The 55,361-nt window shown below is 71.4% G+C and carries 58 protein-coding genes (2 of these 58 cut by a window edge); 27 read left to right on the top strand and 31 right to left on the bottom strand.

What is annotated here, in order from left to right; all coding sequences use genetic code 11:
* Positions 1-43 carry the 3' portion of a DUF3866 family protein gene (locus tag KBX63_RS10985; protein WP_210910885.1) on the top strand. Its footprint begins 1,043 nt before the window's first position, so the window shows 43 of its 1,086 coding nt (coding positions 1,044-1,086); its start codon lies off the left edge, out of view; its stop codon occupies positions 41-43.
* A 37-nt stretch (positions 44-80) separates the two neighbouring features.
* Here KBX63_RS10985 and KBX63_RS10980 read toward each other — a convergent pair whose 3' ends face one another.
* From KBX63_RS10980 to pafA, 3 genes are all read right to left on the bottom strand, one after another.
* Positions 81-1,226, bottom strand: a complete 1,146-nt coding sequence (locus KBX63_RS10980) for a cupin domain-containing protein (protein ID WP_210910884.1) — start codon at positions 1,224-1,226, stop codon at positions 81-83.
* 178 nt (positions 1,227-1,404) lie between these two features.
* The gene (locus tag KBX63_RS10975; protein ID WP_210910883.1) at positions 1,405-1,599 is read right to left on the bottom strand and encodes a hypothetical protein; all 195 of its coding nucleotides are present in this window, start codon (positions 1,597-1,599) and stop codon (positions 1,405-1,407) included.
* A gap of 69 nt (positions 1,600-1,668) precedes the next feature.
* Positions 1,669-3,027, bottom strand: coding sequence for a Pup--protein ligase (pafA, locus tag KBX63_RS10970; protein ID WP_088989658.1), 1,359 nt, complete (start codon positions 3,025-3,027; stop codon positions 1,669-1,671).
* A gap of 193 nt (positions 3,028-3,220) precedes the next feature.
* Here pafA and rfbB point away from each other — a divergent pair, with 193 nt between their 5' ends.
* Complete coding sequence (gene rfbB / locus KBX63_RS10965) at positions 3,221-4,204, top strand: dTDP-glucose 4,6-dehydratase (RefSeq protein WP_210910882.1); 984 nt, start codon at positions 3,221-3,223, stop codon at positions 4,202-4,204.
* Positions 4,205-4,299: 95 nt separating this feature from the next.
* On the opposite strand, the gene prcA is transcribed toward rfbB, so the two are convergent.
* The 6 genes from prcA to arc form a co-directional block, all read right to left on the bottom strand.
* Positions 4,300-5,127, bottom strand: coding sequence for a proteasome subunit alpha (gene prcA, locus KBX63_RS10960; protein ID WP_210910881.1), 828 nt, complete (start codon positions 5,125-5,127; stop codon positions 4,300-4,302).
* Between the two features lie 61 nt (positions 5,128-5,188).
* Positions 5,189-6,028 carry a proteasome subunit beta gene (prcB, locus tag KBX63_RS10955; protein ID WP_210910880.1) on the bottom strand — a complete coding sequence of 280 codons (840 nt, stop codon included), beginning with the start codon at positions 6,026-6,028 and terminating at the stop codon, positions 5,189-5,191.
* Positions 5,947-6,633: an endonuclease VII domain-containing protein gene (locus KBX63_RS10950; protein ID WP_210910879.1), complete on the bottom strand. Its 687-nt coding sequence runs from the start codon at positions 6,631-6,633 to the stop codon at positions 5,947-5,949. The genes prcB and KBX63_RS10950 overlap by 82 nt, the downstream gene beginning before the upstream one ends.
* Before the next feature lie 22 nt (positions 6,634-6,655).
* Entirely contained in the window at positions 6,656-6,871 is a 216-nt protein-coding gene (locus tag KBX63_RS10945) for a ubiquitin-like protein Pup (protein ID WP_067366797.1), read from the bottom strand.
* 117 nt (positions 6,872-6,988) lie between these two features.
* Positions 6,989-8,506 carry a depupylase/deamidase Dop gene (gene dop, locus KBX63_RS10940; RefSeq protein ID WP_374102208.1) on the bottom strand — a complete coding sequence of 506 codons (1,518 nt, stop codon included), beginning with the start codon at positions 8,504-8,506 and terminating at the stop codon, positions 6,989-6,991.
* 184 nt (positions 8,507-8,690) lie between these two features.
* Entirely contained in the window at positions 8,691-10,472 is a 1,782-nt protein-coding gene (gene arc / locus KBX63_RS10935) for a proteasome ATPase (RefSeq protein WP_210910878.1), read from the bottom strand.
* A 178-nt stretch (positions 10,473-10,650) separates the two neighbouring features.
* Between arc and KBX63_RS10930 the strand changes: the two genes are divergently transcribed.
* Positions 10,651-10,941, top strand: a complete 291-nt coding sequence (locus KBX63_RS10930; protein ID WP_074309704.1) for a ferredoxin — start codon at positions 10,651-10,653, stop codon at positions 10,939-10,941.
* A gap of 51 nt (positions 10,942-10,992) precedes the next feature.
* Here KBX63_RS10930 and KBX63_RS10925 read toward each other — a convergent pair whose 3' ends face one another.
* The 3 genes from KBX63_RS10925 to KBX63_RS10915 are packed head-to-tail and all read right to left on the bottom strand — an operon-like array spanning position 10,993 to position 13,701.
* Positions 10,993-11,565 carry a hypothetical protein gene (locus KBX63_RS10925; RefSeq protein WP_089021082.1) on the bottom strand — a complete coding sequence of 191 codons (573 nt, stop codon included), beginning with the start codon at positions 11,563-11,565 and terminating at the stop codon, positions 10,993-10,995.
* A gap of 46 nt (positions 11,566-11,611) precedes the next feature.
* Positions 11,612-12,613: a tRNA (adenine-N1)-methyltransferase gene (locus tag KBX63_RS10920; RefSeq protein ID WP_374102207.1), complete on the bottom strand. Its 1,002-nt coding sequence runs from the start codon at positions 12,611-12,613 to the stop codon at positions 11,612-11,614.
* The gene (locus tag KBX63_RS10915) at positions 12,610-13,701 is read right to left on the bottom strand and encodes a M50 family metallopeptidase (protein WP_374102211.1); all 1,092 of its coding nucleotides are present in this window, start codon (positions 13,699-13,701) and stop codon (positions 12,610-12,612) included. Before KBX63_RS10915 ends, KBX63_RS10920 begins: the two co-directional genes overlap by 4 nt.
* Before the next feature lie 140 nt (positions 13,702-13,841).
* Here KBX63_RS10915 and KBX63_RS10910 point away from each other — a divergent pair, with 140 nt between their 5' ends.
* The 5 genes from KBX63_RS10910 to KBX63_RS10890 all read left to right on the top strand — a co-directional run bounded on the left by KBX63_RS10910 (position 13,842) and on the right by KBX63_RS10890 (position 19,883).
* A complete protein-coding gene (locus tag KBX63_RS10910; RefSeq protein WP_210910876.1) occupies positions 13,842-14,756 on the top strand; it encodes a PD-(D/E)XK nuclease family protein in 915 nt (304 codons plus the stop codon).
* A 250-nt stretch (positions 14,757-15,006) separates the two neighbouring features.
* Entirely contained in the window at positions 15,007-15,693 is a 687-nt protein-coding gene (locus KBX63_RS10905) for a response regulator transcription factor (RefSeq protein ID WP_210910875.1), read from the top strand.
* A gap of 348 nt (positions 15,694-16,041) precedes the next feature.
* Positions 16,042-16,809: an ABC transporter ATP-binding protein gene (locus KBX63_RS10900; RefSeq protein WP_210910874.1), complete on the top strand. Its 768-nt coding sequence runs from the start codon at positions 16,042-16,044 to the stop codon at positions 16,807-16,809.
* On the top strand, positions 16,809-19,364 hold the full coding sequence (locus KBX63_RS10895; RefSeq protein WP_210910873.1) for an ABC transporter permease: 2,556 nt from the start codon (positions 16,809-16,811) through the stop codon (positions 19,362-19,364). The genes KBX63_RS10900 and KBX63_RS10895 overlap by 1 nt, the downstream gene beginning before the upstream one ends.
* Positions 19,365-19,505: 141 nt before the next feature.
* Entirely contained in the window at positions 19,506-19,883 is a 378-nt protein-coding gene (locus tag KBX63_RS10890) for a carboxymuconolactone decarboxylase family protein (RefSeq protein WP_210910872.1), read from the top strand.
* Between the two features lie 16 nt (positions 19,884-19,899).
* Here the strand turns inward: KBX63_RS10890 and KBX63_RS10885 are convergent, their stop codons facing one another.
* Together KBX63_RS10885 and KBX63_RS10880 are read right to left on the bottom strand one after the other, a co-directional pair.
* Entirely contained in the window at positions 19,900-20,556 is a 657-nt protein-coding gene (locus KBX63_RS10885; protein ID WP_210910955.1) for an HAD family phosphatase, read from the bottom strand.
* Between the two features lie 120 nt (positions 20,557-20,676).
* Positions 20,677-21,492, bottom strand: coding sequence for a neutral zinc metallopeptidase (locus tag KBX63_RS10880; protein WP_256443012.1), 816 nt, complete (start codon positions 21,490-21,492; stop codon positions 20,677-20,679).
* A gap of 139 nt (positions 21,493-21,631) precedes the next feature.
* Between KBX63_RS10880 and KBX63_RS10875 the strand changes: the two genes are divergently transcribed.
* Positions 21,632-21,994, top strand: a complete 363-nt coding sequence (locus tag KBX63_RS10875; protein WP_210910870.1) for a hypothetical protein — start codon at positions 21,632-21,634, stop codon at positions 21,992-21,994.
* 4 nt (positions 21,995-21,998) lie between these two features.
* Here the strand turns inward: KBX63_RS10875 and KBX63_RS10870 are convergent, their stop codons facing one another.
* Entirely contained in the window at positions 21,999-22,208 is a 210-nt protein-coding gene (locus KBX63_RS10870; protein ID WP_210910869.1) for a hypothetical protein, read from the bottom strand.
* Between the two features lie 243 nt (positions 22,209-22,451).
* Between KBX63_RS10870 and KBX63_RS10865 the strand changes: the two genes are divergently transcribed.
* Together KBX63_RS10865 and KBX63_RS10860 are read left to right on the top strand one after the other, a co-directional pair.
* Positions 22,452-22,844: a YciI family protein gene (locus KBX63_RS10865; protein ID WP_247662136.1), complete on the top strand. Its 393-nt coding sequence runs from the start codon at positions 22,452-22,454 to the stop codon at positions 22,842-22,844.
* 3 nt (positions 22,845-22,847) lie between these two features.
* Positions 22,848-24,110, top strand: a complete 1,263-nt coding sequence (locus tag KBX63_RS10860) for an RNA polymerase sigma factor (RefSeq protein WP_210910867.1) — start codon at positions 22,848-22,850, stop codon at positions 24,108-24,110.
* 62 nt (positions 24,111-24,172) lie between these two features.
* Here the strand turns inward: KBX63_RS10860 and KBX63_RS10855 are convergent, their stop codons facing one another.
* The gene (locus tag KBX63_RS10855) at positions 24,173-25,273 is read right to left on the bottom strand and encodes a calcium:proton antiporter (RefSeq protein WP_210910866.1); all 1,101 of its coding nucleotides are present in this window, start codon (positions 25,271-25,273) and stop codon (positions 24,173-24,175) included.
* A 90-nt stretch (positions 25,274-25,363) separates the two neighbouring features.
* Between KBX63_RS10855 and KBX63_RS10850 the strand changes: the two genes are divergently transcribed.
* The 4 genes from KBX63_RS10850 (at position 25,364) to helR (ending at position 28,867) form a co-directional block, all read left to right on the top strand.
* Positions 25,364-25,594 carry a hypothetical protein gene (locus tag KBX63_RS10850; protein ID WP_210910865.1) on the top strand — a complete coding sequence of 77 codons (231 nt, stop codon included), beginning with the start codon at positions 25,364-25,366 and terminating at the stop codon, positions 25,592-25,594.
* A gap of 21 nt (positions 25,595-25,615) precedes the next feature.
* Complete coding sequence (locus KBX63_RS10845) at positions 25,616-25,978, top strand: metalloregulator ArsR/SmtB family transcription factor (protein WP_210910864.1); 363 nt, start codon at positions 25,616-25,618, stop codon at positions 25,976-25,978.
* Positions 25,975-26,496 (top strand): SRPBCC family protein, encoded by a 522-nt coding sequence (locus KBX63_RS10840; RefSeq protein ID WP_210910863.1) that lies wholly within the window; start codon positions 25,975-25,977, stop codon positions 26,494-26,496. Before KBX63_RS10845 ends, KBX63_RS10840 begins: the two co-directional genes overlap by 4 nt.
* Positions 26,497-26,713: 217 nt before the next feature.
* Complete coding sequence (helR, locus tag KBX63_RS10835) at positions 26,714-28,867, top strand: RNA polymerase recycling motor ATPase HelR (RefSeq protein WP_374102206.1); 2,154 nt, start codon at positions 26,714-26,716, stop codon at positions 28,865-28,867.
* 7 nt (positions 28,868-28,874) lie between these two features.
* On the opposite strand, the gene mug is transcribed toward helR, so the two are convergent.
* Entirely contained in the window at positions 28,875-29,447 is a 573-nt protein-coding gene (gene mug / locus KBX63_RS10830; protein WP_210910862.1) for a G/U mismatch-specific DNA glycosylase, read from the bottom strand.
* Positions 29,448-29,547: 100 nt separating this feature from the next.
* Between mug and KBX63_RS10825 the strand changes: the two genes are divergently transcribed.
* A complete protein-coding gene (locus KBX63_RS10825) occupies positions 29,548-30,291 on the top strand; it encodes a cyclopropane-fatty-acyl-phospholipid synthase family protein (RefSeq protein ID WP_210910861.1) in 744 nt (247 codons plus the stop codon).
* Positions 30,292-30,328: 37 nt separating this feature from the next.
* Positions 30,329-31,159, top strand: coding sequence for a CPBP family intramembrane glutamic endopeptidase (locus KBX63_RS10820; protein WP_210910860.1), 831 nt, complete (start codon positions 30,329-30,331; stop codon positions 31,157-31,159).
* A gap of 39 nt (positions 31,160-31,198) precedes the next feature.
* On the opposite strand, the gene KBX63_RS10815 is transcribed toward KBX63_RS10820, so the two are convergent.
* Complete coding sequence (locus KBX63_RS10815; protein WP_247662058.1) at positions 31,199-31,783, bottom strand: hypothetical protein; 585 nt, start codon at positions 31,781-31,783, stop codon at positions 31,199-31,201.
* 116 nt (positions 31,784-31,899) lie between these two features.
* Between KBX63_RS10815 and KBX63_RS10810 the strand changes: the two genes are divergently transcribed.
* Entirely contained in the window at positions 31,900-32,820 is a 921-nt protein-coding gene (locus KBX63_RS10810; protein WP_210910858.1) for an NAD(P)H-binding protein, read from the top strand.
* A 191-nt stretch (positions 32,821-33,011) separates the two neighbouring features.
* Here the strand turns inward: KBX63_RS10810 and KBX63_RS10805 are convergent, their stop codons facing one another.
* Positions 33,012-33,452 (bottom strand): VOC family protein, encoded by a 441-nt coding sequence (locus tag KBX63_RS10805; RefSeq protein WP_210910857.1) that lies wholly within the window; start codon positions 33,450-33,452, stop codon positions 33,012-33,014.
* 200 nt (positions 33,453-33,652) lie between these two features.
* On the opposite strand from KBX63_RS10805, the gene KBX63_RS10800 reads away from it, so the two are divergent.
* Both KBX63_RS10800 and KBX63_RS10795 read left to right on the top strand, forming a co-directional pair.
* A complete protein-coding gene (locus KBX63_RS10800; protein ID WP_210910856.1) occupies positions 33,653-34,198 on the top strand; it encodes a GNAT family N-acetyltransferase in 546 nt (181 codons plus the stop codon).
* A 76-nt stretch (positions 34,199-34,274) separates the two neighbouring features.
* Positions 34,275-34,922: a CatB-related O-acetyltransferase gene (locus KBX63_RS10795; protein ID WP_210910855.1), complete on the top strand. Its 648-nt coding sequence runs from the start codon at positions 34,275-34,277 to the stop codon at positions 34,920-34,922.
* Positions 34,923-35,154: 232 nt separating this feature from the next.
* Here KBX63_RS10795 and metH read toward each other — a convergent pair whose 3' ends face one another.
* Positions 35,155-38,655, bottom strand: coding sequence for a methionine synthase (gene metH, locus KBX63_RS10790; protein ID WP_247662130.1), 3,501 nt, complete (start codon positions 38,653-38,655; stop codon positions 35,155-35,157).
* A 277-nt stretch (positions 38,656-38,932) separates the two neighbouring features.
* On the opposite strand from metH, the gene KBX63_RS10785 reads away from it, so the two are divergent.
* Positions 38,933-39,802: a PAC2 family protein gene (locus KBX63_RS10785; protein ID WP_210910853.1), complete on the top strand. Its 870-nt coding sequence runs from the start codon at positions 38,933-38,935 to the stop codon at positions 39,800-39,802.
* 147 nt (positions 39,803-39,949) lie between these two features.
* On the top strand, positions 39,950-40,741 hold the full coding sequence (locus KBX63_RS10780; protein WP_210910852.1) for a GntR family transcriptional regulator: 792 nt from the start codon (positions 39,950-39,952) through the stop codon (positions 40,739-40,741).
* 123 nt (positions 40,742-40,864) lie between these two features.
* On the opposite strand, the gene mshC is transcribed toward KBX63_RS10780, so the two are convergent.
* The 4 genes from mshC to KBX63_RS10760 form a co-directional block, all read right to left on the bottom strand.
* Positions 40,865-42,103: a cysteine--1-D-myo-inosityl 2-amino-2-deoxy-alpha-D-glucopyranoside ligase gene (gene mshC, locus KBX63_RS10775; protein WP_210910851.1), complete on the bottom strand. Its 1,239-nt coding sequence runs from the start codon at positions 42,101-42,103 to the stop codon at positions 40,865-40,867.
* 66 nt (positions 42,104-42,169) lie between these two features.
* Entirely contained in the window at positions 42,170-42,988 is an 819-nt protein-coding gene (locus KBX63_RS10770) for an SCO1664 family protein (RefSeq protein ID WP_210910850.1), read from the bottom strand.
* Entirely contained in the window at positions 42,985-43,563 is a 579-nt protein-coding gene (locus KBX63_RS10765; RefSeq protein ID WP_210910849.1) for a DUF3090 domain-containing protein, read from the bottom strand. Before KBX63_RS10765 ends, KBX63_RS10770 begins: the two co-directional genes overlap by 4 nt.
* Before the next feature lie 196 nt (positions 43,564-43,759).
* Positions 43,760-44,464 (bottom strand): MSMEG_4193 family putative phosphomutase, encoded by a 705-nt coding sequence (locus KBX63_RS10760; RefSeq protein WP_210910848.1) that lies wholly within the window; start codon positions 44,462-44,464, stop codon positions 43,760-43,762.
* Positions 44,465-45,726: 1,262 nt separating this feature from the next.
* On the opposite strand from KBX63_RS10760, the gene KBX63_RS10755 reads away from it, so the two are divergent.
* Positions 45,727-46,311 (top strand): hypothetical protein, encoded by a 585-nt coding sequence (locus tag KBX63_RS10755; RefSeq protein ID WP_210910847.1) that lies wholly within the window; start codon positions 45,727-45,729, stop codon positions 46,309-46,311.
* A 457-nt stretch (positions 46,312-46,768) separates the two neighbouring features.
* On the opposite strand, the gene KBX63_RS10750 is transcribed toward KBX63_RS10755, so the two are convergent.
* Positions 46,769-47,605 (bottom strand): undecaprenyl-diphosphate phosphatase, encoded by an 837-nt coding sequence (locus KBX63_RS10750; protein WP_210910846.1) that lies wholly within the window; start codon positions 47,603-47,605, stop codon positions 46,769-46,771.
* Positions 47,602-48,654: an LLM class F420-dependent oxidoreductase gene (locus KBX63_RS10745; RefSeq protein ID WP_089021139.1), complete on the bottom strand. Its 1,053-nt coding sequence runs from the start codon at positions 48,652-48,654 to the stop codon at positions 47,602-47,604. Before KBX63_RS10745 ends, KBX63_RS10750 begins: the two co-directional genes overlap by 4 nt.
* A 187-nt stretch (positions 48,655-48,841) precedes the next feature.
* Here KBX63_RS10745 and KBX63_RS10740 point away from each other — a divergent pair, with 187 nt between their 5' ends.
* Positions 48,842-49,813 (top strand): aldo/keto reductase, encoded by a 972-nt coding sequence (locus KBX63_RS10740; RefSeq protein ID WP_074309625.1) that lies wholly within the window; start codon positions 48,842-48,844, stop codon positions 49,811-49,813.
* A gap of 45 nt (positions 49,814-49,858) precedes the next feature.
* Here the strand turns inward: KBX63_RS10740 and KBX63_RS10735 are convergent, their stop codons facing one another.
* From KBX63_RS10735 to KBX63_RS10725, 3 genes are read right to left on the bottom strand one after another with little or no spacing between them, the layout of a single operon-like run.
* Entirely contained in the window at positions 49,859-50,776 is a 918-nt protein-coding gene (locus KBX63_RS10735; RefSeq protein WP_210910845.1) for a hypothetical protein, read from the bottom strand.
* Between the two features lie 20 nt (positions 50,777-50,796).
* Entirely contained in the window at positions 50,797-51,858 is a 1,062-nt protein-coding gene (locus KBX63_RS10730) for a WXG100 family type VII secretion target (protein WP_210910844.1), read from the bottom strand.
* The gene (locus tag KBX63_RS10725; protein WP_210910843.1) at positions 51,855-52,187 is read right to left on the bottom strand and encodes a hypothetical protein; all 333 of its coding nucleotides are present in this window, start codon (positions 52,185-52,187) and stop codon (positions 51,855-51,857) included. Before KBX63_RS10725 ends, KBX63_RS10730 begins: the two co-directional genes overlap by 4 nt.
* A 93-nt stretch (positions 52,188-52,280) precedes the next feature.
* Here KBX63_RS10725 and KBX63_RS10720 point away from each other — a divergent pair, with 93 nt between their 5' ends.
* The 3 genes from KBX63_RS10720 (at position 52,281) to KBX63_RS10710 (ending at position 53,773) form a co-directional block, all read left to right on the top strand.
* Complete coding sequence (locus tag KBX63_RS10720) at positions 52,281-52,700, top strand: YbaB/EbfC family nucleoid-associated protein (RefSeq protein WP_210910842.1); 420 nt, start codon at positions 52,281-52,283, stop codon at positions 52,698-52,700.
* Positions 52,697-53,461 (top strand): SseB family protein, encoded by a 765-nt coding sequence (locus tag KBX63_RS10715; protein WP_210910841.1) that lies wholly within the window; start codon positions 52,697-52,699, stop codon positions 53,459-53,461. The genes KBX63_RS10720 and KBX63_RS10715 overlap by 4 nt, the downstream gene beginning before the upstream one ends.
* 120 nt (positions 53,462-53,581) lie before the next feature.
* Positions 53,582-53,773 carry a DUF5703 family protein gene (locus KBX63_RS10710; protein ID WP_089021145.1) on the top strand — a complete coding sequence of 64 codons (192 nt, stop codon included), beginning with the start codon at positions 53,582-53,584 and terminating at the stop codon, positions 53,771-53,773.
* Between the two features lie 71 nt (positions 53,774-53,844).
* Here the strand turns inward: KBX63_RS10710 and KBX63_RS10705 are convergent, their stop codons facing one another.
* Entirely contained in the window at positions 53,845-54,507 is a 663-nt protein-coding gene (locus KBX63_RS10705; RefSeq protein WP_210910953.1) for a hypothetical protein, read from the bottom strand.
* 58 nt (positions 54,508-54,565) lie between these two features.
* A protein-coding gene (locus tag KBX63_RS10700) for a M20/M25/M40 family metallo-hydrolase (protein WP_210910840.1) crosses the window boundary here: on the bottom strand, positions 54,566-55,361 show its 3' portion. Its footprint extends 533 nt past the window's final position; the window shows 796 of its 1,329 coding nt (coding positions 534-1,329); the start codon falls outside the window, past its right edge; the stop codon is at positions 54,566-54,568.

Raw genomic sequence — 55,361 nt, 5'->3', positions numbered from 1 at the left:
TGCTGCGGCGGCGGGCCGCCACGCCGCCGCCCTGCTCCCCTGACCCCACGCGCACCGAAGCCGGCGGACGTGGACCCGGGTCAGCGGATCACGGGGCGTTGGTCGCGGGGCAGGGCCTCGATCAGCTCCCGGGGCAGGTTGAGGGTGTCCGCGCCGACCTGGGCCGGGGTGTTCGCCATCCACTGGGTCAGCGAGACGGACTCGAACCGGGGCTTGCGGAACACCTCCAGGAAGACCAACGGCTCGTTGCCAAGGTTCTCGATGTAGTGGCCGTAGGCGAACGGCACGTACCCGACGTCGCCGGCGCGCATGTCGAAGGTGCCGGCCACACCCTGGCTAGCGAACACACCCATCCGGCCGTGGCCGGAGAGGTAGTACTGCCACTCGTCGTCGGTGGGATGCCAGTGCAGCTCGCGCATCCCGCCCGGGTCGACCTCCACCAGCGCGGCGCAGATGGTGGTGGACGCGGCGAACTGGGTCACGTCGGCGATGCGCACCTGGCCGCCCGGGAAGCGCTGCGGTTCCTGCGCGAGCAGCCGATGGCTCAGCGCGCGCGGCACGTCCCCGGTGGGGCTCACCACCCGGTCCCGGTCCAGCGGCGGCGGCACCTCCCCGGCGAAGATGCACTTCTCCCGCTCCGGGATCGAGTCGAGCTGCTCGGGCCGCCAGCCGAAGTTCTTCGCCAGCACGTCCTTCGGGGTGTGCGCGAAGTAGTCGCTGATCAGGAACGTGGCGTTCTCCGTGAACGCCCCGTCGTCGAAGACCGGCAGGAACTCCACTCCCTCGTCGAGGGCCTGGATGTGGTGCGGCACCCCCTGCGGGAAGAACCACAGGTCACCGGCGCGCACATCGTCGAGGAAGTTGCGGCCCTCCTGGTCGACCGCGCTGATCCGGGCGCCGCCGTGTGCCACGTACGCCCACTCGGACTGCTTGTGCCAGTGCATCTCCCGGTATCCGCCCGGTTCCAGCGCCATGTCCACACCGCAGAGTTCGGTGGCGATCGGCAGCTCCCGGACCGTGACCTCGCGGGTCCAGCCGCCACCCTGGACGCGGGTGTGCGCGTCGGAGAAGGTGAACCGCAGGTTGGGCAGCGTGCCGGCGTCCGTGGTCGGTGGCGTCAGCAGATCCGGGTTCTGCCGGTCCCGGACCACGTCGCGCGGCCCGGGATCCTGCCAGCCGGCCTGCCCCCGCTTCGGCTGTGGCGTCGCGCTGTCCCCGCCCATCATCGCCGGCTCCCTCCGTCGCACCTGCCCGATGCCGCCGCGGCGGCGGGCGGCGGTTACCCGGCCCGGGGGCCCGGTCGGGCCAGCGGTGGCCCGCCCGGGCCAGCCGCGCCACCGGGCACGGGGCGACGCCGCCGAGGCGGCCGAGCGTCGGTCTGCGCTGGCGGGAAGGACCGAGGGGTCAGGCGAGGAAGATGAGGGCGAGCCAGCCGCCCACGATGAGCACCAGCGCCAGGGCCAGCACCCAGGTCGGCACGGTGTACTCGCCGCGCCGGTTGCGGTCGATCTCGGCGCGGATCTTCTCCCGCCGGCGTTCGACCCAGTTCTGCCGCTCGGTGCCGCGCTCGGAGCGGTCGGAAGGTCCAGAAGTCGTCATGGCGCGCCCAGACTACCGGGCCGGCCAGCCCCGTCGGCGGACACACCACCGCCGGGGCCGGCACACCGGTCACATGCTGGCGATCAGCCGCTCCACCCGCTCGTCGTACGCCCGGAACGGGTCCTTGCAGAGCACGGTGCGCTGCGCCTGGTCGTTGAGCTTCAGGTGCACCCAGTCGACGGTGAAGTCCCGCCGCTTCTCCTGGGCGTGCCGGATGAACTCGCCGCGCAGCCGGGCCCGGGTGGTCTGCGGCGGAGTCTCCTTGGCCTCGAAGATCTCCGGGTCGGTGGCCACCCGGTCCACCTCGCCACGGCGCTCCAGCAGCCCGTAGAGGCCACGACCGCGGCGCACGTCGTGGTAGGCCAGGTCCATCTGCGCCACCCGTGGGTGCGACAGCGGCAGGTCGTGCTTGCGCTGGTAACGCTCGATCAGCCGCAACTTGCTGACCCAGTCGATCTCCCGCGAGACCGGCTCCAGGTCTCCGGTCTCCACCGCGTTCAGCACCCGCCCCCACAGCTCGACAACCCGCTTGGCCGCCTGGTCGCCGCCGCGGCGCTCCACGAACTCGGTGGCCTTGGCGAGGTACTCCTGCTGGATGTCCAGCGCGCTGACCTCCTTGCCGTTGGCCAGCCGCACCTTGCGCCGGCCGGTGATGTCGTGCGACACCTCCCGGATGGCCCGGATCGGGTTTTCCAGCGACAGGTCGCGCATCACCACCCCGGCCTCGATCATCCGCAGCACGATGTCGGCCGTGCCGACCTTGAGCAGGGTGGTGACCTCGTTCATGTTGGAGTCACCGACGATCACGTGCAGCCGCCGGTAGCGCTCGGCGTCGGCGTGCGGCTCGTCGCGCGTGTTGATGATCGGACGGCTGCGGGTGGTCGCCGAGGAGACGCCCTCCCAGATGTGCTCGGCCCGCTGGGACAGGCAGTAGACGGCGCCGCGCGGGGTCTGCAGGACCTTGCCGGCCCCGCAGATCAACTGCCGGGTGACCAGGAAGGGGATGAGCACGTCGGCGAGGCGGCCGAACTCGCCGTGCCGGGAGACAAGGTAGTTCTCGTGGCAGCCGTACGAGTTGCCGGCCGAGTCGGTGTTGTTCTTGAACAGGTAGATCTCACCCGCGATGCCCTCGTCGTGCAGCCGCTTCTCCGCGTCGACGAGCAGGCCCTCCAGGATCCGCTCGCCGGCCCGGTCATGGGCGACCAGATCGGTCACCGAGTCGCACTCCGGTGTGGCGTACTCCGGGTGCGACCCGACGTCCAGGTAGAGCCGGGCCCCGTTACGCAGGAACACATTGCTCGACCGACCCCAGGACACGACGCGACGGAACAGATACCGCGCGACCTCGTCCGGGGACAGCCGCCGCTGCCCGCGATAGGTGCAGGTGACGCCGTACTCGGTCTCGAGGCCGAAGATTCGCCGCTCCATGGTGTGACATTAGCCGCCCGGAGGGCCCGTTCGTCACTGTCAGACCACAGGTCGTGCCCGAGGGGCGGTCACATACCGGCTGAGTGCGACATTCCGTCCGGCCGCAGACGCGCCGGCTGTTGGCCCGTCCTGTTGCGCGGACGGCGGCGCGACGGCCCCCTCGGGCTGCCGGCTCGCGTAGAGTGCTGAACCCGTGAGGATCCTCGTCACCGGCGGAGCGGGATTTGTCGGCTCGGAGTATGTGCGAATGCTGCTGGGCGCGCCGGGGGGCGACGCGGGACCGCCCGTGAGCGAGCCGGACGTGGTGACCGTGCTGGACAAGTTGACCTACTCGGGCAACCTCGCCAATCTCGCCCCGGTGCGCGACGACACCCGGCTCCGCTTCGTGCGGGGTGACATCCGCGACTCCGCTCTGGTTGACCAGGTCGTCCCCGGGCACGACGTGATCGTGCACATCGCCGCCGAGTCACACGTCGACCGTTCGATCGCCAGCGCCGCACCGTTTGTCGCCACGAACGTGCTCGGCACCCAGACGCTGCTCGACGCCGCGCTGCGGCACGGCACCGGCCGATTCGTGCACGTCTCCACCGACGAGGTCTACGGCTCGATCGAGTCCGGATCGTGGACGGAGACCTGCCCACTGGCACCGAACTCGCCCTACTCGGCCTCGAAGGCGGGCTCCGACCTGCTCGCGCTGGCCTACCACCGCACCCACGGCATGGACGTCGTGGTGACCCGCTGCTCCAACAACTACGGGCCCTACCAGTTCCCCGAGAAGCTCATCCCGCTGTTCGTCACCAACCTGCTCGACGGCGGCACTGTCCCGCTCTACGGCGACGGCGGCAACATCCGCGACTGGCTGCACGTGCGCGACCACTGCCGCGGCATCGCCCTCGTGCAGCAGCAGGGCCGCGCCGGCGAGGTCTACCACATCGGCGGCGGCACCGAGCTGACCAACAAGCAGCTCACGGCTCGACTGCTGGAGGCCTGCGACGCCGGCTGGGACCGGGTGGTGCCGGTCACCGACCGCAAGGGCCATGACCGCCGCTACTCGCTCGACAGCACCAAGATCTCCACAGAGCTGGGGTACGCCCCGAGCATCGACCTGGAACGCGGTCTGGCCGCGACGGTGCAGTGGTACCGGGACAACCGGGCCTGGTGGGAGCCGTTGAGGTAGACGGGGGCCAGTTGAGCCATCCGCTCACGCCGACGGCGTGGGCGGTGACGGCCGGTCAACTGGCCGGAACCCAGGCGCTGTCGGCCGAGATGGATCTACTCGGTCGACTGCGTGCCCGACTTGCCCTCAAGATCGGCCGACCCGGCGGACGACGTGGGCTTGTGCGCCTCCTCGGTCGGCGACGTCGGCGCCTCGGCACGATTCCCGGCCGGCGGCACCTCGGCGCCCCCGTCCAGCAAAGAGGTCAACGCCGCCCCGGTGATCCGGCGGAAGGTCCGCCCGACGCGCCCGCGGTCCAGCACCGCGACCTCAAGCTGGTTCGCGGCGATCGTCCGGGCGGCGCCGCCCTCCCCGCCGACGGTGCTCAGCGCCTGCACCGCCACCTTGACCGCCTCGCCGAGCGACATGTCCGGTCGGTGGTTGGACTTCAGCACGCCGGTGATCGCCTCGGCCTGCCCGCCCATCGCCATCCGCCCCGGCTCGTCGTTCACCGAACCGTCGTAGGTCAGTCGGTACAGCTCGTCGTTGTCCGCGGTGGCCCCGACCTCCGCCACGCAGATCTCCACCTCGAACGGCTTCGACTGCTCGGTGAAGATCGCGCCCAGCGTCTGCGCGAACGCGTTGGCCAGGGCCCGGCCGGTGACGTCCCGCCGGTCGTAGCTGAGCCCGTTCAGGTCGGCCATCCGCACGCCGGCCCGGCGCAGGTTCTCGAACTCGTTGTACCGGCCGACGGCGGCGAAGCCGATCCGGTCGTAGATCTCGCTGACCTTGTGCAGGGCGCTGGAGAGGTTCTCCGCGACGAAAAGCACTCCGCCGGCATAGCTGAGGACCACCGCGCTGCGACCCCGGGCGATGCCCTTGCGGGCCAACTCGGAGCGGTCGCGCATGATCTGTTCGGGCGAGGCGTAGAACTGCATGGCCACGGCGGCGGTTCTCCTTACGGCGCTGTGCTGACGACTGCTGACGGGTGGGGGTGGAGGCGGCTCAACCGCCCGGGTTCTCCATCCGGCGGGCGACCACGCCCTCGGCGATCGCCGCCGTCTCGGCGTCGGTCAGCCGTCGGGTGCCCTCGGCGGTCGCGGTCATCACCACCGGGTAGATCCGTCGGGTCAGGTCTGGTCCGCCGGTCGCGGTGTCGTCGTCCGCGGCATCGTAGAGCGCCTCGACCGCCAGCCGGGTCGCGTCGTCGACGGACAGGCCGGCCCGGAAGCGCTTCTTCAACGCGGACTTGGCGAAGAGTGAGCCGGAGCCGATCGCGTCGTAGCCGGTCTCCTCGTACGGGCCGCCGGTCACGTCGAAGCTGAAGATCCGGCCAGCCCTCGTCGGGTCCGCGCAGGCGAGGTCGAAGCCGGCGAAGAGTGGCACCACCGCCAGCCCCTGCATGGCGGCGCCCAGGTTGCCCCGGATCATCGAGGCCAGCCGGTTGGCCTTGCCGTCCAGCGAGAGCATCGCGCCCTCGATCTTCTCGTAGTGCTCCAGCTCCACCTGGAACAGTCGCATCAGCTCGATGCCGATGCCCGCGGTGCCCGCGATACCGACCAGCGAGTACGCGTCGGCCGGGTGCACCTTCTCGATGTCGCGCTGGGCGATCAGGTTGCCCATGGTGGCCCGACGGTCACCGGCCATCACCACACCGCCGTCGGCCGCGATGGCCACGATGGTGGTGGCGTGCGGCGCCAGGTCAGCGGCCATGCCCGGCGGCAGCGGCCGTCGACCGGGCAGCATCTCGGGAGCCACCCGGCTCAGGAACGTGGTGAAGGACGACGTCCCCGCGTTGGTGAACACATCTGGTAGACGCCCGGATGGATCAAAGCCCGCTGCCACGTGGTTCCTCTCAGGTACGTGATCGCCCTGGCCAGCCTCATGGGACTGTCACGGAACTGGCCAAGACCACCGTTGCAGTTGAAGCAGAGTATCCCGCGCACCCATCCGGTGCGATGATCGTGGTCCAGATGTTGCGGGTCCGCGCCACCGCAGATCGCGCAGACACCACCCTGCTCGGCCAGGAGCTCATCGAACTCCTTCTGCCCCACGCCGTAGCGCCGCCGCAGGTGGTACTCGCGACTGCCGCCGTGCAGACGGAGCTTGCTCTCCCTGCCCTTCTCGTTGTGGCAAGGCTTGCAGTATCGGCCGTAACCCTCACGATCAGAGCGGTTCCGCGGAAAGTCGCCGAGAGTCTTCACGACGCCGCAGTCGGGGCATCGCCGGTGCCCCTCCGGCACTACTGGCAGCTGGCGCACATCCCTGCCCTGCTGCTCCTTCAGGCGTCTGGCATAGCTGGCCTTCGAGCGGACGTTGAAGCAGAGCTTGCAGTAGCTGCCGCGACCTTCTGGCCGCCTGCTGTTGGCACAGAATTGATCGAGAAGCAGCCACTCGCCACAGTCCCGACAGCGGCGGCGGCCGTCCCGATCATCAGAGGGACGAGGCATGTCCAGATTGTCCGCCTATGCCCTATTGGCCCCCTTTTTGTACATAGCCCCTGACAAATTCCTCGGCGTTCTCCTCGAGGACGGAGTCGATCTCATCGAGCAGGTCGTCGACGTCCTCGGTGATCTCGGCATGCCGCTCCGCCACCTCGGGGTTGGCCTCGGTGGTGACGTCCTCGATCTCCTCGCCCTGCCGGGACTTGCCGGACTGCGACTGACCGCCGCTGTCACGAGTGGCCATTGCTGCCTCCTCTAGATCGCCTGGCATGAAATCTACCCCGCGGAGGCGACAGGAAGCCCCCGCGTCAGCCGTGTTCGGGTGGCAGCGATCGCCGATCTCCAGCGGACGCGCCGCCGCTCACCGGCCGGTCAGCGTCTCCAGGAGATCCTTGGCGCTGGCGCAGCGGTCGAACAAGGCCCCGACATGAGCGCGCGTGCCTCGTTCCGGCTCCATCATCGGCACCCGGACCAGCGACTCCCGGCCCACGTCGAAGATCACCGAATCCCAGCTGGCGGCGACCACCTCCGAGGCGTACTGCGCCAGGCAACGGCCGCGGAAGTAGGCCCGGGTGTCCTCGGGCGGCTCGGTCATCGCGGTGCGCGTCTCCTCGTCGGTGAGCAGCGTCTTCATCGCGCCCCGGGAGACCAACCGGTTGTAGAGGCCCTTGTCCGGCCGGACGTCGGAGTACTGCAGGTCGACGAGCTGGAGCTTGTGCGCGCCCCAGCCGAGCTTCTCGCGCTCCCGGTAGCCCTCCAGCAGCCGCAGCTTCGCCACCCAGTCCAACTCGTCGGCGCAGAGCATCGGATCGCGGCCCAGCCGGTCCAGCACGCTCTCCCAGCGGTCGAGCACGTCGGTGGTCTGCTCGTCCACGTCCGTGCCGTAGCGGTCGTCGACAAAGGACCGGACGCGCTCCAGGTAGGCCCACTGCAGGTCCAGCGCGGTCAGCCGGCGGCCGTCGCGCAGGCGCATCCGGTGGGACAGGGACGGGTCGTGGCTGACCGCACGCAGCTCACTGACCGGGTCAGCGATGCCGAGGTCCGAGCCGAGCGCCTTCTCCTCGATCATGGTGAGGATCAGCGCGGTGGTGCCGACCTTGAGGTAGGTGGAGATCTCCGAGAGGTTGGCGTCGCCGATGATGACGTGCAGCCGACGGTACTTGTCGGCGTCAGCGTGCGGCTCGTCCCGCGTGTTGATGATGGGACGCTTGAGGGTGGTCTCCAGACCAACCTCGACCTCGAAGAAGTCGGCGCGCTGTGAGATCTGGAAGCCGCTCTGGCCGCCGTCCTGGCCGATGCCGACCCGGCCGGCGCCGCAGACGATCTGCCGGGTGACGAAGAAGGGCGTCAGGTACGCCACGATGTCGGCGAACGGGGTCTGCCGGCGCATCAGGTAGTTCTCGTGCGCGCCGTAGCTGGCGCCCTTGTTGTCGGTGTTGTTCTTGTAGAGGTGGATCGGCTGGCTGCCGGGGATGGTGGCGGCCCGGCGGGACGCCTCGGCCATCACCCGCTCGCCGGCCTTGTCCCAGCGCACCACGTCGCGTGGGTTGGTCACCTCGGGGGCGGAGTATTCCGGGTGGGCGTGGTCGACGTAGAGCCGGGCGCCGTTGGTGAGTATCACGTTGGCCAGGCCGAGGTCCTCGTCGGCGAGGGCTTCGGCGGGGTCGTAGGCGGCCCCGGAGTAGGTGAAGCCGCGCGCGTCGCGCAGCGGCGACTCCTCCTCGTAGTCCCACCGGGCCCGCCCGCCCCGGTTGAGTTCGGGGCGTGCTCCGTATGCGTTGACCACCTGGGACGAGGTGACCATTGGGTTGGCTCCGGCCTGGCCGGGCACGGAGATGCCGTACTCGACCTCGGTGCCCATGATCCGTCTTACGCTCATCGACCTACCCGCTTCGCTCGCCCGACCCGGTCCACCCTCACGTCGAGCGTAGTCGGACAGCTCGGGGACAGGGGCACGCCGCCGCAGCCGTGTTACCGATGTCGTCACCGCGCCCGCGTCCACAGGAAACGACCGGGGCCCGGGACGCGTCGCGTCCCGGGCCCCGGTCGTTGCTACCTGTGGCTCAGAGGTACTGGCCGGTGTTGCTGGCGGTCTCGATGGACCGCCCGGCCTCGGCGCCCTTGCCGCCGGAGACGAGCGTGCGGATGTAGACGATCCGCTCGCCCTTCTTGCCGGAGATGCGAGCCCAGTCGTCGGGGTTGGTGGTGTTGGGCAGGTCCTCGTTCTCCCGGAACTCGTCGACGCAGGCGTCGAGCAGGTGCTGCAGGCGCAGCCCCTTGCGCCCGGAGGTGAGGAACTCCTTGATGGCCATCTTCTTGCTGCGGTCGACGATGTTCTGGATCATCGCGCCCGAGTTGAAGTCCTTGAAGTAGAGGACTTCCTTGTCACCGTTGGCGTAGGTGACCTCGAGGAAGCGGTTCTCCTCGGTCTCCGAGTACATCCGCAGCACCACGGCGTCGATCATCGCCGCGACGGTGGCCTGGGGGTCGACGCCGTGCTCGGCCAGGTCGTCCGGGTGCAGGGGCAGCCCGGAGAGGATGTACTTGGAGAAGATGTCCTTCGCCGCTTCGGCGTCCGGCCGCTCGATCTTGATTTTCACGTCGAGCCGACCGGGGCGCAGGATCGCCGGGTCGATCATGTCTTCCCGGTTGGAGGCGCCTATGACGATGACGTTCTCCAGCCCCTCCACGCCGTCGATCTCACTGAGCAGCTGCGGGACGATCGTGTTCTCCACGTCGGAGGAGACACCGGAGCCACGGGTCCGGAAGATCGAGTCCATCTCGTCGAAGAACACGATCACCGGGGTGCCCTCGCCGGCCTTCTCCCGGGCTCGCTGGAAGATCAGCCGAATGTGCCTCTCGGTCTCACCGACGTACTTGTTGAGCAGCTCAGGACCCTTGATGTTGAGGAAGAAGCTGGTGTGCTTCTCCTTGCCCTGCCGCTCGGCGATCTTCTTGGCCAGCGAGTTGGCCACCGCCTTGGCGATCAGCGTCTTGCCGCAGCCGGGCGGGCCGTAGAGCAGGATGCCCTTGGGTGGGCGGAGCTGGTGCTCACGGAACAGGTCCGCGTGCAGGAAGGGCAGCTCCACCGCGTCGCGGATCTGCTCGATCTGCGACTGGAGGCCACCGATGTCGGTGTAGTCGACGTCGGGCACCTCCTCCAGGACCAGCTCCTCGACCTCGCTCTTCGGGATCCGCTCGTACGCGTACGCCGAGCGGGGCTCGATCATGAGCGAGTCGCCGGCCCGGATCGCCGAGCCGATCAGCGTCTCGGCGAGGTGCACGATGCGCTCCTCGTCGGAGTGGGAGACCACCAGCGCCCGGTCACCCGGTCCGCCGCCCGGCCCCTCCAGAATCTCCTTGAGCATCACCACCTCGCCGACCCGCTCGTACCCGAACGCGTCGACGATGTTGAGCGCGTCGTTGAGCAGGACCTCCTGGCCACGGCGCAGCTCGGCCACGTCAAGCGAGGGCGAGACGGCGACCCGCAGCTTGCGACCGCCGGTGAAGACGTCCACCGTGCCGTCGTCGTGCCTGGCCAGGAAGACGCCGTAACCACTCGGCGGTTGTGCGAGGCGGTCGATCTCCTCCTTGAGCGTCACGATCTGCGTGCGAGCCTCCTTGAGGGTGCTCACCAGCCGGTCGTTGTTCTCGGTCAGCCGCGCCAACTGTGCCTGGGTGGCCGCCAGCCGCTCTTCGAGCTGCCGGACGTGTCGGGGGCTTTCGGTCAACTTGCGCCGCACCAGGGCGAGTTCCTCTTGAAGAAACGCGACCTGCGTGGAGAGATCGTGGGCTTCCTTCTCCCACCGTGCGGCGCGCGAGTCCGCGTCGTCGCTGCGTGCCACGTCCCACCTCCCCGGGGGGCTTGAACGTTCTGCCCTAACACTAGCCGCTATGAGGCCGATTCGGTCCCACGCAACGCCCTCGTCACCGAACCTTGATCGCCAAGGGTGGCCTGGCGGGCCGGTACCGGCGTTCAGGTACCGTCGGACCGTACGACGGGAGAACATGGGGGGTGCTCCGGTGGCCGAGGTCGCGACCGACCAGTTGCAGGTCTGGGTGGACCAGGATCTCTGCACGGGCGATGGGCTCTGCGTGCAGTACGCGCCGGAGGTGTTCGAGTTCGACATCGACGGCCTGGCGTACGTCAAGGGCGCCGACGGTGAGCTGCGGATGGCGCCGGGCAGCCGGGTCGACGTGCCCGAGCACCTGCGGCTCGAGGTGATCGACTCCGCGAAGGAGTGCCCGGGCGACTGCATCCACGTCGTGCGCGGCGACGGTGTCGAGGTCGCCGGCCCGGACGCCGAGGACTGATCCACCCCGCCGGGTGCCGCCAACCGGCGGCCCCGGCCCGAGGGGTGCGGCTCAGAGCATCGGGCGGCCGACCACCGAGGCGACCAGCCGGGCGAACTCTTCCAACCGGGCGATCTGCCCCGCCCCGCCGTCGTCGAGGGTCTTACCGAAGCGCAGCGCGTCGTGCCGCGGCGTGCCGACGATCTCCTCGCTCGGCGGCGCCTCGTCCAGCGAGGTGAGCAGCAGGTACACGTCGATGCTGTCGACCCGGATCTCGCCGCTGTCGGTGCGGTTGAGCCGGCGACGGCAGCCGACCTCGGTGACGGTGGAGACCGGCACCACTCGCAGCGACGACGTCATCGACCCCGGGGGGCCCTCCGTCGGCGGCACGTCCTCGCCGTGCCAGAGGATCAGCCGGCTGCCGTCGCAGACCACGACCTCCTGCCACACGCCGTTGACCTCGTTGACGAAGCGTTCCAGGGTGAAGCCGAGCACCGACGCGCCGCGCAGCACCCCGCCGAGCGCCTCCAGGGCCACGTCCGGGTCGCGCAGGTAGGCGCGTGCCGCCGACTCCAGGTCCTGGTAGGGCGACCAGTCCGGAAACACCGCGGGCAGGTCGCCCCCGCCGTAGCCCGGTCGGCTCATGCCGCCGCCTCCCCCCGCTCGGCGACGCCGGCGCCCAGCTCGATGGTCACGGCCTGTCCATCTCCCCCGTCGCGTCGGGCTCCACACCCGCCGCCTGCGCGGCGGCCGCCTGCCGGGCCGCCTCAGCCTCGCGCAGCACCTGCCGGCGCTGCGCGTACGCCTCGGTGCCCTTGCTGGGCTTGCGGCGGCGGGGCGGCGCGGTGACCCCGGGGGCCAGCTTGCGCGCGGAGACCAGGAACGCGGTGTGCGCGATCATCCGGTGGTCCGGCCGCACGGCGAGGCCCTCGGCGTGCCAGTCCCGTACCAGCGACTCCCAGGCCCGCGGCTCGGTCCAGCCGCCACGCTCGCGCAGCGCCTCCACCAGCTCGGAGAGCTGGGGCGTGGTGGCCACGTAGCCGATGAACACGCCGCCGGGCACCAGCGCCCGCTCGACCATGTCGAGGGTCTCCCACGGGGTGAGCATGTCCAGGATGATCCGGTCGAAGCCGGTCTCCTGGCACTGCGCGACGTCGCCGACGTGCAGGTTCCACGCCGGGTGCGGCCCGTTGAAGAACGCCTCGACGTTGCGCCGGGCGATCTGGGCGAAGTCGTCACGCAGCTCGAACGAGTGCAGCTCCCCCTCCGTGCCGACCGCGCGCAGCAGTGAGCAGCTGAGCGCGCCGGAGCCGGCGCCGGCCTCCAGGACCTTCGCGCCGGGGAAGATGTCACCCATGGCGACGATCTGCGCCGAGTCCTTCGGGTAGATCACCTGGGCGCCGCGCGGCATGGACAGCACGTAGTCCGACAGCAGCGGCCGCAGCGCCAGGAACGCCGTACCGCCGCCGGAGGTGGTCACCACGCTGCCGTCGGGCAGCCCGATCAGCGCGTCGTGCGCCAGGATGCCGCGGTGGGTGTGGAACTCCTTGCCGGGCTCCAGCGTCACGGTGTGCATCCGCCCCTTCGGGTCGGTCAGCTGCACCCGGTCACCGGGCCGGAACGGCCCGCGGTGCACGGGTGTCAGCGCCGGGGAGGCGGCGTCGGCCGGGACGGTGGAGGGAGTTGCGGTCACGATGTCATCTTCCGGTTGGGTTCGAGGAGCTGCGCGAGGTCCGCGATGTGCAGAATGCCGACGACATCTTCGCCTGCGGTCACCACGTACTGCGCGCCCGGGTGGCTCTGCACGGCCTCCATCACCCCCTCGCCGTCCAGACCGACCGGCAGCGCGGGGAGCGTGCCCAGCGACCGGGCGACGGCGTCCACGGCCAGCCACGGGCGGCGATCGGCCGGCACCGCCTCGGCGGCGGCCGGGTCGACCAGCGCCACCGGCCGGCCGGTGGAGTCCGTGACCAGCAACGCGGCGGCGGGCTGCCCACCCTCGGCGCGCCGGCGCTGGGCCTCGGACAGCGGTGTGCCGGTGGTCACCGGCCAGACCGGCCGGGCCAGCCGGGACAGGTCGATCAGCGGGAACCGGCGGCTGACCCGGGCGGCCCGGATCGACTGCCCGGCGCCGCGCCAGAGGGTGACGGCGACCAGCAGCATCAGCGGCAGCGCCAACGGCGCCAGGTAGTCGGCCACGGTGAGCAGCACGACCAGGGCGACGGTGCCGACGGCGACCACTCGGCCGGCCCAGCCGGCGACCTCGGTGCCACGATGCCGGTCACGGGTCAGCCCCCACACCGCGGCGCGCAGCGCCCGGCCGCCGTCCAGGGGCAGACCGGGCAGGATGTTGAACAGCGCGACGATGACGTTGCTCACCGCGAGCTGGAAGGCGAGCTGGTGGGCCACGGTCCGCTCCGGCAGGGCGAGCGTGGCGGCCACCGCGACCACGCCGAGCACCGCGGAGACCGCGGGGCCGGCCAGCGACACCAGCAGGTCGACCCGGGGCGACGGGGCGTCCCGGTCCATCTCGGTGTAGCCGCCGAGCAGTTCCAGGGTGATCCCGCGCACACCGATGCCGTACCGGCGGGCGGTGAGCGCGTGGCCCAGCTCGTGCAGCAGCACCGAGCCGAGCAGCGACACCACGAACCCGAAGCCGATCAGGTAGCCGCTGACCTGCGGCAGGTCCAGTTGCCGGCGGGCGAACTCGGCGTACAGCACGGCGACCAGCGCAGCGAGCAGGAGCATCGAGCCGTTGAGGTGCAGCGGCACCCCGAACACCCGACCCACGCTCAAGCCGGCGCGCCGGTCGGGTCGTCGCGGCGGCCGGGATGTCTGTTCCATCGGGACGATGCTACGGACCGGCGGTGCCCGGGGCGGGTGGCGGTCGGTGTCACACCGGTGCCCTAACCTTTGCCGACATGACGGCGGAACCGGTCACCACCCACCAGTCCCCCTCCCCGGCGCAGGCGCCGCCGACGGTGCGGGCCTCGCTGTCGCCGTCGCGGGCGGCGGATTTCAAGACCTGCCCGCTGCTCTACCGGTTCCGCAGCATCGACCGGCTGCCCGAGCGGACCACCATCGAGCAGGCGCGGGGCACCCTGGTGCACGCGGTGCTGGAGCGCCTGTTCGACCTTCCCGCCCCGGGCCGCACACCGGCCGCCGCCGGTGACCTGGTGGCCCCGCAGTGGGACCGCATGGTCACCGAGCAGCCGGAGCTGGCCGGGATCTTCGAGGGCGCGGAGCCGGCCGGCCCGGTGGAGTTCCTGCGCTCCGCCGCCGGGCTGCTGGAGGGCTACTTCGCGGTGGAGGATCCCACCCGGCTGGAGCCGGCCGAGCGGGAGAGCCTGATCTCGGCGGTTGTCGACGAGGAGCTGCTGATCCGGGGTTACCTCGACCGGCTCGACGTGGCCCCGGACGGCGCGCTGCGGGTGGTCGACTACAAGACCGGCGGCGCCCCCCGGGAGGCGTTCGAGGCGCGGGCGCTGTTCCAGCTGAAGTTCTACGCCCTGGTGCTGTGGCGCACCCGGGGGGTGGTGCCCAAGGTGCTGCGGCTGCTCTACCTGCGCGACGCCGAGGTGTTGGACTACACGCCGGACGCCGAGGAGCTGGTCCGCTTCGAGCGCACGGTGGTGGCGTTGTGGCGGGCGATCGAGCAGGCCACCGCCAGGCAGGATTTCCGGCCCCGGCCGAGCCGTCTCTGCGACTGGTGCAGCCACCAGGCGCTGTGCCCCAGTTTCGGTGGCACGCCGCCGCCGTTCCCGGTCGCGGTGGCCGGCGCCGATCCGCTGCGTGACGCCCGGTCCGCCCCGGCGACGCCGGGCGCCGACGACTGACCTCCGGGCGCCCCGTTGAGGCGCACACCCGTCACCGCGATTCTCGCCGGTCACGGCGCCTCCTGACCGCTCGCGCCCGGCCTCGCCGACGATCTCCCAGCGCCGGGGCCGGAAAACCGACCGGATCGGTGCCGCGCCGGTCGGGACGCGGCGGCTGGCCGACCTCTACGGTGGTCCGCGGCGCGCCGGCCGGCGTGCGCGAGGATGACCGGTGCGGCAGCACGGCGTCGGCGCGGGACAGGGAGACGAGATGACCGATCGGGTGGCCTCGGCGCGGCCGGTGCGGATCCTGCTCGCCGACGACCAACCGCTGCTGCGCACCGGGTTCCGGATGGTGCTGGGCGCCGAGGGCGACCTCGACGTGGTGGCGGAGGCCGGCGACGGCCTGGAGGCGGTGGAGCTGTCCCGCCGGCTGCTGCCCGACGTCGTGCTGATGGACATCCGGATGCCCCGGATGGACGGGGTCGCCGCGACCCGGGCGATCGTCGACGCCCGGCTGCCGGTGCGGGTGCTGGTGCTGACCACGTTCGACCTGGACGAGTACGTCGTGGGCGCGTTGCGCGCCGGCGCCAGCGGGTTCCTGGCCAAGGACGTGCCGGCCGAGGAGCTGATCGCGGCGATCCGCACGGTGGCCGGCGGAGACGCGGTGGTGGCGCCACGGATCCTGCGGCGGCTGCTGGATCGCTTCGCCGACCTGCTGCCCGACCCGTCGGCGACACCGTCGGCCGAGCTCAGCACGCTCACCGACCGGGAGCGCGAGGTCCTGGTGCAGGTGGCACGGGGGCTGTCGAACGCCGAGATCGCGGCGGTGCTGTCGGTCAGCGAGACCACCATCAAGACCCACGTCGGGCACGTGCTGACCAAGCTGCGGCTGCGCGACCGGGTGCAGGCGGTGGTGCTGGCGTACGAGTCGGGGCTGGTCCGTCCCAGGGCGTAGTTCCTCCCTACCGCTACCTCACCCGGCGTACGCACAGATCCCTCCGTGGGGGGACGGCTCGGTTGCCGTGCTCACCTACCGTGACCAGAGGTGGCTCGGCGCGGTTGACCCTCTCGTGGGGTCAGCCCCTAGCGTCCGGCCCTGGAAGCGTTTCCGCCGGTCGGGAAACACGTGGATCGGCCGTCGGGTCAGGGGCAACCCTGAGCCGGCATGGGGGTGCACCCGCAGCGTGAAATCCGCGCCGGATCCCCCCGTGGGCGGACGGGATGGGCGCGTGCAGCGCCGATGATGGACGTGCCGGACCAGCGGGGGCGGCGCGTATTGGCAGAGACGGAAGAGGTAGATGACGTGACCGCGACGGTAGGCCAGCAGGCGCAGGCCGCGGCCCGGGCGAACGACGTGTGGAAGGTGTACGGCAGCGGCGAGGCGCAGGTCATCGCGCTACGCGGGGTGAGCGCGGAGTTCGAACGCGGCCAGTTCACCGCGATCATGGGCCCGTCGGGTTCCGGCAAGTCGACACTGATGCACTGCCTGGCCGGCCTGGACTCGGTGACCCGGGGGACGGTGGCGATCGGTGAGACGACGGTCACCGGGCTGGGCGACTCCGGGCTGACGAAGCTGCGCCGGGACAAGGTGGGCTTCATCTTCCAGCAGTTCAACCTGCTGCCCACGCTGACCGCGAAGGAGAACATCCTGCTGCCGCTGTCGATCGCCGGGCGCAAGCCGGACCCGGCCTGGTACGACACGGTGATCGACACGGTCGGCCTGCGGGACCGGCTGGACCACCGGCCGGCGCAGCTATCCGGTGGGCAGCAGCAGCGGGTGGCGTGCGCGCGGGCGTTGGTCTCCCGCCCCGAGGTGATCTTCGCGGACGAGCCGACCGGCAACCTGGACTCCCGCTCCGGCGCGGAGGTGCTCAACTTCCTGCGCAACTCGGTCCGCGAGCACGGCCAGACCATCGTGATGGTCACCCACGACCCGACCGCCGCCGCGTACGCCGACCGGGTGGTCTTCCTCGCCGACGGGCAGATCGTCTCGGAGCTGATCGAGCCGACCGCCGACACGGTGCTGGACACCATGAAGAAGCTGGACACTCCGGCCGAGGTGGGCAACTGATGTTCCGCGCGACACTGAAGAGTCTGCTGGCCCGCAAGGTCCGGCTGATCCTGTCCGGGTTGGCGGTGGTGCTCGGAGTGATGTTCGTCTCGGGCGCCTTCGTGCTCACCGACACGCTGGGCCGATCCTTCGACTCGGTCTTCGCCGACGGTTTCTCCGAGATCGACGTGAACGTGGCGGCGACGCCGAAGGTGGAGGTCAGCGAGGTCGAGGGCGAGCAGACCGCCACCCCGGTGCCCGCCGCCGTGGTGGACCGGGTGAAGCAGGTGCCGGGGGTGGCCTCGGCGACCGGCATCGTCAACGCCGACGGCGCCCGCGTGATCGGCAGCAACGGCAAGGTGGTCACCTCGTTCGGTCCGCCGCAGTTGGGTGAGAACTGGACGGGCGAGAGCGAGCTGCTGCAACTGCGCGAGGGGCGCGGGCCGCAGGCCGACGACGAGATCGTCATCAACAAGTCGCTGGCGACGGCGGCGAAGGTGCAGGTCGGCCAGAAGGTCGGCGTGCTCACCGCGTTCGAGTCGAAGAAGCGGGACTTCACCCTCGTCGGCATCCTCGGTTACAGCGGTGACCGGGACTCGATCGGCGGGTTGAACGAGGTCTTCTTCACCACTCCGGTGGCGCAGCGGCTGATGCTCGGCGCGCCGGACGCGTTCAGCAGCATCACCGTGCGCGCCGCCGACGGGGTCTCCAACGAGACGCTGCGCGACGACGTGGCCCGCACCCTGGGCGCGGAGTACGAGGTGAAGACCGGCGAGCAGGTGGCCGCGGACGCCTCGGCCAGCCTGAAGGAGGGGCTCTCCTTCTTCAACAAGATCCTGCTCGGCTTCGCCGCGGTGGCGCTGCTGGTGGGCACCTTCCTGATCCTGAACACCTTCTCGATCATCGTCGCCCAGCGCACCCGGGAACTGGCGCTGATGCGGGCCATCGGGGCCAGCGGCCGTCAGATCATCGGCTCGGTGGTGCTGGAGGCCATCGCGGTCGGGCTGATCGCCTCGGTGCTCGGCCTGGCGGCCGGCATCGGGGTGGGAGCGCTGCTGGCGTTCCTGTTCGGCAAGCTGGCCGGTGGGCTCACCCTGGCCGGGATCGGCGTGCCCGCGGCGGCGGTGATCGGCTCGTTCGCTGTCGGCCTGGTGATCACCGTGGTGGCGGCGCTGCTGCCGGCGCTGCGGGCGTCCCGGATCCCACCGATCGCCGCCATGCAGGACGTGGCCACTCCGGACCGGCCGCTGACCAAGGTCACCATCGCCGGGTCGGTGATCACCGGCATCGGCGCGGTGCTGCTCTTCCTCGGGCTCAGCGGCAACGCCAGTGGCCAGACGCTGCCCACCATCCTGGGCGGGGTGCTGTTCGCCTTCATCGGCGTGGCCCTGCTGACGCCGCTGATCAGCCGGCCGGTGGTGAGCCTGCTCGGGGCGATCTTCTCCTGGTCGGTGCCGGGCAAGCTGGGCCGGCTGAACTCGGGACGCAACCCGCGCCGTACCGCGATCACCGCTGCCGCCCTGATGGTCGGCATCGCGTTGGTCACCGGCGTCACGGTGATCCTCGACTCGGCCAAGGGCAGCATCAGCGCTCTCGCCGAGGACACCATCAAGGCCGAGCTGGTGATCTCCGGTGTGCAGGGCGGCCCGCGGCCGCCGAGCTTCGACCCGGGTGTGCTGGACCGGGCCAAGGCCCTGCCCGGCGTGCAGATGGTCGACGGCGAGTACGGCGACATGGCCAAGCTCAACGGCGAGAGCACCTGGGTCGCGGCGAGCAGCGACGTCGCGTCGCTGCGGCAGATCTTCGGTGCCAAGCCGACCGCCGGTGACATCGACCGGCTCAGCCCGACCCAGATGCTGGTCAGCTCGGACACCGCCACCTCCCGCGGGCTGTCGGTGGGCTCGACGGTGAACGTGCAGCTGACCCGGGGCGAGGCGCGGACGTACACGGTCAGCGGCATCTACGAGTCCTCCCAGCTGACCAACCCGGTGGTGCTGCCGGTGACGGCGGCGAAGGACTTCGCCATCCCGCAGCCCATCCAGGGCTTCATCCAGCTGGCCCCCGGCACTCGGGTCGGCGACGTGCAGCCGCAGGTGGAGACGCTGCTCGCGGACAGCCCCGAGGTGTCGGTGGCCGATCGGGAAGCGTTCATCAAGCAGCAGACCAGTCAGCTCGACGGGCTGCTCACGATGATCCAGATCCTGCTGGCGCTGGCCATCGTGATCGCCGTGCTGGGCATCATCAACACCCTGGCGCTGTCGGTGCTGGAGCGGACCCGTGAGTTGGGTCTGCTGCGGGCGATCGGCCTGCGCCGCGGGCAGACCATGGGCATGATCACCGTGGAGGCGGTGGTGATCTCGGTGTTCGGCGCGCTGCTCGGTGTGGTGGTCGGCACCGGCCTCGGCGCAGCGGTGGTCGAGGCGCTCAAGGACGAGGGGATCACCGACCTGATCCTGCCGTGGGGGCAGATGGGTGTCTTCCTCGGTCTCGCGGCGATCATCGGGGTGGTGGCCGCGGTGCTCCCGGCGATCCGGGCGGCCCGGATCAACGTCCTGGGCGCGATCGCCCACGACTGACCGGTCACCACGAGACCCCGGCGCCGCGAGCGGCGCCGGGGTCTCGTGCCGTCGGCCCGCCGAATCGTCCTCTGGTGCCGGCGCCGAGCTGCCAGGATGGCGGTGCCGGAGCGGGACGGCGGTGGCGCCGAAAGGGGTGACATGACCGATCAGGATGCCTACCAGCGGGCACTGGACAACGCCGAGCGGCTGCTCGGTCAGCCGCTCGTGCTGCCCCTCGGTGACGGTGAGCCGCCCGTCGGGCAGGACTTCCGCCGCTTCGCCACCGTGCAGACCTTCGGCGAGGCGTGGCCCCGGGAGGGGTTGGACTTGCGCAGCCGCTGCCTGGTCTCGGTGGCGATCGCCGCGGCCCTCGGCACCCACGAGCCGCTGCGCGGCCAGCTGCGCATCGCCCTGCACTCCGGGGTGACCAAGGAGGAGATCGTCGAACTGTTCATCCACCTGGCCGCGTACGCGGGGGCCGCCCGGGCGTTCGACGGCTACCAGGTGGTCGCGGCGGTCTTCGCCGAGCGCCCCTGACCCGCGCCGGCCCCGGTCAGCCGGTCGCGCCGGCCCGGTCGACCAGCAGCGCGGCGAGCAGCTCGAGGTCCGCGCCGGTCAGGCTCTCCAGCTGGTGTACGCCGGGCGTGCTCGGCAGCGTGGCCTCCGCGGGTACGGCCAGCACCGCTGCGCCGGCGGCGAGCGCGCTGGCCACCCCGGTCGGCGAGTCCTCGATCGCCACGCAGCGGCCGATCGGCACGCCCAGCAGGCGGGCGGCGGTCAGGTACGGCTCCGGGTGCGGCTTGGCCGCGACCACCTCGTCGCCGCAGACCACCGCGTCGAAGCTGTCCCGCCCGAGGGTGTCCAGGGCGATCTCGACCAGTGGCCGGCCGCTGGAGGTGACCAGCGCGGTGGGGATGCCCGCCGCCCGGACCGCGCGCAGCAGCGCGAGCGCTCCCGGACGCCAGCGCAGCCCGGTGCGGAACAGCTCCAGGATCCGGGCGTTGATCCACGCCGCGCTGGCCTCCGGGTCCCGTTCGGGCTGACCCAGGTCGTCGTGCAGGATGCGCATCGAATCGGCCATGCTGGTGCCGACGATCGACCGGCGGGCGGCGGTGGAGAGCTCGCCGCCGTACTCCCGCGCGAGTTCCTGCAGTGCGACGTCCCACAGCTTCTCGCTGTCGACCAGCGTGCCGTCCATGTCGAAGAGCACGGCGGCGGGGTGATGGCTGCTCAGCGGATCCTCCAGGGTCGTGGCCGACACCGGCGATCCTGCCAGGGCTCACCGCCGCCGGTGGCGGCGGCGGGCGCCAGGGTGACGCGGGCAACCCGGTCAGCCCAGGTCGCAGGCCTCCAGGGAGCGCTCGTAGCCGCGGAAGAACGAGTCGGTGCGCTGCTCGGCGGTGCCGTGCGAACCCTCGGCGAACCACGGCTGGTCCGGGTCGTCGCCGACCGCCGCCACCCCCTCCCGGAACTCCTCCAGGTCACCCTCGGCCAGGCTCAGGTCGCCGGAGCGCACCGAGTCGCCGAGGTACGCCCCGGCCATGCAGTCGGCCTGCAACTCCTGCTGGATGGTGAAGCTGTAGTTGATGCCGAGCCGCACCTGGATGCCGTGGGCGTACTCGTGACCGAGCAGGTAGAACACGAACGCGTCACCGACCTGGCGGAACGCCGCCACCGACCAGGCGATGTCGTAGGCGATGAAGTCTCCCCGTGAGCAGTAGACCGCGTTGTTGCGCGGCAGCGCCTGGCCGCCGCAGGACACTTCTCCCGCCCGCTGGTACGGGGTGATCCGCCGGATGGGCTGGAAGCGTTGCCCGGACGCCTTGAACCGGGCCGCCCAGTACCGCTCGGCGATTGCCTGGGCGTCGGCGACGTCCTGCTCGAACTCGGCCACACTGGTGGTGCTGTCGGCCCGGGTGCTGCTCGGCCCGGGCGAGGCCGCCGACCGGCTCGGTGCCGGCCGCTCACCCTCCGGCTCGGCCAGCCCGCCGCCGGCGCACGCGGCCGACACCAGCGCGGCGATCAGCAGGCCCGCCAGCGGGCCCCGGGCATCACGTCCTGATCGTGCCCCCACTGTGCCTCCCCTGGCGTCCGTGCTGAGCTGGGCAGTACCCCGACGATACGGCCGCCATGCCCACCACCTCATTCACGTGCGTGGCCGCCGGGTGGTTCACAGCTCAGGCTTGTTCACCGGTCAGGCGTGGGTCAGGCACGGTTCACGGCGTCGGCGTTGAACGGCCACAATGGGCCGGGGCGGATGTCGCCGTCCGGTGAGGAGGGCCGTCGTGCACGTGCTGGGCAGCCGCCGGCGCAGCCAGCCGGCCCCGCCGCACATCGTGTGGCGCTCGCTACGCGACCCGTACGAGGCCGCCAGCCGGCCCTGGCTGGAGCTGCGCGACGACGAGGTGGCGCCCCGGGTGGTGGCGGGCTACGCGCCGGTGCTGCTGATCTGGTCGTCGCTGTGGCCGCACCGGCCCCTCGACCGGATCCGCTTCGACCTGGCTCCCGGGCCGCCCGGCCAGGACTGCGCGCTGCGTTGGACGCTCATCACCGACGGGGAGCTGCCGGGCGAGAGCACCCTCGGGTACCTGCGACACCGGCTCAACTATCTGATCAACAACCGGCTGCGACTCTCCTACGGGCAGTGAACGGTCAGCCCGTGCTGTCGCGGCCCCGCTGCCACAGGTCGCCCTGCTCGGCGTGCCGCTCGGCCTCGTACCGCTGCTGGGTGGCCCGGGCGTCGCGCCCGGCGGCATCGTCGTCTGCGGAGCGCAACCGCGCCCGATCACGCCAGGCCACCACCCCGAACGCCGCACCCCCCACCGCGGCGAAGACCCCAACCACCACCCACATCGTCGTCATCCCGCCACGTTAACCATCCCCCACCACCCACCCCTCACCCCTCCCCCGCGCCTTCCGCCCACGCCCCCGCCCCCGCCCGGCGGGGCGCGGCGTGTCGGGACAACAACTTCATGATCGACGCGTGGTGAGGGGGATCGGGGTTGGGGGGTCGTAGCGTGTCCGGGTGGGGGGGGGTGGCTTCGACGTCTCTGGTGAAGCGGCGCCGTCGCGGCGCCCGGAACAGGAGGGACCACCGTGAAGTACATGATCCTGCTCTACGGCTCGCAGCAGGACTACGACGTGCTGACCGGCCGGGCGACCGACCGACCGGCCATGTCGGCCGAGCAGATCGCGGCCATGCACAAGCACATGGAGACGTTCCACCAGGCGCTCGCCGAGTCCGGGGAACTGGTCGACGCCCGGGGGCTCAGTGAGCCGGTGCACGCCCGCCGCGTGCGGGTGCGCGACGGCGCGCCGGTGGTCACCGACGGCCCGTACCCGGAGACGCAGGAGGTGCTGGCCGGCTACACCATCGTGGAGTGCGCCAGCTTCGACCGGGCCACCGAGATCGCCGCCGGCCTGGTCGACCCCGACGCGCCCGGCGGGTACGTGGACGTGCGGCCGGTGCTGGACGGCGTCGAGGACCTGGCTGGCTGACCGGTGGCGGAGACCGCTCCACCCGTCGAGGACCTGCTGCGTGCGCTGGCGCCGCAGGTCCTCGGCGCGCTGGTGCGTCGCTACGGGCACTTCGACACCGCCGAGGACGCCGTCCAGGAGGCGCTGATCGCCGCGGCGGGCGGTTGGCCGCGCGGCGGCGTACCGGAGAATCCCCGGGGCTGGCTGATCACGGTCGCGTCCCGCCGGCTGACCGACCTGCTGCGCAGCGAGCAGGCCCGGATGCGGCGGGAGGACGCCGTGGCGCGGTGGGTGCTGCCCGACCAGTGGCAGGCGCCCGCCGCCGACCGTCCGCCGGCGGACGCCGACGACACGCTCATCCTGCTGTTCCTGTGCTGCCATCCGGCGCTCTCGCCGGCCTCGCAGATCGCGCTGACGCTGCGCGCGGTGGGCGGATTGAGCACCGCCGAGGTGGCCCGGGCCTTCCTGGTGCCGGAGGCGACGATGACCCGGCGGATCAGCCGGGGCAAACAGCGGATCCGGGCCAGCGGGCTGCGGTTCGCGCCGCCCACCGCCCCGGAGCGCGCCGACCGGCTCGCCGCCGTGCTGCACGTGCTGTACCTGATCTTCACCGAGGGGTACGCGCGCACCGCCGGCCCCGGCCTGCTGCGCGGCGACCTGACCGCCGAGGCGATCCGGCTGGCCCGGCTGGTGCACCGCCTGCTGCCGGACGATCCCGAGGTCACCGGGCTGCTCGCGCTGATGCTGCTCACCGACGCGCGCGCCCCGGCCCGGATCGGCCCGCACGGCGAGCTGGTGCCGATGGCCGAACAGGACCGCGGCCGGTGGCGGGTCGACCAGATCACTGAAGGGGTCGCTCTGATCACCGAGGCGCTGCCGCGCGGGGTCGTCGGGCCGTACCAGCTCCAGGCGGCCATCGCGGCCGTGCACGACGAGGCGCCCAGCGCGGCGGCCACCGACTGGGCACAGATCACCGCCCTGTACGAGGTGCTGCTGGGCATCTCCGACAACCCGATCGTGGCGCTCAACCACGCGGTGACCGTGGCGATGAGCCGGGGCGCGCCGGCCGGGCTGGCACTGCTCGCCGAGCTGGCCGACGACACCCGGCTGGCTGACGATCCCCGCCTACCGGCCGCCCGCGCCCACCTGTGGGAGCTGATCGGTGAACGGGTCGCGGCGCGGGAGGCGTACCGGATGGCGGCGGCGCGGTCGACGAACCTGGCGCAGCAGCGCTACCTGAATGCCCGCGCGGACCGGCTGACAGACGACCCGGCCGCCGGGCGGTAAGGAGGGGCTCCTTCTTACCGCCTGGCGCTAAGAAGGGGTCCCTCCTTACCGCAAGCGGCGGGTCAGGGGCTGGCGGCCAGGAAGACGAAGGCGGCCAGCAACACCAGGTGCACGCCACCCTGCAACACGTTGGCCCGGCCCGGCACCACGGTCAGCACCGCGGTCACCGCGGTGAGCGCGAGCAGCGCGAGCTGGGTGCCGCCGAGGCCCAGCAGCAGCGGGCCGTCCAACCAGATCGAGGCGATCGCGATCGCCGGGATGGTCAGGCCGATGCTGGCCATCGCCGAGCCGAGCGCGAGGTTCAGACTGATCTGCACCCGGTCGCGGCGGGCCGCGCGGGCCGCGGCCAGGGTCTCCGGCAGCAGCACCAGCAGCGCGATGATCACGCCAACGAAGGCGTGGGGAAGGTTCGCCGCCGCCACCCCGGCCTCGATGGTCGGGGATACGGTCTTGGCGTCGCCGACCACCGCGACCAGCGCCACCAGCAGCAGCCCCAGGCTGAACAGCGCCGCGCGGGTCGTCGGCGGCCTCGCGTGCTCCTCCGCGTCGATCACCCGGCCCTGGCTGTCGACCGGCAGGAAGTAGTCGCGGTGCCGGCCGGTCTGCACCAGCACGAACAGCCCGTACAGCGCCAGCGACGCGACGGCGGCGAACGCGAGCTGGGCCGGGCTGAACTCCGGGCCCGGCCGGGCCGTGGTGAACGTCGGAATGACCAGACTCAGGGTGGCCAGGGTGATCACGGTGGCCAAGGCTCCGCCGGTGCCCTCCGGATTGAACACCGCCACCCGCCGGCGCAGCGCCCCGAGCAGCAGGGACAGGCCGAGTATCCCGTTGCAGGTGATCATGACGGCGGCGAAGACGGTGTCCCGCGCGAGCGACTGCGTCTTCTCCGGTCCACTTATCATCAGCGTGACGATCAGGGCGACCTCGATCACGGTGACCGCGACGGCGAGCACCAGCGAACCGTAGGGCTCACCCACCCGGTGGGCGACCACCTCGGCGTGGTGCACGGCCGCCAGCACCGCGCCACCCAGCAACGCCGCCACCACCACGACGACGGGCGCGGGTAACTCCCGCCCCCACGTCACGAGCAGCACGAGAACGGCGAGCACGGGTACGGCGACGGTCCAGTCGGTCAGTCGGGAACGAAGCAGGGCGGCCATGCCAGAAAGACTGCCAGGTCAAGTGATCATGTGCCCACCATCGACGCAGCCGTTCCGGGGTGGCGGCACACTCCACTACGGTCGCAGGCCATGGTCTTCGACCGCACCGATGCCACCCGCGCCTCCTACGACACGGTCGCCGCCGACTACTCCGAGCTGCTGCGCGACGAGGTGGCCGCCCGCCCCTGGGTCCGGACGAGGCTGGCCGCGTACGCCGAGGTGGTGATCCGGGCCGGGCTGGTGGAGGTGGCCCGGCTGGTACGCGCGGCCGGCCGTCACGAGAAGTCCACCCAGGGCTTCCTGCTCGCGCAGAAACCGTAACTCATCGGTTACGCTTCCGGGGTGGACGAGGTGGCCACCGCGATCGCGGACCCGGTACGGCGGCGCATCCTGACCATGCTGCGCGACGAGCCGCTGGCCGCGGGCGAGATCGCCCAGCGGTTCGCGATCAGCCGACCCGCGATCAGCCGCCACCTGCGCGTGCTGCGGGAGAGCGGGCTGGTCCGCGACGACCTGGTCGGCCGGAGGCGGATCTACCGCCTCGATCCCGGCCCGCTCGCCGAACTGGTCGACTGGCTCGCCGAGCTGGTCACCGCCGACCGGTGGGAGCGGCACCTCGACGCGTTGGAGACCGAGGTCTATCGAACCCGCCGGGAACGCCGCAGCGGCGGCCCTGCGGAGTACCGAAGGGAGCACACGGCATGACCCGTACACCCGCCGGACGACTGTTTCGCACCGCCGCCGGCCACGATCTCGTCCTCACCCGGACGTTCCGCGCCCCGGCGGCGGACGTGTGGGCCAGCCTGACCGAACCGGAGCGCACGGCCCGCTGGTTCGGCCCCTGGGAGGGCGACGCCGCGCCCGGCCGGACCATCCGGGTGCAGATGGCGTACGAGGAGGAGCAGCCCTGGTGCGACGTCCACATCGACGCCTGCGAACCGCAGCGGCGACTCGCCGTGTCGATGATCGACAGCTACGGCAGCTGGCTGCTGGAGATGGAGCTGTCCGACGCGGACGGCACGACCGAGCTGCGGTTCGTCCAGCACCTCACCAGCGTGGAGGGCATCGCCGAGGTGGGCGCCGGTTGGGAGTACTACCTGGACATGCTCGTCGCCTCCCGGGACGGCTCGTCACGGCCCGAGTTCGACGAGTACCACCCGGCGATGCAGCCCTACTACCAGGCACTCGCTCGGGAGGCCCCAGACTCCGCCCAGCCCGCCTGAGATCGCCTCGGGCCTGCGGAGGAGGGCGGAAGGTGTCCGTCACTGCGGACGATCAAGGGGCAAAGGAGGGCACACCCACTCCCTGCCACTTCTAAGGTATAGCGCACCGGGGGGCTTGCGGCAAGACCCGGGTGATGCCGCAGAATCGCCGACCGAGGCCAGGACCTGCGGAAATCCGGAGTACCGGTTGACCGCGACCTCAGATCGGAGCCGATGAGTGAACCCCCTGACCACCAGCGTTTTTGACCTTCCCGACCATCTCTCCCCCAAGGCCGACCCGGCGTTGATCGCCCGCGACGAACGGCACTTCGCGGCCCTCGCGGAGAGCCTCGAGGAGTTGTTCGCCGAGCTGTCCGACCGTCTCGACGCCGCGCGCAGGGCGCCCGGTGGCAAGGGCCGGCAGGCGGTGGACCGGGACATGGAGGTCCGCCGGCTGACCGCTCGCCTGCGCGCACTGCGCCGCTTCGGTCTGGACCTTTGCATCGGACGCATGGTCAGCGCGGACAATCCCGAGCCCGTGTACGTCGGACGACGTGGCCTCACGGACAGCGCGGGTCGTCGGCTGCTGCTCGACTGGCGCTCCCCAGCGGCTGAGCCGTTCTTCGGCGCGACCCACGGCAACCCGATGGGTCTGGCGAGCCGCCGCAGGTACCGCTGGACCCGCGGCCGGATCAGCGACTACTGGGACGAGGTGTTCACCCCGGACGGGTTGGAGGGGCACGCCGCGCTCGACGACCAGTCCGCCTTCATCGCCAGCCTGGGCAGCAGCCGGTCGACCCGGATGCGGGACGTGCTCGGCACCATTCAGGCCGACCAGGACGCCATCATCCGGGCAGGGTCCCGGGGCGCTCTCGTGGTCGACGGCGGTCCGGGTACGGGGAAGACCGTCGTCGCTCTGCACCGCACCGCCTATCTGCTCTACTCCGACCCTCGCCTCGGTCACCGCCGGGGCGGCGTGCTGTTCGTCGGGCCGCACCAGCCCTACCTGGCCTACGTCGGCGACGTCCTGCCCAGCCTCGGCGAGGAGGACGTGCAGACCTGCACTCTGCGGGACCTCGTGCCCGAGGGTGCCGCGGCAACCATCGAGACCGACCCGGACGTGGCCCGCCTGAAGTCGTCCGGGGACCTGGTGAAGGCGATCGAGGCGGCCGTCAGGTTCTACGAGGAGCCGCCGGCCAGACCGATGACGGTCACAGCCGGCGACGCCGACATCTGGCTGAGCGCCGACGACTGGGCCGAGGCGTTCAAGGCGCCGGGCCCCGGCACCCCGCACAACGAGGCGCGTGACGAGATCTGGGAGGAACTGCTCACGATCCTGATGGAGAAGTACGACGGCGACGAGCCGGACGACCTGGTCCGCAGGTCGCTGCTGCAGAACAGGGAACTGCTCACGACCGTCAACCGCGCCTGGCCGCTGCTCGAGGCGACGGACCTCGTCGGTGACCTGTGGTCGGTGCCCGCCTATCTGCGCAGGTGCGCGCCCTGGCTCAGCCCGGAGGAGATTCGGAAGCTCCAGCGCGGCGACGCCCAGGCCTGGACGGTGTCCGACCTGCCGTACCTGGACGCGGCACGGCAGCGGCTCGGTGATCCGGAGGCGTCCGGGCGCAAGCGCCAGCACGATGCCGCTGTCGCCGTCGAGCGGGATCGCCGGGCGACGGTCATCGACGAGCTGATTGAGGCCCATGTCTATGACGACGGTGAAGGTGTGCTGTCGAGCCTGCGCCAACTGGATCTCCAGGACGCCCTGGTCGACGAGACCGCACTGCCCAGCACCGAGCCGGACCAGCTCGTCGGCCCGTTCGCGCACATCGTCGTGGACGAGGCTCAGGAACTGACCGACGCGGAGTGGCAGATGTTGCTGCTCCGCTGCCCGTCCCGCAGCTTCACCATCGTCGGCGACCGCGCTCAGGCGCGGCACGGGTTCACCGAGTCGTGGCAGGAACGGCTCCAGCGGATCGGGATGGACCGGGTCGACCTGGCATCCCTGAGCATCAACTACCGGACGCCGAAAGAGGTCATGGCGGAAGCCGAGCCGGTCATCCGGGCCGCGCTCGCCGACGCGAACGTGCCGACGTCCATCCGCAGCAGCGACGTCCCCGTCGTACACGGATCTGCCTCCGACCTGAGTTCGATCCTCGACACCTGGCTCGCCGCGCACGCCGACGGCATCGCCTGCGTCATCGGTGATCCCACCTTCCCGACGACGTCCCGCGTCCGGTCACTGCCCCCGGAGCTGTCGAAGGGGCTCGAGTTCGACCTGGTCGTCCTCGTCGATCCTGAGGCGTTCGGCACCGGCATCGAAGGAGCGGTCGACCGCTATGTCGCGATGACCCGGGCGACCCAGCAACTCGTCATCCTCACGAGTTCCTGACAGGTCTTCAAGGGCGCAGCGTCTCCGCGTGCAGCGCCGCGAACTCGGCGGTCAACGCCGGCAGCGGGAAGTGCGCGTTCAGGCCACTGGGGTTGGGCAGCACCCAGACCCGGGCTGGGCCCAGCCGATCCGGCTGCGGGCCCAGCCCGGCCCGGGGCCGGGCAAAGGCGATCCGGTACGCGGTCACCCCGAGGATGGCCACCCACCGCGGCCGGTGCCGCTCGGTCTTCACCGCCAACCCCGTCACCCCCGCCACCAGCTCCGCCGGCGTCAGCTCGTCGGCGCGGGCGGTGGCCCGGTTGCTCAGACTGGTGATCCCGACGCCCTGCCGCAGCAGCTCGTCGCGTTCCCACGGGTGCAGCTCGCGGTCAGTGAAGCCGGAGCGGTGCAGGGCCGGCCAGAAGCGGCTGCCCCGCCGGGCGAAGTGCTCTCCCACGGCGGCGGAGTAGAGGCCCGGGTTGAAGCCGCAGAACAACACCCGCAGGCCGGGACCGATCACATCCACCAACCCGCGACCGGCCGCCGCCGCCACTTCCTGCGGGGTCGGCCGCCGGAAGTGCCCCGGCTCGCCCGTGTCCACCCCACCGATCCTGCCGTACGGTCCGCCGCCCGATCACGGCTTCCGGCGCGTGGGGCGGCCCGGGCGTGCGCCCTCGATCACGACTTGACACCCTCAACGGATGCAGTCAATCGACCACCTCGCCACCAGCCGCTACGCCCGGATGCGCTGGAACACTCCGCTGTCCGAGGAGCACGCGTCCCTGCTGCTGCAGCGGCTCGACGTCCGCCCCGGCTCGCGCGTGCTCGACCTCGGCTGCGGCTGGGGTGAGCTGCTGCTCAGGGCGGTCGCCGTGGGCGGTGTCGCCGGCCCGGTCGCGACGAGGGGCGTCGGCGTCGACACCGACGACGCCGCACTGGCCCGGGGGCGGAGGCTGGCCGCTGGCCGGTCGCTGAACCGGCACGTCGCGTTCGTGATGGGGGAAGCGGCGGCCTGGCAGGAGCCGGCCGACCGGGTCCTGTGCATCGGCTCCGCACACGCCTTCGGCGGCACCGGCGCAGCCCTCGACGCGCTCGCCGCCGTGGTCCGGCCCGGTGGACGGCTGCTGTTCGGCGAGGCGTACTGGGACCGTCCTCCCAGCGGGGAGGCCGAGCAGATCTTCGGGGCGGAGGTCACCGATCTGCCAGGCCTCGTCGAGGCCGCGCGCGAGCGCGGCTGGCGCGTCCTGCACCTGAGCACCGCCGACCAACGGGAGTGGGACGACTTCGAGTCGACCTGGCTCGCCGGCCGGCAGGAGTGGCTGCTGACGTACCCGGAGGATCCCCGCGCGGCGGAGGTCCGCGCGGAACTCGACGACCGGCTGCGCCAGTACCTCACGGTCTACCGCGGAATGCTCGGCCTCGCCTATCTCGTCCTCGGTCGCTGACGGTCCGTCCTTGACCTCGGTGGCTACGGTGAGCGCGGTGAGCGGTCGACCTCGCGATCCCCACGAACGCCCCGCCCTGCACTGGCGAATCCTCATCGTGTCCGCCGGCACCGTGCTGGTGTGGCTGTTCGTCTACCACGATGCCCTGCTCGGCCGTGACTACGACCGCCCGACCCATGTCGCCAGGGCCATCCTCACGACGCTGCTGGTCGTACCCCTGGTGGTGGCCGCCCGCCGCCTGCTCGACCGGCGGCCCTGGACCGGCCTCGGGTTGCCCTCCCTGCGCACCGGCTGGCGGCACCTGCTGCTCGGCATGGCCTGCTGGCTGGTGCCCGCCGCCCTGGGGTTCGCGCTCTGCCTCGGCTTCGGTTGGGTCGAGATCAGCCTGCGCACCTCCGCCGCGGATGCCCTGCGGGTGGCGGCACTCCTGGTCGTGCTCGTCTTGCTCTACGAGGCGCTGCCGGAGGAACTCGTCTTCCGCGGCTACCTGCAACGCAACCTCGCCACCCGGTTGCCGGCCTGGCAGGCCGTCATCGGGCAGGCCGTGTTGTTCACCCTGTTCGGGTTCCTCGTCGGCGCCGCCACCTCCGCCGACCGACTGCTCCTCTTCTTCGTTTTCGCGCTCCTCCTCGGCGCCTTCCGCGTCGCCACCGGTGACATCTGGGCGGGCATAGGCTTCCACCTCGCCTTCCAGACCGTCGCCCAGTTGTTCGGAGACGTAGGTGCCGTCTTCGACGTGGTCGGAGCTGACGTCCTGGGGCTCGTCGCCCTGGGCGGCGTGCCGTTCGCTCTCGGCTGGATGGCCATGGAACGTCTGCACCGGGACCGCCTGAACTGGCAGGCCCTGGAACCGGACCCGATCCGTTGACGAACACGCGGGAGGACGTGAACCCGCCGACGCGGGAGATCAGGAATCCGCCGGGACCCCGGCCTCAAGCTGGCCGATCAACGGGGCGAGGAGCTCGTTGAGCTCCCGCACCAGCACCGTGACCGCTCTGCGGGCCGCGGCCGCCACGGCATCGTCGGGACCGTCAGGAGCCGGCGGCAGATCATCGAGCGGGACCGGTGCCTCCACCTGGAGCATCGCGCGGAGATGCGGGGCCCGCGTCAGATCCTGCTCCGACGGTGTCGTGTACTGGCCGAACAACTGGGGCCAGTCCCGCCAACCACGGTCACGCTGCCACTGCCTGGTCCAGGTGAGCTCAGCCGGCCAGCGGGAGATCACGGTCACCGCGCAGACCATGCTCCCGTCCCACGGGCTTCGCGCGCAGGTCGCCGAGACGATCCGCCGGTGCCAGCGGACGAAGCCAGGCGACAGCTCGCTGGCCAACCGCCACGCGGTCGCCGCGAAGGCGACCGGAGCGATGTCGCCCCAGGTGCCGGCGAACTCGTCGATCCGCCTCAGCACCTCAGCCTCGTAGCGACCATGGCCGTCAACGCCACGTTCACGGTCGAACTGCTCGTCCAGCCAGAAGGCGCGCGGTTCAGGCATCCTCATCCCCGTCCGGAGCCGTGACATCCATCAGGTCATCCTCCCCCGGGCGGCCGAGGCACGACGGATCGAGTCGTGACTTGACAAGCAACGACCTCCAGAGTGGACGATTCAGCGTGCGAATTCTCGTGGTGGGTGGAAGTGGTCTGATCGGCGCCCATGTCGTGGACGTGCTGCGCGAGCGAGGTCATGCTGCGACGACCGTGGCGCGTACCGCCCACCCGGGTGTTGATCATTTGATCGATGTCGGGTCCGCGTCGGTCGACGAACTGCGGTCGCTGCTCGCCGGTCATGACGGCGTGGTGTACGCGACCCGCACGGACGAGCAGCGACCGCTACGCAAGCCGATCTATCCGACGTTCCGCCGGGACAACGTCGAGCCGGTGGTGAACCTCTTCACGGCCGCCCGCCTGGAAGGTCTCACGCGCGGTGTCGTCATGGGCTCGTATTACACCTACTTCGACCGGCTGCATCCGCAGTGGCGACTCGCGGCCCGCCACACGTACATCCGGTGCCGGGTGGAGCAGGCCCGCGAGGGACGGGCGGCCGCCGGCCCGGATCTACCGGTTGCCGTGCTCGAGTTGCCCTTCGTCTTCGGCCGGGCCGGCGACCGGCTACCGAACTGGTCCGGTCCGCTGGACCGTTGGGCACGGTCACGGACACCCCTGGCCGTCCCCGCCGGAGGGACCGCGGCGGCCTCGGCACGCAGCGTGGCCGAGGTCGCGGTGGACGCTCTCGAGCAGACCCGCGGTGAGGACATTCCGGTCGCCGACGAGAACCTCACGTGGAACGACATGATCGCGCGCATCGCCGAGGCGGTCGGCCGACGTCGCCGGGTCGCTCGCCTGCCGGCCGGCGCGGTAAAGGCCTCCCTACGGCTCGGCGGCGCGCTGCAGGCCCGCAGCCGCAAGGAGTCGGGCGTCAACCCGACCCACCTCGCCGACCTCCTGCTCGCCGAGCTGTTCATCGAGCCGACGACCGGCCGATCACTGGACCCGGCGCTCCGCGAGACCTTCGTCGACCCGACGACCGCGTAGCACGACCGCACGCGAGCTGTCCGCCGCTACTCCCGGGCCGCCCGCGGCGGTCGACACGGGCAGGATCGCCAGCCGTACGCGGTGCCGCCAAAATCCGCACAGCTTCAGGGATGTAGGGGTCTCCGCCGCCCGTGACTCCCCTACATCCCTGAAGCTGCTGCCACGGGCGCGCCGACAATGGTTCAGCGCCATCAGCTGAGCTGTTCGGCCAGTCCGACGATGATGCCCTCGGGCCCGCGCACATAGCAGAGCCGATAGCTGTCCTCGTACTGCTCCAGTTCGCCGACGAGTTCGGCGCCGTGGGTGCGCAGGCGGGCAAGAACGCCCTCGATGTCGTCGACGGCGAACATGATGCGACGAATGCCCAGCGTGTTCGCCGGTGCGTCCCTGGGCTCGGCGCTGATCGCCTTCGGCCTGTGGAACATCGCCAGCTCGACTCGACCGTGGCCGTCCGGGGTCCGCAGCATTGCGACGTCCTGTCGGACGTCGTCGATCCCGATGACACGCTCCACCCAACGCCCCTCGATCGGCGCCCTGCCCTCCAGCTCCATGCCAAGTTCGACGAAGAACGAGATAGTGGCGTCAAGGTCGTCGACAACGATGAGGACATTGTCCATCCGCCGGATCGTCATGCTGGGCCCCCTTGGTGTGGCACGGCCACCGTGGCCGCATCCACCTCTGAGACGAAACCGCCGAGCCGTTCTCGACATCCCTTGCATCATCGTCTTCGCGGTGATCGCCGTCCTACGTTCCGCACATGGCGTCGGCCTCGCCCCGGCTGGCACGCTTAATCCGGTCGCCGGGCCCACGTCTGCCCGCTATGGTCCGCCGCATGCGGCTGGAGAGGATCACCCCGAAGAACTACGAGGCGGCTCTTGCGCTGTCCGTGCGCCCAGATCAGGAGGACCTGGTCGCGCCGGTGGTCAAGTCGCTGGCCGAGGCGTACGTCTTCCCCGACCACGCCTGGCCGAGGCTGATCTATGACGGGGAGCGGCTGGTCGGCTTTCTGATGGCTTTCCTGGACATCCCATGGGATCCCGACCGTGATCCCGACGACCTGCGCTCCGGCCTCTGGCGGCTGAACATCGCGGCCGACGCTCAGGGAAACGGCTACGGTCGGTTCGCCGTCGAGGCCGTGTGCGGAGAGATCCGCGCGCGCGGCGGCACCCGCGCATACGTCACATGGGAGCCCCGCGCCGGAGGGCCAGAGAAGTTCTACCTGAAGCTGGGCTTCCGGCCGACAGGCGAGCAGAGTGACGGCCAGACCGTCGGCGTCCTGGTACTTCAACGTCACTTGGCTGAAGTCGTCCTCGCCAAGCAGGATTCGCGCAGTGCTCCTGGACCGGATACCGACATCGAGGCAACGCGGTCCGTGTAGACGGGTGCGGTGGTAGCGTGCGGCTGATCTTTGCGATCTTGGTACGTCATTCAGCGGCGCGATGAGGAGATTCACGATGGCAGGTGTTCCGGCCGATCCGGGCGTGCTGCATCCGATGCCCGAACAGCCGCGCGTGGTGCTACTGAAGCCGCTGGTCACCTCGCCGCTGATCGAGGTTGGGGAGTTCACCTACTACGACGACCCGGATGATCCAACCGCCTTCGAGGCGCGCAACGTGCTGTACCACTACGGGCCGGAGAAGCTGATCATCGGGAAGTTCTGCGCGCTGGGCGAGGGCGTGCGGTTCATCATGAACGGCGCCAACCACCGCATGGACGGGCCGTCGACCTTTCCGTTCCCGATCATGGGTGGTTCCTGGGTCGAACACTTCGATCTCATCACCAACCTGCCCAGACGGGGAGACACCGTGGTTGGCAACGACGTGTGGTTCGGGTACGGAGCCATGGTGATGCCCGGCGTTCAGATCGGCAGCGGAGCGGTCATCGCTTCCGGGTCCGTCGTCGTCGACGACGTCCCCGATTACGGCATTGTCGGCGGCAACCCAGCCAGGCTCATCCGCCGCCGATACAGCGAGGAAGACGTCGTCCGCCTTCTGGCACTTGCCTGGTGGGACTGGCCAACTCAGTACATCACCGAGCACCTTCGCCCGATCATGTCCGGCAGCATCGACGACCTCGAGGCTGTGGCGCCCAAGCATCGGTAGTGCCAGGTCGGGCCCGGGCGGGCTGACCCATACCAACTCACCCATGTCGGCACCGACCCGGGCTCAGCACCACATCGTTGTGCTGCGGCACACCACAAGAACCATCCAAGATCGTCTAGCCGGACGTGCCGCCGATGACGGCCCGGATGCCGTTCACGGCCTGGAGACGACATGATCATGGCTCAGCGGCCCGCCGAACACGCTGAGGTGCAGGTCAGGGCATCTGCCGCCGTCACTTGGCGTTGAAGTAGCTCGCCTCCGGGTGGTGGACCACGATGGCGTCGGTGGCCTGCTCGGGCATCAGCTGGAACTCCTCGGACAGCTCCACGCCGATCCGCTCCGACCCGAGCAGCTGCACGATCTTCGCCCGGTCCTCCAGGTCCGGGCAGGCCGGGTAGCCGAACGCGTACCGGCAGCCCCGGTAGTCGTTGCGCAGCAGGCCCGCCAGGTCCGCAGGGTCGTCCTCGGCGATCGTGCGGCCGTCGGGCAGGGTCAGCTCGGCGCGGATGCGCCGGTGCCAGTACTCGGCGAGGGCCTCGGTGAGCTGCACGGAGAGGCCGTGCACCTCCAGGTAGTCGCGGTACTCGTTGCGGGCGAACAGCTTCGCCGCGTACTCGCTGACCGGCTGGCCGACGGTGACCAGTTGCAGCGCGACCACGTCGAGCTGGTCGCCCTTGGGCCGGAAGAAGTCGGCCAGGCAGAGCCGCCGCTCCTGCCGCTGCCGGGGGAAGGAGAACCGGGCCCGCTCGGCGTGCCCGTTCTCGTCCAGCACCACCAGGTCGTTGCCCTCGGAGTACGCCGGGAAGTAGCCGTACACGACGGCCGCCTCCAGCACCTGGTCGGCGATCAGCCGGTCCAGCCAGTAGCGCAGGCGCGGCCGGCCCTCGGTCTCCACCAACTCCTCATAGGACGGACCGCCGCCGCCCCGGGCGCCGCGCAGCCCCCACTGCCCGAGGAAGGTGGCCCGCTCGTCGAGCAGCGCCGCGTAGTCGGCCATCGGCACGCCCTTGACCACCCGGGTGCCCAGGAACGGCGGGGCGGGCACCGCCACGTCCGCGGCCACGTCGGAGCGGACCGACGAGTCGTGCAGCTCCGGCAGCGAGTCGGTGACCACCGTGCGCTGCCGCTCCCGGCGCGCCCGCCGGGCCGCCAGCGCCGCCTCCCGCTCCGGGTCGACCACCGGCGCGCCACCGCGCTTGGCGGTCATCACCCGGTCCATCAAGGACAGCCCCTCGAACGCGTCCCGCGCGTAGTGCACCTGCCCGGGGAACGTCGACCGCAGGTCGTCCTCGACGTACGCCCGGGTGAGCGCTGCCCCGCCCAGCAGCACCGGCCAGCGCTCCGCGACACCGCGGGTGGCCATCTCGGCCAGGTTCTCCTTCATGATCACGGTGCTCTTGACCAGCAGCCCGGACATGCCGATCGCGTCGGCCCGGTGCTGCTCGGCGGCGTCCAGGATGGCGCTGATCGGCTGCTTGATGCCGATGTTCACCACCTCGTAGCCGTTGTTGGACAGGATGATGTCGACCAGGTTCTTGCCGATGTCGTGCACGTCCCCGCGCACGGTGGCCAGCACGATCCGGCCCTTGCCGCCGTCCTCCGTGGTCTCCATGTGCGGCTCCAGGTAGGCCACCGCGGTCTTCATCACCTCGGCGGACTGGAGCACGAACGGCAGCTGCATCTGCCCGGAGCCGAACAGCTCGCCGACCACCTTCATGCCGTCCAGCAGGATGTCGTTGATGATCGACAGCGGGGACCGGCCGCCGGCCATCGCGGAGTCCAGGTCGGCCTCCAGGCCGTTGCGCTCACCGTCGATGATCCGCCGCTTGAGACGCTCGTCCAGCGGCAGCGCGGCCAACTCCTGCGCCCGGCTCGCCCGCGCGCTGGTCACGTCGACCCCCTCGAAGAGTTCGAGGAAGCGCTGCACCGGGTCGTACCCCTCGCGGCGCCGGTCGTAGACCAGGTCCAGCGCGACCTCGCGCTGCTCCTCGGGGATCTTCGACATCGGCAGGATCTTGCTGGCGTGCACGATCGCCGAGGTCAGCCCGGCCTGCACACACTCGTGCAGGAACACCGAGTTGAGCACCTGCCGGGCCGCCGGGTTGAGGCCGAACGAGATGTTCGAGATGCCCAACGTGAAGTTCACCCCCGGGTAGCGGCGGGCGATCTCCCGGATCGCCTCGATCGTCTCGAGGCCGTCGCGGCGGGTCTCCTCCTGCCCGGTGGCGATCGGAAAGGTCAGCGCGTCGATGAGAATGTCGGCGCGGTCCATCCCCCAGCGGCCGGTCAGGTCGTCGATCAGCCGCGCCGCGACCCGGAACTTCCACTCCCGGGTACGCGCCTGCCCCTCCTCGTCGATGAGCAGCGCCACCACCGCCGCGCCGTGCTCCCGGACGACTGGCATCACCCGGGCGTACCGGGAGTCGGGGCCGTCGCCGTCCTCGAAGTTCACCGAGTTGACCACGCACCGGCCGCCGAGCATCTCCAGCCCGGCCTCGACGACGGGCGGCTCGGTGGAGTCCAGCATGATCGGCAGCGTCGAGGCGGTGGCGAACCGGCCCGCCAGCTCCCGCATGTCCTGGGTGCCGTCGCGGCCGACGTAGTCGACGCACAGGTCGAGCAGGTGCGAGCCGTCACGTGCCTGGCTGCGGGCGATCTCCACGCAGGCCCGCCAGTCACCGGCCAGCATCGCCTCCCGGAACGCCTTGGAACCGTTCGCGTTGGTCCGCTCCCCCACCATCAGCACCGAGGCGTCCTGGGCGAACGGCACCGGGTGGTAGACCGAGGAGACACCCGCCTCGTGCCGCGGCTCACGGGCCGTGGCGGTGACGCCGTGCAGCCGCTCGGCCAGCACCTGGATGTGCTCCGGGGTGGTGCCGCAACAGCCGCCGACCAGGCCCACGCCGTACTCGGTGATGAACCGCTCCAACGCGTCGGCCAGCTCCACGGGAGTCAGCGGGAAGTACGCCCCGTCGGCGGTCAGCACCGGCAGGCCCGCGTTCGGCATCACCGACAGGGGGATGCGGGAGTGCTGCGACAGGTACCGGAGGTGCTCGCTCATCTCCGCCGGGCCGGTGGAGCAGTTCAGGCCGATCAGGTCCACCCCGAGCGGCTCGATCGCGGCCAGCGCCGCGCCGATCTCGCTGCCCACCAGCATCGTGCCGGTGGTCTCCACGCTGACCTGGCAGATGATCGGCAGCGGCTGGCCCAGCTCGGCCATCGCCCGCTTCGACCCCACCACCGCCGCCTTGACCTGGAGCAGGTCCTGGCAGGTCTCGATGATCAGCGCGTCCGCCCCGCCGACGATCAGGCCGGCGGCGTTCTCCTGGTACGCGTCGCGCAGGGTGGCGTAGTCGGCGTGCCCGAGGGTGGGCAGCTTGGTGCCCGGCCCGATCGAGCCGAGCACGAACCGGGGCCGCTGCGGGGTGCTGGCCGCGTCGGCGGCCTCCCGGGCGATCCGGGCACCCGCCTCGGACAGCTCCCGGATGCGGTGCGGGATGTCGTACTCGCCAAGGTTGGCCAGGTTGGCGCCGAACGTATTGGTCTCCACGCAGTCCGCGCCGGCGGCCAGGTAGGCGTCGTGCACTCCGCGCACCACGTCCGGCCGGGTGACGTTGAGGATCTCGTTGCACCCTTCGAGGCCGTCGAAGTCGTCGAGCGTGAGGTCCGCGGCCTGCAACATCGTGCCCATCGCCCCGTCGGCGATGAGGATCCGGTGGGCCAGCACATCCATCAACGAAGTCCGCACCCGTTCAGGTTAGTGCGGCCGCCATCGCACCCCACCGCGGTCCGCGCCCGATCCCATATTGTGTCACCGGGATCACGTTGTCCGGTTCGTCGTCGTATGCCCAGTCGTCGGTCGGGCCGACCGGCGCGGCCGACGGGCCGCACTCCGGCTCGGCACGTAGGCTGACGGACGTGAAGGACAACAGGGACGCCACCGTGCCCCACGGCCCGACGACCGGGCGCGGTCCCGGCGTCGACCGCGACGAGCAGGGTGAGGTGACGGCGTGACCGAGTTCGACGGACTGCCGGTGCTGCGGTCCCCGGTGGCCATCGCCGCGTTCGAGGGCTGGAACGACGCCGCCGACGCGTCCACCGCGGCAGTCGAGCACCTGGAGCAGGTCTGGAACGCCCGGCAGGTCAGCGAGCTTGACCCGGAGGACTTCTACGACTTCCAGGTCAGCCGACCGACCATCACGATGGCTGACGGTGAGACCCGCCGCGTGGAGTGGCCGACGACGCGGTTCATGGTGGCCAGCCCGGAGGGCACCGAGCGGGACGTGGTGCTGATCCGGGGCATCGAGCCGAGCATGCGCTGGCGCACGTTCTGCGAGCAGGTGCTGGAGATCTGCCACAGCCTCGAGGTGGAGCGCATCGTGCTGCTCGGCGCGTTGCTCGCCGACGTGCCGTACACCCGGCCGCTGCCGATCAGCGGCAGCGCCTCCGACGCGCAGGCCGCCGAGCGCTACCAGCTCACCCCCACCCGGTACGACGGGCCGACCGGCATCGTCGGCGTGCTGCACGACGCGTGCTCCCGCGCCGAGGTGGACGCCGTCTCGTTCTGGGTGCACGTGCCGCACTACGCCAACAACCCGCCCTGCCCCAAGGCCACCGTCGCCCTGCTGCACCGCGTCGAGGAGGTTCTCGACCTGCCGGTGCCGATGGCCGACCTGGCCGAGGAGTCTGCCGAGTGGGAGCAGCGCGTGCGCAGCGCCGCCGAGCAGGACGCCGAGCTCGGCGAGTACGTCCGCGAGCTGGAGGAGCGGGTCGGCGACGAGGGGATCACCCCGCTGACCGGTGACGAGATCGCCCAGGAGTTCGAGAAGTACCTGCGCCGTCGGGGCGGTTCGGCCGGCCCCACCGCCGGCTCCTGGTAAAGCCCTGCACCCTGTTTCATGCGGGCCCCGGACACTTGTGTCCGGGGCCCGTTTTCGCGCTCGGTGGCGGGTTTCCGCGTGTCCGGGGTGGCGAGGTCACACCCGCTACGGCATCCTAGGAACCTAGCTGTGATCAAGGAGGCGGGTATGCAGATCAACCCCGGGGCCGCCGAGTTCCCACACCGGCAGATCGCCACGCAGCTCAAGGCCCAGGTCCGCCGCGGCGACTGGGCGCCGGGCGAGCGGCTGCCGTCCATCCCGGCCATCGCCGAGATGTTCGGCGTCGCCAAGCAGACCGTCCAACGCGCCGTCGACCAGCTGCGGGTCGAGGGCATCCTCATCACCAAACCCGGCTCCGGTACGTACGTCCGCGGCACCCGCCGCCGGCTCAACCGGCTCTCCCGCGGCCGGTACGGCGGCTTCCGCGGCTACCACACCGACCTGGCCGCCCGGTACCGGCAACAGCTCGTCTCGGTCGGCCGCTCCCCCGCCCCGGCCGAGGTCGCCGACGCGTTCGGGGTGCCCGACGGCACCGACCTGCTCTGCCGCCGACACCTGGTCCGCACCGACGACTCCCCAGTCGAGGTGGGTGCCTCCTGGTTCCTGCCCACCGACACCGGTGGCACCTCGCTGGAGCGCGCCGAGGCGTTCGGCCGACCGCTCTACCAGGAGGTCGAGGAAGCCACCGGGCGACGGTACGTCTCGGCCACCGACACGATCAGCGCACGCCAGCCCAGCCGGGAGGAGGCCGAGACCCTTCAGATCCGGCCCGACACCCCGGTGCTGCACCTGCTGCACGTCGCGTACGACGCCCACCGCAAGCCGATCGAGGTCGCCCAGGCCACCTGGCCCGGCCCGATGACCACCCTCACCGAGGAGTACAAGATCCCCGGCCCAACCCCCGACTCCGAACCCGACCCCGGCCTGGTCCTCGGCTGACCCCGCCCTGCCGCCCTGTCGATCATGAAGTTGTTACCGCCCGCCGCGGCGTGTCGAGGCAACAATTTCATGATCAACAGGGCGCGGAGGCGGTGGACTCGGGCGGGACGGAGCCGGGTCGGGTTAGAGGCGGATGCCCAGGAGGGCGTCCACCGTGTTCGCGAAGAGGGCGGGGGCGGCCGGGTCCTCTGTGGTGCCGGCGAGGGTCGCGTCGGCCCAACGGTCGGCGACCGCCAGGGCACCGGGGGTGTCGAGGTCGTCGGCGAGGCGCTCGCGTACCCCGGCCAGCAGCTCGGCCCCGGACGGCCCGGCCGGCGCGGCGGCGGCCCGCCGCCAGCGGTCCAGGCGCTCCTGAGCGGCCGTGAGCAGCTCGTCGGTCCAGGTGCGGTCGCTGCGGTAGTGCCCGGAGATCAACGCCAGCCGGATCGCCATCGGGTCGATCTTGTCGGCGCGCAGCCGGGAGACGAAGACCAGGTTGCCGCGGGACTTGGACATCTTCTCGCCGTCCAGGCCGATCATCCCGGCGTGCACGTAGTGCTCGGCGAACGGCGCCTGGCCGGTGAGCCGCTCGGCGTGCGCGGCGGACGCCTCGTGGTGCGGGAACAGCAGGTCGTTGCCGCCGCCCTGCACGTCGATCCGGTCGCCGAGCAGGTTCAGCGCGATCACCGCGCACTCGATGTGCCATCCCGGGCGGCCCGGGCCCAGCTCCCCGCCCGGCCAGGACGGCTCGCCCTCGCGGGCGCCGCGCCACAGCAGCGGGTCCAGTGGGTCACGCTTGCCGGCCCGGTCCGGGTCCCCGCCGCGCTCCGGGAAGATCTCCAGCATCTGCTCCCGGGTGAGGTTGGACTCGTAGCCGAACCGGGGCGAGGCGGAGACGTCGAAGTAGACGTCGCCGGTGCCGTCGTCGAGCCGGTACGCGGCCCCGTCCTTGACCAGCACCTCGACCTTGTCGGCGATGTCCGGGATGGACTCGACCGCGCCCACGTAGTGCTCCGGCGGGATGATCCGCAGCGCCTCCATGTCCTCCCGGAACAGCGCCGTCTCGCGCATCGCCAGGACCACCCAGTCCTCGCCGTCGCGGGCGGCCCGCTCCAGCAGCGGGTCGTCGATGTCGGTGACGTTCTGCACGTAGCGCACCGGACGGCCGGCGTCGCGCCACACCCGCTGCACCAGGTCAAAGGTGATCATGGTGGCGGCGTGGCCGAGGTGGGTGGCGTCGTACGGGGTGATGCCGCAGACGTACATGCTTCCCGCGTCGGCCGGCTCACTCGGGTGGACGCCCTGCCGCGCCGAGTCGTACAACGCCAACGGCTCGCCCCTGCCCGGCAGCCGTGGCACCTCGTGTCCCGCCCAAGACTCCATGGCCTCAGCCTAGCCAGCCCCACGACCGCCCCGGGCCGCCCCACGGGTGATCAAAATGACAGCGGATCACATGGGCGGCCAGGGCACCGCCGGCCAGTCCTCCGACGGCTGCGGGAACCGGCAGGTCTGCCGCAACACGTCGATCCGGGCGGCCAGCTCGGCGATCTCGCTGATCGTCAGGTGGTCGGCCAGCTCCTCGCCGAGCGCCCCGGCGACCTGACCGGCGAGCCCGTCGAGCATCTCCACGGCGTCCGGCGGCAACTGCTTCCCGGCCCAGCCCCAGAGCACCGTACGCAGCTTGTCCTCGACGTGGAAGCTCACCCCGTGGTCCACGCCGTAGATCCGGTCGTCGGCGCCGACCAGCACGTGGCCTCCCTTGCGGTCGGCATTGTTGATCACCGCGTCGAGCACCGCGAGCCGGGCCAGCCGCGGGTCGTCGGCATGCGCCAGCGCGTACGCGGCGCCGTCGTCGTCCCGGGCCGCGGCGATCGGGAACCAGCGCGGCGGCAACTCCTCGGCGGGCACAAACCCGACCAGCGGCTCGGCGTCCTCCGGCTCGTCGATCCAGAGCTGGCAGGAGCCCGGCCCGAACGGGCCGTCCCGGAGCACGGTGGGCGGCACCAGGTCCCAGCCGGTGGCCCGGGAGACCAGGTACGCCGAGACCTCCCGGCCCGCGAGGGTCCCGTCCGGGAAGTCCCAGAGTGGGCGCTCGCCACGGACCGGCTTGTAGACACAGCGGGCGGAGACGTCGTCCAGCGTCAGAATGCCGCGCAGGGTGGTGTTCGACGCGTCGACCAGCCGACCCTCCAGGTCGAGCGCGCCGTCACGCAACAGCCGCAGCGCGGCGTCGCCGTCCTGGCGAGGCTGGAGGCCGGACGACGTCACCGGTGGTAACCGTTGTGCCGCGGGCAGAGGTGCCCGGCGGGGTCCAACGGTTGGCCGCACAGCGGGCACGGCGGCCGGCCCGCGTTCACCACTCGCCGGGCCCGCTCGATGAACTGGCGGGTCGCCTGCGGAGTGAGCCGAACCCGGAGCCGATCCAGGTCCTCGTCCGGCTCGTCGTCCTCGTCGTCGTCCTCGTCGTCCTCATCGCCCAGCTCGACCTCGGCTTCCACCTCGCCCGCGGCGATCGCTTCGATCACAACGGTCGCGGTGTCCACGTCGAAGGCCAGCCCGAGGGTCCCGACCCGGAACTCCTCGTCGACCGGAGTGTCCAGCGGCTCGTTGTCGCCCACCACCGGCGCCAGCTCGGGCAGGTCCACGCCGAAGCGCCGCTGCGCCTCGGTGAGTAGCTCCTCCAGCTTCTCGGCGAGCAGGGACACCTGGACCTTCTCCAGCGCGACGCTGACCAGCCGGCCGCCGCCGCGAGCCTGCAGGAAGAACGTGCGCTCCCCCGGCGGGCCGACGGTCCCGGCGACGAACCGCTCCGGCGGTTCGAAGGCGTGCACCTGGTGGGTCATACCCACGACCCTATCCGGCCCGCCATGGCATCGCGCACCCCACCGACCCGAATCGCCCGGGCGGCGGCGCGCCCGGCGAACCGGTGGCTGCACCCGGGCGTGGCGGCCCCTCGACCGCCTGCCGGCACCCGAAACGGACGGCCGGTGACCTGGCTTACGCCGACACGGTAGGCGTGCGGGGGCGTCGCGACCAGGGTCATCGCGGGGCACCAGCCCCACCGCCGACGGCCGCGTCGGAATCACCCGCGCGGGTCGCCCGCCGACGCCGCTTGCGCGGCGGCGGCACCAGGGTGGCGAGGTCGCCGCCGGTGTCGTTGAGACGGATCAGGAACGGCCGCAACGGCGTGAACCGGATCGCGGTCACCGACGCCGGGTCGGCCACGATCCGCTGAAAAAGATCCAGGTGTACGCCGAGCGCGTCCGCCACGATGGCCTTGATCACATCACCGTGGCTGCAGGCCAGCCAGACCGCCTCGGGCCCGTGCTCGGCGCTCACCCGGGCGTCCCACGAGCGCACCGCCGCCACCGCACGCGCCGCCATCGCGGCCATCGCCTCCCCGTCCGGGAAGACCACGGCGCTGGGGTGCTGCTGGACCACCGGCCAGAGCGGCTCCTTGGCGAGCTTCTTCAGCGGCTGCCCCTCCCAGCTGCCGTAGTCGCACTCGATCAACCCCTCCTCGACCACCGGAGCGGCCTGCGGAAGCGCCAGCTCCAGGGTCTGCCGGCAGCGGATCAGCGGGCTGGTCACCACCGTCGCGAGCGGCACCCCCCGCAGCCGCTCGCCCACCGCGGCAGCCTGTGCGCGGCCCGTATCGTCCAACTCGACAGGCTGGCGGCCGGCCAGCCCACCGTCCGCGTTCGCGGTGGTCCGGCCGTGTCGCAGAAGCAGAAGGGTCGCCACGGGACCACCCTATGACCTGTTCCAGGCCTTTGATCGTCGTGGGCTCCCCGGGTGGGCTTCGGTCGAATGTCGGGTCTGCGTGATGAAGCGTGTCCTTGCGGTCCCTCTGGGGCTCTGAGCGGGGCTTGACCGGTGGTCCCGGGTTCGTGTGGGGCGGGTTGGGGCCCGCCGTGCCCGGCTCCGGGTGGTCAGGCTTGATTCCCTGCGCCGGGCACGGCGGGCCCCACCCCGTCGGTGGTCGCGGTCCGTCGTGATTCCTGCGCTGGGTCCGGCAAGCCCATCCCGGCGGGTTGGTCGGTCCGGTCCGATGCCTGCGCCCGCCCGGCAAGCCCCGACCTGGGCGGCGATCGCCATCCGCTCTGATCGGTCCGCCCAGGGCGCGGTCAGTCCCATTTCGCCGGCGGTCGTTGTCCGCACCGATCCCTGCGTAACGTGCGATGCGTCCATACCGTCGGCGATCGGTGTCCGGCCCGGGTTCCTGCGCCAGCGCGGTGTGTCCCGTCCTGTCGGGCGGTCGTTCGCGTTGATCCCTGCCGCCTTCGCGTATCCCGCTGGCGGTCGCCGGCCCGATCCCTGCGCTGGATACGGCCAGACCCACCGACTCGGGCGGTCGGTCGGTGGGGTGAGCGTTATACCGGTGAGTCATACATATGCCTCTGAGGTATATCGGTCATCCACCACCTCGCCTCCGGATCGCCCCTGCCCGGGGTGATCGACTCGGTATCGCGGATGTCGCGGTGTCCACGGCCACCGGATGCCGCGATATCGCCGATACCGAGTCGATCATCCCCCCGAACCGGCGCATTCGACGTCGGAACGGTCGGTGGTCTCGTGCTGGGTGTCCGGTATCGGGGGTTTGTGGGTTGTGACCGGCTGCATTCGTGGGGTGGAATCGTGGCGGGCCGGGGGTCGTTACATACCCTGACGATCGCAGCACCACCGGCCGCCAGGTCCCGTCCCCGCGGGTTGGCAGCGGGGCCGCCCGGGTTGGAATGCCCGCGAGGTGCGTGGTCGTTGCAGAGTCCCTGACCGACCGCACCAGCACCCCGAACAGGGTGCCTGTCGGATGGGCCAGCCCTGGAATGGGCCCGGCCCGGCGGTCGTTACACACAGTCCCGGCGCCACGAGCCCCCCGGCTTGTAGGCCGCCGACCTAAGACTTTCCCCCTTGTGTTGAAAGCGCCGGACGAGGTGCTCGCACCCGCACGCCGTTTCCCCCCGTGTGGCGGTGGGTGTCTACCCCCTTGAAGGAGCTGACCCCTGATGAACACGATCATTCGTAAGAGCGTGCTGTCGGTTGCTGGTCTCGCGTTCGCCGGTGGTGTCTTCGCCGGTCCGATCGCTCACGCTGGCACTCCGACGGTGGATGCCAAGTCGGTTGCTGTGGTGCAGGCGGACAAGCCCGACATGGGCAAGCTGATCCCGCACGGTACTCAGGGTGCGCAGTCGCGCATCGACCTGAACGACGAGCAGACCGCGAATGTCAAGGCGATCATCGCCGCGACGAAGAAGGCCGGGCTGCCCGAGCGGGCCGCGGTCATCTCGATCGCCACCAGCCTGCAGGAGTCCAAGCTGGAGAACCTGGGTCACCTCGGCGACCGCAACGACCACGACTCGCTGGGCCTGTTCCAGCAGCGCCCCAGCTCGGGTTGGGGCACGCCGGAGCAGATCACCGACCCCGAATACTCCACCACCGCGTTCCTCAAGGGCCTCAAGCAGGTCGACGGGTGGCAGGACATGGCGTTGACCGACGCCGCGCAGACCGTGCAGGTCTCGGCCTACCCCGACGCCTACGCCCAGTGGGAACAGCAGGCCGCCGACCTGGTCGCCCAGCACTGGAACAGCTGACCCACCGCAGCACCACCCGCATGACACCGACCGCTGGCCGGCACCCCCACCCCGGGGCTGCCGGCCAGCGGCATGCGCACCACCGAACCGACCGGAGACTGTCCAGGAAGTCCGGTCAGGGGTTGGGTGCTGACCGGGGAATGACGGGGGCCGTCGGCTGGTTGTGGACAGTGTCGGTGTGACTCAGTGTCCCCGGGCCTCACCTAATATTGCCGTCGCGGAATACCGTTTGGCTGGAGCCGCGTCGCGCCACTCGCCGAGAGGCGACCTGCACACCGACACCAGCGCCGCCCCCAGCCCACCGGCCGGGGGCGGCGCTGTCTGTGCCGGCTTCCCGGGCGATCAGCGCGGGGACGATGGCCAGTGGTTGAGCGGCAGGCCCTGCGGAGAGGCAGACGGCGACGGCCCCCGCCTGTGCCCGTTGGGCAGTGGTGGGGGCCGTCGACGGATCGGTTGGTCAGGTGGCGCTGATCGTGCCGGTCAGCAGCAGGGCGAGGACCAGAGTGCCCAGCGCGACCCGGTACAGCACGAAGACGTACAGGGTGTGGTGGGCGACGTAGCGCAGCAGCCAGGCGATGGCCGCGTACCCGATGCCGAAGGCGATCACGGTGGCCACGATCATCTGGGCGACGGTGGGTGCGGACGTGCCCGGGGCGGACGGTTCGAAGACGTCCCCGAGGCTGAACACGCCGGACATCACCACCGCCGGGATGGCCAGCAGGAACGAGTACCGCGCCGCCGCCTCCCGGGTCAGGTTGAGCAGCAGCCCGGCGGTGAGCGTGCCCCCGGAGCGGGACACCCCCGGGATCAGCGCCATGGCCTGGGCGAAGCCCATCACCACGCCGTCCTTCATGCGGAAGTTCTCCAGGGTGCGGGTCTGCCGCCCCCAGTACTCCGCGAACGCCAGCACGAACGCGAAGACGATCAGCGTGGTCGCCACGACCCACAGGTTTCGCCCGGCGGTCTTGATCTGGTCCTTGAACAAGAAGCCGAACAGCCCGATCGGGATCGAGCCGACGATCACGTACCAGCCCATCCGGTAGTCGAGGCTGGAACGGACCGACTTGTCCCTGATCCCGACCAGCCAGGTCCGGGTGATCCGCCAGATGTCCTTTGCGAAGTAGATCAGCACGGCCGCCTCGGTGCCGAGCTGGGTGACCGCGGTGAACGACGCGCCGGCGTCGCGGTCGAAGAAGATCGCCGAGGTGATCCGTAGATGCCCCGACGAGCTGACCGGAAGGAACTCCGTCAGGCCCTGGACGATGCCCAGGACGATGGCCTCGACCCAGGTCACTCGCCGACTCCCGAGAGGTCGAGCGCCTCGGCGACGGTACGGAGGGTCTGCACACCGCTGTCCCGGTCGGCCACGAACAGGGTCACCGACAGTGTGGTGACGCCTGCGGCCGCGTACTCCCGCATCCGCTCGGCGATGCGTTCCTTTGGGCCGAGCAGTGAGGTGCGGTCGATGAACTCCATGGGCACCGCGGCGGCCGCGTCGCGCTGCCGCTTGGCCAGGTACAGGTCCTGCACCTCGCGGGCGGCGTCGCCGTAGCCCATCCGGGTGGCGAGCTGGTTGTAGAAGTTCTGCTGCCGGCTGCCCATGCCGCCGACGTAGAGCGCGGCATACCAGCGGACCAGCTCCGCGCAGGAGGCCACGTCGTCGCCGACCACCACCGGCACCGAGGGCACCACGTCGAAGCCGGCCAGCTCCTTGCCGACCTTGGCCCGTCCGGCGCTGACCGAGGCGAGCTGCTCGTCGGCGAACTCCGGGGCGTAGAACACCGCCAGCCAACCGTCGGCGATCTCGCCGGCCAGCTCCAGGTTCTTCGGGCCGACCGCGGCCAGGTAGATCGGGATGTGCTCGCGGGGCGGGTGGAAGCCCAGCCGCAGCGCCTTGCCGGGGCCGTCCGGCAGCGGCAGTGTGTAGTGCTCGCCGTCGTACGCCACCTCCTTGCGCGCGATGGCCAGCTTGACGATGTCCACGAACTCGCGGGTCCGGGCAAGGGGCTTGGCGAAGCGCACCCCGTGCCAGCCCTCCGAGACCTGCGGGCCGGAGACGCCCAGGCCGAGCCGGAACCGACCGCCGGAGAGGGCGTCGATGGTGGCGGCGGTCATCGCGGTGGCGGCCGGTGTACGGGCCGGGATCTGCATCACCGCGGCGCCCACGTCGATCCGTTCGGTCTGGCCGGCCATCCAGGCGAGCATGCTGGGCGAGTCGGAGCCGTAGGCCTCCGCCGCCCACACCACCGAGTAGCCGAGCCGGTCCGCTTCCTGGGCCAACGCCAGGTGATCTGCTGGCGTGCTCCACGCTGTCTGGTATCCGAGGCTGAGCCCGAGTCGCACTGGTCCTCCCCCATCCGTGGCACAGGTCGCACCAGGTTACGCAATGGCGATTACGGCCTCGATCACCGGCTCGCCCCCTATGATCCCCCGTCCGTCGCGGTACCCGCCGCCGGCGGAACCGGCAGAACCGGCAGAGATGACGGGAGCGAGGATATCGGTGGCGGCAGGTTCGAAATAAGGTTCACCCATGCAACAGCGACCGCTCGGCCGAAGCGGGCTGGCGGTTTCCCGGCTCGCGCTCGGCACCATGACGTGGGGCCGGGACACCGACGCCGACGATGCGGCCGCCCAGCTGAAGAGTTACCTGGACGCGGGCGGCAACCTGATCGACACCGCCGACGTGTACGGCGACGGGGACGCCGAGTCGGTGATCGGCTCGCTGCTGGGCACCCTCGTTCCCCGTGACGATCTGCTGATCGCCACGAAGGCGGGTTTGCGCCCGGGCAGCGGCCGGCGTCGCGACGGCTCCCGTGGGCACCTGCTGCGCACCCTGGACGCCTCCCTGCGACGGCTCGGCACCGACCACGTGGACCTGTTCCAGGTGCACGGGTACGACCCGGACACCCCGCTGGAGGAGACCCTGGCCGCGCTGGACCACGCGGTGGCCAGCGGCAAGGTCCGCTATGTCGGGGTGTCGAACTTCTCCGGCTGGCAGACCGCGCGGGCCGCCGCCTGGCAGACCGCCTGGCCGGGCCGGGCGCCGGTGGTCGCCGCCCAGGTGGAGTACTCGCTGCTGGAGCGGGGCGTGGAGCGGGAGGTGCTGCCCGCGTGCGACGCGCTCGGCCTCGGCGTGCTGCCGTGGTCACCGCTGGGCCGGGGGGTGCTCACGGGCAAGTACCGGCACGGCCGTCCGGCGGACTCCCGGGCCGCCTCGCCGCACTTCGAGCGGTTCGTCGCGACATACCTGGAGCCGCGCTGCTCCAGCATCGTGGAGGCGGTGGCGACGGCGGCCGGCGGGCTGGGCGTGTCGCCGCTGGAGGTGGCGCTGGCCTGGATCCGGGACCGGCCCGGGGTGACCGCGCCGATCCTCGGCGCCCGCACAGTCGGGCAGCTGCTCGGTGCGCTCCAGGTCGAGCGGATCACGCTGCCCGAGGAGATCACCACCGCCCTGGACGACGTCTCCGCCGTGCCGGTGGGCTACCCGGAGCGGGACGGCTAGCACGTCTGGAACGCGCCGCGGCGGCGGACTCGTGGTCGGTCCGCCTCAGATCGCCGGCCGCTGGCCCGGAATGTCGCGGATGGCGGCGAGGAATCGTGCCTGGTCGTCGCGGGTCGCCGGGTTGACGATCCGGATCCAGGAACCGTCGTCGAAAACGATGGTGGACGGGAACTGCATCAGCCGCGCGGCCCCGTGGTCGCAGTCGATGCGGGCCACCCGGTGCCGCTCCACGCTCCACAGCAGCCGTGGCTGGCGGCGGTCCGGCCGGTCCTCGTCCGGGCGACGGCCCATCCGCAGCAGGTGCAGGTGCGTGTCGGTCACCGTCAGCGGCGTGCCGGTGTAGCGCTCCAGAAAGAGCAGCAGGCTGCCGGCGAGGGTGGCCAGGTCGCCGCTGAACACGTACCGCCGGCGGTAGGCGATCTCCGCGAGCTGGTCGGCGAGGGGGCGGTACTGGCTGAGCCGGAACAACGCCCGGAAGGCCTCCTGCTCGGGGGTCAATGGCAGCGGTTGCCGGGCCTCGGCGCCCTGGCGCGGCGCCGGCAGGCCGGCGTCCGGGTCGGCTGCGTCGGCGACGCCCCCGGCGAGCGCGGCGGCCTTGCCGGGAAGCAGCAGGACACCCGCGGCGATCCGCACCGGTGTCATCACGGCGTCCACCCACACCACCGGGTTGACGATGTTGAGCAGCCCGAACAGCGCCCGCGGCTCCAGCGACTCGGCCACGGCCTCGGACATCGTGTCGGCGAACTGGCTGCCCGCCCGGTGCATCTCGTCCGCCCGGACAGGCGCCAGCCCGACGTAGCGGACCTCCTGGTCGGGCAGCAGCGGCGCGACCAGGGCACGTTCCGGCTCGTCGCTGGTGCGGAACTCGTCGCGCAGCTCGCGGGCCTTGTCCCGGGCCGCCCGCGCGCCGCCGAGCACCGCGTCGGTGAACCGACTGAGCCGACCCCGCTCCCCTGACGTCACGCCCTACCTCCTCGACCGGCCTAACGGCCCGCCGGCTGGCCTGCGGGCGGCTGCCCGAAGACATTCTGGTCGACCCAGTCGGCACCGCCCTGCACCGCCTGGCCGATCTGGTCGCCGACCTGCTCGCTGCCGGGAACGGAGAGGCCGGTGGTGAGCGCGACGGATCCCCAGGTGACGCCGTGCACGATCGAGTTGGGTACGTTCCACGGCAGGTTGGTCGCCCAGTCCCGGGCGATCACCCGGGCGCCGTCGGCGACGCCGTGCGCCCGTAGCGCGGCGGCCCGGTCGAGGGCGCTCATGTCGAACGGCGAACCCGACTTGCCGAGCTTGTAGGTGCCCTTCGCCGGGTCGAGGAACTTGTGGTGCCACTTGTCGGCCTTGCCGGCGGCGCGCCGCTTGTCGGCGTACTTCTGGCCGGTGCGCAGCTTCTTCTGCATGTCGACGAGCTTGTCGAGGTGGTTGCGCAGCTTGCGCAGGTACAGCATGACCCGCTGGAGCAGGCGGATGACCTTCTGCAGGTGCGCCGCCAACGGCCTGATGATCTTCAGCATGCGGGTGAGCACGATCAGGCCCCTGGTCACGGCGACCCCCATGCCTGCCACCCAGGACGCGCCGGCGGTGAACGGGGCCATCAGCAACGCCGTCACCAGCGTCACCAGCAGGAAGTTCACGAACTCGACGCAGAGATCGACGAGCACGTCGTGCACGGTCTGCAGACCGTCGGCGACGCTGCGCAGGTACTCCGCGGTCGCGGCGAACTGCTCGGCGACGTCGAGCAGTTGCTGTTCCACCTCGGCCAGCCGCTGGCCGTACGCCTCGCCGGCGGGCGAGCGCCATCCGGGCTGCGCGGCCTCGCGGGCGCCGCGGTGCCCCTGCGCCAGCTCGCGCACCTGCCCGGCCAGCGCGTCCCACTCGGCGGCCTTCGCGCGCAGCACGGCGGGCTCGCCGTCGACCATGTCGACGAGCTGGATGAGTGGCCAGGCGAGAGTGCGGCAGACGCTGTCGACCGCGTCCTCCACGCCGGAGAGTGCGTTGTCGAGGCCGTTCCACAGCTGGACGGCGCTACCTGCCGGCCCGCTCATCCGGGAATCCCCGCCTGGATGGCCTTGAACCCGCCGTCGAGGTCCTGCTCGTTGCGTTCGTACGTCTCGACCGTGTCGGCCAGCGCGGTGGCGACCCGGCCGAACGCGGCGTTGGCGGCGCCGAACAGCTCCACGCCACCGGCGACCTGCTCGGCGTACTTGCCGCGGAGCATGTCGCTGGCGAACGGCAGGTGACCGAAGGCGCCCGACGGCACGTCACCGGCCGAGACGATCTGGCTCTCCAGCGCCGCCAGCGAGCTGGCAACCTGCTTGGCGGCTGTCTCCAGTCGACGGACCGCGTGCACGTCGACGTCGATGTCCGGCGCCATGCCGTTCCTCCCCCGTGTGTTCAGCGCACCGACGATACGATTCCCCGACCGCCGGGCACCACCCCGGTGCACGGTCCACGGGGGAGGAATCTCATGGCTGACCCGATGTCCGCGTTCGACGCGCTCGCCGGACGGATCGCCGACATCGAACGCCGGTTCGCGGGCCTGGGCGACGACCTGGCCGAGCTGTCCGGCACCGCGAGCGACGAGACCGGACTGGTCTCGGCGACCGTCGACGCCACCGGTGTGCTCACCGGCCTCAACCTCGCGCCCGCCGCGCTGCGCGCCGGCACCGAGGGGTTGGCGGAGCTGGTGCTCGACGCGTACCGGCGGGCCCGCACGGCGGCCGCCGAGCGGGTCGAGGAGCGCACCGAGGGGTTGGACGTCGAGCTCGGCGCGGGCCTGACCGACCTGTTCGGCAGGCCCGGTGACTTCTCGGCGCTGGGTCGCCTGGAGGAGACCATCGGCCGGCTCGGGCGGCTGGACGACCGCCTTCCGGGTTCGCCGGCATGACGTCGGCCACCTGGCCGGAGATCGTCGTGCGGCTACGGGACACCCTCGCCCGTTGCGACCGCGACACCGACCTGGAGCTCACCGCCGCCGCGCGGGGGATCCGGCTGCTGGTACGCCGCGACGTGGTTCGGGTGCTCTGCCCGGGCTACGACGAGGCGCGCCTGGCCGCGCTCGGCTGGCGCCGTCCGACCGGCGACGCGCAGTGGTGGTACGAGTCGCCGCGCATCCCGGGGCAGCTGGACCGGCTCACCATGGTGGTGATCCGTACCGCCGCCGAGCTGCTGACCGCGGACCCGGGCGCGCTCTCCTGCCGACCTGTGCCGCCGGCCACCCGGCCCGGCCCGGCGGTGCGCCCGGCCACCGCCGGGCCGGCGCCGACGGAGGCGGCGGAGCCGGTGGTGGCGGCGCTGCTCGCCGCGGCCGCCGACCGACGCGACCTGCCCGGATACCTCGGCGTGCTGGCCGGCGCCATGGTGTGCGTGCCGCTGGCCGGGGAACCGGCAGCGGACGGCGATTTCCCATGGGTGGTGGTCGGCGATGCGACGGGCGCGCCGCTGCTGCCGGTCTTCACCTCCCCTCTGGCCCTCGCCGCGTTCGCCGGGGACGGCGTGCCGTTCGTCGCGCTGCCCTGCGCCGAGCTGCTCGAGGACTGGCCGGACGAGTCGTGGGGGCTGGCGGTGGACGCGGGCAGCGCCCGGGCGGTCACCCTGGCCGCGCCGGCGCTGGCCGCCCTGCTCACGGCCAACGCCCCGACCGGGTAGCGCCAGGCGCGGGAGGGATCACGCGGCGGCGCCCAGGGCGGCACGAACCAGGCACGGCAGCGGCGTCGGTCACCCCGCAGGGGGTGGCGAACGGCCGCTGGGCTGGGCAGCATGGATGCCATGGACTACGAGTACGCGCCGCTGCGGTTGCCGCCGAACGTCGACCGGTTGACCGCCGCGGCGCAGTTGGCGATCCAGGCGGAGTTCTCCGGATGGGAGTTGGCCCGGGTGCGGCTGTTCCGGGACGGCACCCGGCAGGTGGTGCTGCGGCGGCGACGGGCCAACCAGCCGCAGCCGGGTCTGTCGTACTGACGCCCGGTCGGGCCGGGCGTACGACGCCCGGGGCCCGGCCGTGATCGGTCGGGCCCCGGGCGTGTCACGGCCTAGTGCTGGTGCCCGGCGTGGTCGTGGTCGTCGTCGAGCTCCAGGAACGGGTGCTCGTCGAGCCGGCCGACCAGCCGGTCGTCGACCGCCGGCTGGAACGGGCCGACCGCGTCGTCGTCGTCGAACGACTCCAGGTCTACCGGGGTGCCCACCTCGCTGACCATGACCACCCCGTCGAGCGGCTCCAGCTCGGGGACGTCCAGCGCGCCGAGCGAGCCGTCGCCGCTCTGCAGCAGCTCCAGCACCGCCTCACCGACACCCTCCACCGGCGCCGGCTCGTCGTCCTCCGGGGTGCCCTCGCGGCGGGCCGCCTCGGCCACCCGCAGCAGCGCGGAGACGCTCGGCACCCGGTAGTCGCGGCGCTGGCGTACCGAGATCACCCGGGGGTGCGGGTCGCTGGCCTCGGCTCCCTCGGGTCCGCCGAAGCGCTCATCGGCCTCGTCCGGGTCGATCGAGTCGACGTCCCACGGCGTCACCTCGCCGAAGGCGTCGAGCAGTCGCTCGTCGTAGGCGTAGGACGCGTTGTTCAAGGCCACGTACGCCTGCCAGACGTCGTCGTCGTCGACGCGGCCCTGGGCGGCACGTACGGCGGTCAGGTGGTGGCGGGCCGCTTCGATCACCCGCTCGAGAGCGGCGTCCAGCTCACCGTGCTGGTCGGTCATGTGGGGCAGTCCCTTCACGATGGGGAGGGTCCGAGCCGGGTGCAGCTACCGGACACGGCTAGCAGGTGCGGAGGAACCGGTCGAGAACCCGCACGCCGAACTGTAGTCCGTCGACCGGAACGCGCTCGTCGATGCCGTGGAACAACGCGGAGAAGTTCAGGTCGGCGGGCAGTCGCAGCGGGGCGAACCCGAAGCAGCGGATGCCGAGCTGCGAGAACGCCTTGGCGTCGGTGCCACCCGAGAGCATGTACGGGACCGGTCGCGCGCCCGGGTCCTCGGCTCGCAGCGCCGCCGACATGGCCTCGACCAGGTCGCCGTCGAAGGTGGTCTCCAGCGCCGGCTGCCGCTGGATGTACTCGATCGCGATGTCCGGGCCGACCAGCTCGCGCAGCTGCCGTTCCAGCAGCTCGGACTGGCCGGGCAGGCTGCGGCAGTCGATGGTGGCGGTGGCCCGGCCGGGGATGACGTTGTCCTTGTAGCCGGCGCTCAACCGGGTCGGGTTGGCCGTGTTGCGGATGGTCGCGCCGATGATGTTGGCGATGGGGCCGAGCTTGGCGATCGCCGTCTCCGGGTCCTCCGGGTCCAGCTCGACGCCGAGCAGGTCGGAGACCTCCTCCAGGAAGGCCCGCACGGTGTCGGTGACCACCACCGGGAAGCGGTGCCGGCCGACCCGGGCGACCGCCTCGGCGAGCGCGGTGACCGCATTGTCGTCGTGCATCATCGAGCCGTGCCCGGGGCGGCCCTTGGCGTGCAGGCGCAGCCAGTCCAGGCCCTTCTCGGCGGTCTCGATCAGGTAGAGCCGCTGGTTGTCGTTGACCGAGTAGGAGAAGCCGCCGACCTCACCGATCGCCTCG

Source organism: Micromonospora sp. U21 (genome assembly GCF_018070045.1).
Lineage (GTDB): Bacteria > Actinomycetota > Actinomycetes > Mycobacteriales > Micromonosporaceae > Micromonospora.
The sequence above is the reverse complement of the archived record's forward strand: the minus strand, read 5'-3'. Positions and strand labels throughout refer to the sequence as shown.

Excerpts from the sequence above, each read along its gene's own strand:
- KBX63_RS10980 (WP_210910884.1), bottom strand. The coding sequence starts at position 1,226 with ATGATGGGCGGGGACAGCGCGACGCCACAGCCGAAGCGGGGGCAGGCC.
- KBX63_RS10975 (WP_210910883.1), bottom strand. The coding sequence starts at position 1,599 with ATGACGACTTCTGGACCTTCCGACCGCTCCGAGCGCGGCACCGAGCGG.
- pafA (WP_088989658.1), bottom strand. The coding sequence starts at position 3,027 with ATGGAGCGGCGAATCTTCGGCCTCGAGACCGAGTACGGCGTCACCTGC.
- KBX63_RS10950 (WP_210910879.1), bottom strand. The coding sequence starts at position 6,633 with ATGCCTCGTCCCTCTGATGATCGGGACGGCCGCCGCCGCTGTCGGGAC.
- KBX63_RS10945 (WP_067366797.1), bottom strand. The coding sequence starts at position 6,871 with ATGGCCACTCGTGACAGCGGCGGTCAGTCGCAGTCCGGCAAGTCCCGG.
- dop (WP_374102208.1), bottom strand. The coding sequence starts at position 8,506 with ATGAGCGTAAGACGGATCATGGGCACCGAGGTCGAGTACGGCATCTCC.
- KBX63_RS10925 (WP_089021082.1), bottom strand. The coding sequence starts at position 11,565 with ATGAGCCGACCGGGCTACGGCGGGGGCGACCTGCCCGCGGTGTTTCCG.
- KBX63_RS10910 (WP_210910876.1), top strand. The coding sequence starts at position 13,842 with ATGACGGCGGAACCGGTCACCACCCACCAGTCCCCCTCCCCGGCGCAG.
- KBX63_RS10905 (WP_210910875.1), top strand. The coding sequence starts at position 15,007 with ATGACCGATCGGGTGGCCTCGGCGCGGCCGGTGCGGATCCTGCTCGCC.
- KBX63_RS10895 (WP_210910873.1), top strand. The coding sequence starts at position 16,809 with ATGTTCCGCGCGACACTGAAGAGTCTGCTGGCCCGCAAGGTCCGGCTG.
- KBX63_RS10890 (WP_210910872.1), top strand. The coding sequence starts at position 19,506 with ATGACCGATCAGGATGCCTACCAGCGGGCACTGGACAACGCCGAGCGG.
- KBX63_RS10880 (WP_256443012.1), bottom strand. The coding sequence starts at position 21,492 with ATGAGGTGGTGGGCATGGCGGCCGTATCGTCGGGGTACTGCCCAGCTC.
- KBX63_RS10870 (WP_210910869.1), bottom strand. The coding sequence starts at position 22,208 with ATGACGACGATGTGGGTGGTGGTTGGGGTCTTCGCCGCGGTGGGGGGT.
- KBX63_RS10865 (WP_247662136.1), top strand. The coding sequence starts at position 22,452 with ATGATCCTGCTCTACGGCTCGCAGCAGGACTACGACGTGCTGACCGGC.
- KBX63_RS10855 (WP_210910866.1), bottom strand. The coding sequence starts at position 25,273 with ATGGCCGCCCTGCTTCGTTCCCGACTGACCGACTGGACCGTCGCCGTA.
- KBX63_RS10850 (WP_210910865.1), top strand. The coding sequence starts at position 25,364 with ATGGTCTTCGACCGCACCGATGCCACCCGCGCCTCCTACGACACGGTC.
- KBX63_RS10840 (WP_210910863.1), top strand. The coding sequence starts at position 25,975 with ATGACCCGTACACCCGCCGGACGACTGTTTCGCACCGCCGCCGGCCAC.
- KBX63_RS10825 (WP_210910861.1), top strand. The coding sequence starts at position 29,548 with ATGCAGTCAATCGACCACCTCGCCACCAGCCGCTACGCCCGGATGCGC.
- KBX63_RS10815 (WP_247662058.1), bottom strand. The coding sequence starts at position 31,783 with ATGCCTGAACCGCGCGCCTTCTGGCTGGACGAGCAGTTCGACCGTGAA.
- KBX63_RS10805 (WP_210910857.1), bottom strand. The coding sequence starts at position 33,452 with ATGACGATCCGGCGGATGGACAATGTCCTCATCGTTGTCGACGACCTT.
- KBX63_RS10800 (WP_210910856.1), top strand. The coding sequence starts at position 33,653 with ATGCGGCTGGAGAGGATCACCCCGAAGAACTACGAGGCGGCTCTTGCG.
- KBX63_RS10795 (WP_210910855.1), top strand. The coding sequence starts at position 34,275 with ATGGCAGGTGTTCCGGCCGATCCGGGCGTGCTGCATCCGATGCCCGAA.
- metH (WP_247662130.1), bottom strand. The coding sequence starts at position 38,655 with ATGGATGTGCTGGCCCACCGGATCCTCATCGCCGACGGGGCGATGGGC.
- KBX63_RS10780 (WP_210910852.1), top strand. The coding sequence starts at position 39,950 with ATGCAGATCAACCCCGGGGCCGCCGAGTTCCCACACCGGCAGATCGCC.
- mshC (WP_210910851.1), bottom strand. The coding sequence starts at position 42,103 with ATGGAGTCTTGGGCGGGACACGAGGTGCCACGGCTGCCGGGCAGGGGC.
- KBX63_RS10765 (WP_210910849.1), bottom strand. The coding sequence starts at position 43,563 with ATGACCCACCAGGTGCACGCCTTCGAACCGCCGGAGCGGTTCGTCGCC.
- KBX63_RS10755 (WP_210910847.1), top strand. The coding sequence starts at position 45,727 with ATGAACACGATCATTCGTAAGAGCGTGCTGTCGGTTGCTGGTCTCGCG.
- KBX63_RS10740 (WP_074309625.1), top strand. The coding sequence starts at position 48,842 with ATGCAACAGCGACCGCTCGGCCGAAGCGGGCTGGCGGTTTCCCGGCTC.
- KBX63_RS10730 (WP_210910844.1), bottom strand. The coding sequence starts at position 51,858 with ATGAGCGGGCCGGCAGGTAGCGCCGTCCAGCTGTGGAACGGCCTCGAC.
- KBX63_RS10725 (WP_210910843.1), bottom strand. The coding sequence starts at position 52,187 with ATGGCGCCGGACATCGACGTCGACGTGCACGCGGTCCGTCGACTGGAG.
- KBX63_RS10720 (WP_210910842.1), top strand. The coding sequence starts at position 52,281 with ATGGCTGACCCGATGTCCGCGTTCGACGCGCTCGCCGGACGGATCGCC.
- KBX63_RS10715 (WP_210910841.1), top strand. The coding sequence starts at position 52,697 with ATGACGTCGGCCACCTGGCCGGAGATCGTCGTGCGGCTACGGGACACC.
- KBX63_RS10710 (WP_089021145.1), top strand. The coding sequence starts at position 53,582 with ATGGACTACGAGTACGCGCCGCTGCGGTTGCCGCCGAACGTCGACCGG.
- KBX63_RS10705 (WP_210910953.1), bottom strand. The coding sequence starts at position 54,507 with ATGACCGACCAGCACGGTGAGCTGGACGCCGCTCTCGAGCGGGTGATC.